Source organism: Bacillus sp. G16 (assembly GCF_021282335.1).
Taxonomy (GTDB): domain Bacteria; phylum Bacillota; class Bacilli; order Bacillales; family Bacillaceae; genus Bacillus; species Bacillus inaquosorum.
In genome coordinates this window covers 113,033-167,747 of the sequence record NZ_JAJSOZ010000008.1, presented here as the reverse complement: position 1 = coordinate 167,747, position 54,715 = coordinate 113,033, and the positions used below count along the sequence as shown (strand labels likewise).

Below are 54,715 nucleotides of genomic sequence, written 5' to 3'. Positions count from 1 at the left end.
AATGGGGCTACATCATTCATTTTTTCAATTTTCTGTCCATTCATCTCAATAATGATGTCACCCGCTTCAATGCCGGCCGTTTCTCCCGGAGATTTTTTGCCTTCACTTGTGTTGATTTGATGAAACCCGACGACAAGAACACCGACGGAATGAAGTTTAACACCGATTGATTGTCCGCCAGGTATGACTTTTAAATCAGGAAGAACTTGCACTTTTGTTTTTTTGATTGGAAATCCGGCAAGATCGTATACTAATTCTGATTCACCTGATTTTTTGCCTGTCACCTTGATTTCATGCGGGTCTTTTTTTACTGTAAACGCTTCTGACGATTCTTGTGCATGAGCGTTTACCGATAAGCTCGTTTCAATCGCTTGTGTTTGGGTTTCAAATACTCTCATTTGCGTTGGAATCAGTAAATACTCTTTTAGCGGTTTGCATAAACCTACACTTAATAACGAAACAAGGAGAATTAAACCTACTGCTTTTCTGATGTTATCGGGCATTCACTACTTCACTCTCCTCGCTCCTATCCCACACCTTCTTTATGACTTGCTGCTACATCATTTAATTTTGCCTTCTGACGCCTTATTTATAACTGTCATATAAAGAAAAACATTGGATATACTGATGAACGAATGGATGTGTGCGAAAAAAATAAGCTGCGCTTCTCGCGCAGCTTACCCAGTTGTTTTGACTTGATCCGCTTGTTTTAAAAGTTCTTTCGCATGGCGTTTCGTCAAGTCTGTTACTTCGACTCCTGCAATCATGCGCCCGATTTCCACTACCTTTTCCTGCTTAGACAGCGGCTTGACATGTGTCGTCGTTCTGCCGTCTTTTAACTCCTTCGCAATATAAAGGTGCGTATCGGCCATGGCAGCCACCTGAGGCAAGTGTGTAATACACAGCACTTGTGATCCTATTGACACTTTATGGATCTTCTCAGCGATTGCCTGGGCGACTCTGCCGCTTACACCGGTATCGACCTCATCGAATATAATCGACGTCACATCCTGCTGAGAGGAAAAAATGCTTTTTATGGCAAGCATTACCCGAGACAACTCTCCCCCGGAAGCGACTTTCGAAAGAGATTTTAGCGGTTCACCTGTATTGGTTGAAATTAAAAACTTCACCAGATCTATCCCTTGTTCAGTCAGCTGAACAAGCTGGCCGTTTACAATCGGCGCCTCCTCATTGCGGGACGCTGTTCTGACCTTAAATTCCGTATCAAACGTTGACTTTTCCATGTACAGGCTTTTTAATTCCCGATGAATCTCATCGGCCAGCTTTTTCGCCCATGCTTTCCTGATTTGTGAAACATTTGCCGCTTCCACTGCGACATCTTTGCCGACTGAGTCAAGCTCCTTCTTCAAGCTTTGAAGGTGGCTGTCCCTGTTTTCAATTTGGTCAATCTCTTCTTCAATTTTAGAAGCGTATTCTAAAATGTCCTCAACAGATGCACCATATTTTCGTTTCAGCTGTTTGATTTCATTAAGACGTGTTTCAATATAATTCAGGCGTTCCGGATCATACTCAAGCTCGTCCAGCATATTTCTCATCTGAAATGTAGCGTCCTCCAGAAGATAGTAGGAGTTCGAAACACTTTCAGACAGTTTTTTCAGTGGTTCATTAATATCGGATATATCTTCAAGCTGCGCTGATGCCATTCCGACCCAGTCCAGTCCGCCTTGCTCACTGCGAAGCGCGTTATACGCATTTTGCAGCGATTCATATATCTTCTCAAAGTTTGAAATTTGCTGGCGTTCTTCTTGGAGCTGTTCATCTTCATTAAGCTCAAGCTTTGCCGATTCGATTTCTTCGAGCTGAAATTGAATGAGATCAAGGCGGTGGGCCATTTCCTGTTCGCTTTCAGAAAGATGTTTTAGTTTTTTAAGCAGCTTCATGTAACGCTGGTATCCTTCCTGATACGCTTGGAGCGCGCTTTCCACTTCGGCTCCGGCAAACTTGTCCAAAAGCTGGAGATGATTTTCGTCCTCCATTAACAGCTGGTTATCGTGCTGCCCGTGAATATCTAATAAAAGCCTGCCGATCTCTCTTAACGAGGCAATCGTGACAAGCTTGCCATTAACCCGGCAAACGCTTTTTCCACTCGTGCTGATATCCCTTCTCATAACGATCATTTCGTCTGAAACGTCGATTCCCTGCTCAGCGCATACATCTAAAACGGGATGGCCGCTCTCCAACAGAAACAGCCCTTCAAGCTCGGCTTTTGCTTCTCCATATCTGACAAATTCAGAAGATCCGCGGCCTCCGACTAAAAGAGAAATGGCATCTATGATGATGGATTTGCCGGCTCCGGTTTCTCCTGTTAAAACCGTGAGCCCGCGTTCAAAAGAAATCGTCAGTTCCTCAATAATGGCAAAGTTTTTAATCGATAGTTCAGCTAACAAACAGCATTACACCTCTTATCTTTGTTAGATTTCTGTTACAGCAGCTCAAGCAGTCTGTTTTTTACGCCGTCTGTATCTTCAGGAGTCCGGCAAATAATTAAAATCGTGTCATCTCCGCAAATGGTCCCCATAATTTCATCCCAGTCCAAATTGTCCATCAGCGCCCCGATTGCCTGGGCGTTGCCCGGCATCGTTTTCAGCACAATCATATGGCTTGCAGAGTCTACTTTCACAAATGCGTCCATCAGTGCCCGCTTCAGCTTGGACAGCGGATTGAAACGCTGGTCTGCCGGAAGACTGTATTTGTAAGAGCCGTTATTCGTAGGCACTTTTACAAGGTGAAGTTCTTTAATATCCCGTGAAACCGTGGCTTGCGTTACTTTGTATCCATCCTGCTTCAGCATGTCGACCAATTCATCTTGCGTTTCGATTTCATTGCTTGTAATGATCTCTCTGATTTTAATATGCCTCTGGCCTTTGTTCATGTAAGCACCTCTATTTCCAGCTTATCTGTTCTTTTATGTTATATGATTCTCTGCAAATTGTACATGAATGCAGAAAAAAGGAATAATAGTCGCCCTATTATTCCGGTACATCTGCTTTTTTTTCTTTTAACGTCTTATGTGCCTCTTCTACAATGCGGATGATCTCTTCTTCCGGCAGCTCCTGTCCTTCCTGTCCCTCTCCCGGCCAATGCAAATGAAGGAGAAATTCAATATTTCCGTCTCCTCCCGTGATAGGAGAAAATGACAGGCCTTTGCAGATATAGCCTTCAGCCGCAGAAAAACTGATCATTCGCTTGAGAACATCAGCATGCACTTTAGGATCTCTGACAATCCCTTTTTTGCCGACGGATTCCCGTCCCGCTTCAAACTGCGGCTTAACAAGAGCCATGCAGTCACTGCCCGGTACAAGCAATGTTTTGAGAACAGGCAGGATGAGCCGCAGTGAAATAAAGGATACATCAATCGTAGCAAACTCCGGCATGCCCTTTGTAAAGTCTGCCGGTGTTGCGTAACGGAAGTTGGTCCGTTCCATTACGACGACCCGTTCATCTTGTCTGAGCTTCCACGCAAGCTGATTGTAGCCTACATCCACCGCGTATGACTGTTTAGCTCCGTTTTGCAGAGCGCAGTCCGTAAAACCGCCGGTGGAGGAGCCAATATCAATCATGATTTTATCCTTAACAGAGACGGGAAACTCCTTCAGCGCTTTTTCAAGCTTTAAGCCGCCTCTGCTCACATATTTTAGCGGGTTTCCTTTGACGGTTAACGGTAAGTCACGGTCAATTTTTTCTCCGGGCTTGTCCAAGCGGTTTTCGTTTGAATAGACGATCCCCGCCATAATAGCTCTCTTGGCTTTTTCCCGCGTTTCCGCCAGCCCTCTTTCCACTAGTAATACATCTAAACGTTCTTTCTTTGACGTCATGATCCAATTCCTTTATGTGTCTTCGGCGGCATCAGTAATCTAATCCGGTCTGCCACCTGCTGTTTTGTTAGTCCAATTTCTTCAAGAAGCGCCGTTACGCTTCCGTGTTCAATAAAACGATCCGGGATACCCATTCTGTCAATTGGTGTAAGATATTCACCTTGATCATGAGCGAATTCTAAAATCGAGCTTCCGAAACCGCCTTCTAAGACCGCTTCTTCAATCGTTAAAATTGGCAAGCCTTCTTTTAGGATATCCTTCATCATCTTTTCATCAATCGGCTTAATAAAGCGCGCATTCACAACGCGCACGGAAAGCCCCTCTTTTTGCAGCTCTTCAGCTGCTTCAAGCGCCATTTCGATTGTTGTTCCAAATGTTAAGATGACAGCGTCGTTCCCCGGACGCAGCACCTCCCACGTGCCGATCGGAATCGTTTTCAGCTGTTCATCCATTTTTACGCCGAGTCCGTTTCCGCGCGGAAAACGCATCGCAATCGGGCCTTCATTATAACTGAGTGCTGTATGAACCATGTGCTGTCCTTCATTTTCATCTTTTGGCATCATTAAGACGATGTTTGGAATGTGACGCATAAACGCAATATCAAACACACCTTGATGTGTCTCTCCGTCAGCGCCGACGAGCCCTGCACGGTCAATACCAATAAACACATTCGCGTTTTGGCGGCAGATGTCATGAACAACTTGGTCATATGCCCTTTGCAGGAAGGTTGAATAAATCGCCAAAAACGGCTTCATCCCCTGCATTGCCATAGCTGCTGCCATCGTAGCGGCATGCTGTTCTGCGATTCCTACGTCGAACATGCGGTCAGGGAATTCCTTTGCAAAGCCTTCAAGCTTAGAGCCGACAGGCATAGCCGGCGTAATGGCTACAATGCGTCCATCCTCGCGCGCCATTCGCTGCACAGTGCCGCTGACTAGGCCACTCCATGAAGGAGCTGCGGCTTTCGGTTTTACAAAGTCACCGGTATTAATTTTATATGGTCCAGTACCATGCCATGTTCCAACCGTATCGGTTTCAGCCGGTTTGTACCCCTTCCCTTTTTTCGTAATGACATGCAGGAGAACAGGGCCTTTCGTTTTTTTGGCGTATTGAAGATTCTCAATCAGCTCATGATAAGAATGTCCGTCCACCGGGCCTAAATACGTAAAACCAAGCTCTTCAAAAAACATTCCCGAGACGAGCATGTATTTCAGGCTGTCTTTGACTCGTTCCGCCGTGGCAGCAAGTTTGCCCCCGACTGCCGGAATCTTTTTAAACAAGTATTCGAGCTCGTCTTTTACCCACTGGTATTTCCCTGCAGTGCGCAGTCGTCCGAGCATAGAATGAATGGCGCCGACATTCGGTGCAATACTCATTTCATTATCATTCAGGATGACAATCATATCTTTTTTCTCATCGCCAATGTGGTTTAGCGCTTCGAGCGCCATTCCGCCAGTCAGCGCGCCGTCACCAATGATCGGAATAATAAATTCATCCGTACCTTTAATATCACGCGCAGCAGCCATCCCCATCGCACCTGACAGAGAAGTTGAGCTGTGCCCGGTTTCCCAAACATCATGCTCGCTTTCACTCCGCTTTGGGAATCCGCAAAGCCCTTTGTACTGGCGAAGCGTCGAAAATTCTTTTCCGCGTCCTGTCAGCAGCTTGTGGACGTAAGACTGGTGGCCTACATCCCACAAAAATTTGTCTTTCGGGCTGTTAAATTCCTTATGCAGCGCAACAGTAAGCTCTACGACACCTAAGTTTGGGCCGATGTGGCCGCCGGAAGCAGATAAAGTTGTAATTAAAAATTGACGGATTTCATCACTTAATTTCTCTAATTCATCAATGGACATGTTTTTTAAAAACGACGGGTCCTGTATTGATAAAAGATCCAAAGCGGATCAACTCACTTTCAGCATGAATTTCTGCAATGATACATGTCTTCTACAAGCCGAGCTGGACAATGGCCAGTTCTCAGACATAAAAAAAGACAAACACGCTTTTCCTTTTCATTTTTCATATAAACTGCTTACATTTTACCATATCTCGTGCAGCCGCTTCAAATTAGGATCGTTTTAGTGATCTCTTGCCGCAATTAAATCACAAAGCTCAAATAAAAGATCTTTTTGAAGAGAGAGTCCGCCGATTAAACGCTTCGCCTCATTGATGTGAACATCCAATTTATGTTTGGCCCCTTCCAGTGAAAGAAGTGACGGGTAAGTCGATTTGTCGTTTGTTGTATCCGAGCCGACACGTTTGCCGATTTTCTCTTCACTGCCTTCTAAATCTAAAATATCGTCTCTGATTTGAAAACCGATTCCAATGTGACTGCTGAAGGTACGCAGCGTTTCAATGTCTTCCTCAGGCGCATCCGCCAAAATAGCACCGGCAATTACGCAAAAACCGAGGAGCTTGGCTGTTTTCCGTTCATGAATGGATTCGAGCTCTTCAAGCGTGACTTGGCGGTTTTCCGCTTCCATATCAGCTACTTGCCCTCCGACCATGCCTTCAGTGCCTGCCGCTGAAATCAGTTCATTCACAAGCCGAAGGCGCTTTTCTGCTGACACCTCGTCTGATACGTGGGAGGTGATCAGCTTAAAGCTTTCCGTAAGGAGCCCGTCACCCGCTAATACTGCTGTCGCTTCACCGAATACTTTATGGTTTGTCGGCTTCCCGCGGCGCAAATCGTCATCATCCATACAAGGAAGGTCATCATGAATTAACGAATATGTGTGAATCATTTCGACAGCACACCCAACTGGAATGCCGTCCTTTTCACTTTTCCCATAGGCGTTTAATACAGCCAGTACAATGAGAGGACGCAGCCGCTTTCCGCCAGCCTCAAGGGAATACAGCATAGACTTTTTTAATGAGTCCGGCATATCAAGCTTCTCTGTATAGACAGAAAGCTGATTTTCAATCGTTTTTTTCCGCTCCGCCAGAAAGCTCGTTAATTTATTTGTCACCTTCGTCTTCCTCCTGAACACTAAAAGGTGCCAGTTCGCCGTCTTCTTTTAAAATGAAATCCATTTGTTTTTCGACTTTTTGCAGCTTTTCGTGGCACATTTTTGAAAGAGCCATGCCTTCTTGGAAATAGTTAATCGCTTGCTCTAAAGGCACATCGCCCTCTTCAAGCTTTGACACAATGCTTTCAAGCCCTTTCATCGCTTCTTCAAATGTCATGTTTTCATTTTTTTTCACGTCTGTCATTTTTCTTCCCCTCTCTTTTCTAATACTTCACAGGTCAGCACGCCATCCTTCAGCTTGACCTCAACCTGGTCCTTCTCTTCTATCTGACTGACACTTTTAATGAGTTCGTCTTCTTTATAAGCCAAGCTGTATCCTCTTTCCATCACTTGAAGAGGACTTAACGCATTCAGCTTGCCAAGAACAGTTTGAAATTGGGAATGCAGCTGCTTCATTTGGATATTCATATTTTTTCTCAGCTGATTTGTTTGTTCCTCGTATCGTGTTCTCACTTGCTTCAGCTGTTCATGAGGATGCAGCGCCTCTAATCTGTACGTTTCACGCTCAAGCTGTCTGCTTTTTCGATCTAAAAGAGCGGTAAGCTGTGCTTGAAACTGTTGATAGGCAAGGTCAAACTGCTGCTCTTTTTGCGCATACAAACGCTTTGGAAAACGAAAGGCATACGAGGATTGCAGCGTTTGAATCCGCTCTTTTTTCTGGCCGAGATGCTGCTGCATCGCTCTTGTCATCCTGACTTCCGCTGTTTTTGTCCGTTCGATTAAATCAGTGGTATGCGGTACGGCAATCTCAGCTGCTCCTGTCGGCGTTGCGGCTCTGATATCAGCGACAAAATCACTGATCGTAAAGTCCGTCTCATGCCCGACTGCCGATATAATCGGAATGTTAGAAGCGAAGATCGCACGTGCTACAATTTCTTCATTAAATGCCCACAGTTCTTCAATCGAACCGCCGCCTCTCCCAACAATTAATACGTCGCAAACCTCTTTTTCATTTGCCTCTTCAATGCGCTGAACGATGGACCTGCTCGCATTTTCGCCTTGTACGAGCGCTGGAAGAACAATAACTTTTACAAGGGGATATCTTCTTTTTAGAGTTGTAATGACGTCTCTGACAGCGGCACCCGTTGGAGATGTCACAACCCCGATTGTGGCTGGAAATGCGGGGATTTGTTTTTTGTAGCGGTTATCAAATAAACCTTCTCCGGCAAGCTTCTTTTTTAGCTCTTCGTACGCTAAATAAAGCGCTCCGACCCCGTCAGGCTGCATTTCTTTGGCATATAATTGGTAGTTTCCGCTCGGTCCATATACGGAAATTCCGCCTCTGACCAGCACCTTCATGCCGTTTTCAGGTTTAAAAGGCAGACGCTCGCTCTGTCTCGCGAACATCACCGACTGCATTCTGGCATTTTCGTCTTTCAATGTGAAATAAATGTGGCCTCTTGTGTGTATTTTTACATTCGATAATTCGCCTTTAATCCAAATATTTTCAAGGTGAGGATCTACATCGAATTTTCGTTTTATATACTTTGTCAGCGCTGAGACAGTAACATACGCTGTTTCGCCCATGTCTCAAACTCCTCTCATAAGCATTCCTGCACCATAACTAAAGAAAACCCGCCCTGGCTTTAGGAGCCTGAAGAAGCGGGTATCGTGCTCATATTCACAGCGGGCAAAACGTCCCGCCTGTGAATATCTCCAATTATCTATGATAACGTACGTTTCGCAGATTTAACAGTATTATGCGCAAGCATCGTGATGGTCATCGGACCTACTCCGCCAGGAACCGGCGTGATGAAGGACGCTTTTTCCTTTGCCCCTTCAAATTCAACGTCTCCGCAAAGCTTTCCGCTTTCCAGACGGTTAACGCCGACGTCAATGACAACAGCGCCCTCTTTGATCTGGTCTGCACTGATGAAGTTAGCTCTGCCGACTGCCACCACTAGGATGTCCGCTTTTTTCGTATGTTCGGTAATATTTTCTGTTCTTGAATGACAGTAAGTAACCGTCGCGTTTTCATTTAATAAAAGCTGGCCGACAGGTTTGCCGACAATATTGCTTCGGCCGACTACAACAACCTCTTTACCGGAAAGGTCGATATTGGTTTTCTTCAAAAGCTCAACAATTCCATGAGGCGTACAAGGAAGAAACGTATCTTCGCCAAGGAGCATTTTCCCTACGTTTAATGGATGAAAACCGTCTACATCTTTATCAGGAGAGATACGTTCGATCACCGCTTTTTCAGAAATATGGTCTGGAAGCGGGAGCTGAACGAGAATGCCGTGAAACTCAGGGTCTTGATTGTATTGATCGATTATGGATAGCAGTTCAGCTTCTGTGAGGCTGCTGTCAAATTGATCGAGCTTGAAATTCATTCCCATTGTTTCAGCCGCTTTTTTCTTTCCTCGCACGTAAGAGTGAGAAGCAGGATCATCTCCAATCAAAATAACCGCCAGTCCAGGAGTGACGCCTTGCTTTTTAAGCTCTTCTACCTCTTTTGCCAATTGTTCGCGTTTTTCTCTAGCCGTTTCTTTTCCGTCGATGATTGTTGCAGTCATTTTCTTTCCTCCTATGATTGTTCAATATCAGATTTAATGTTAGAAAGAACCCCGTTTACAAACTTTGTCGCTTTGTCATCACCAAACCGTTTTGCCAGCTCAATCGCTTCGTTCATGGAGACATTCACCGGAATGTCTTCGACATATGCCATTTCGTATGCTGCCAGACGCAAAATCGCGCGGTCAACATTGGCAATTCGATCGAGCTTCCAATTCACCAGATGCTTGGAAATCATTTCATCCAGCTGGACTTGGTGTTCCAATACCCCGTGTACAAGCTGTTCAAAGAAAGGATCTGTTTTTTCTTCATCCAATGCGTGTTCAATGGCTTCATTTACTGCGATATCGCTGACATCAATTTGAAATAGTGCCTGCAAAGCTTTTTCTCTTGCTGTTCTTCTTTTCATTTTCTTTCTCCTTTGATCCTCTTTATCCGCTTGTCGTTAAGCCACAAAGAGATCATAACATATTTTTTTCGTATCCGCATATTGAAATCAAGGTTTTTTACCCTATTACCGAATATTTTCACACACCTTGATATGATCATTCGGATTTCACGTTCATGAAGAAACTCGGCTGCCTTGAGCCGGCTTTCTTCATGCTTTGAAATAAAGGGTAACGTGTAAAAAAACCAAAGGGCCGCCCTCCCCTTGGTTTTTTGTTAAGCCATTTACATTTCTTCGTCGATTTGGACTTCTTGGGCTTTTGTGTCAAATTGAATGCCGACGATGTGAATATTGATCTCGTTAATCGAAAGAGACGTCATATTTAATAAGGTTTGACGAATGTTTTCCTGAACGGACGCTGCAACTTTCGGAATCGAAACGCCGAATGTAACAACGCAGTATACATCGATCGTAATTCCGTCATCCGCCAGGTCGACTTTGACACCTTTGCCATGATTCACTTTACCGAAGCGCTCGACGACGCCTGTCGCAAAGTTTCCGCGCATTTCGGCAACACCGTCAACTTCTGAAGCTGCTATGCCGGCAATGACCTCAATGACTTCCGGTGCAATCTCAACCTTACCTAAATGCGTATCTTCTTGATCCATTTTAAGCAAGCTGTTGTCTTTCATTCAATTCACCTCCGTAAAAATTATGAGCCCATTACATCATATGTTTCTAAAAATTTCGTATTAAACTCTCCGCTAACAAATGTTTCGTGTTCAAGCAGTTTTAAGTGGAACGGGATTGTTGTCTCAATGCCTTCGATCACGAATTCGCTCAATGCGCGCTTCATTCGGGCAATCGCTTCATCTCTCGTTTTTCCATATGTGATCACTTTTGCAATCATGCTGTCATAGTACGGAGGGATGGAATAGCCCGGATACGCAGCTGAATCTACACGGACACCAAGACCGCCAGGAGGCAGGTACATTTTAATTTCACCAGGTGACGGCATGAAATTTTTACTTGGGTTTTCTGCGTTGATTCGGCATTCGATAGCCCAGCCTTCAAATTCGACATCTTCCTGCTTGAGACTCAGTTCCATTCCTGATGCAACTTTGATCTGTTCCTTAATCAGGTCGGTTCCCGTTACCATTTCTGTGACTGGGTGCTCTACCTGGATTCTCGTATTCATTTCCATGAAGTAGTAGCGCTGTTCTTTGTAGTCATAAATAAATTCAACAGTTCCCGCGCCTGTATAGCCAACTGCTGTTGCAGCCTTAACCGCTGCATCTCCCATCTGCTCCCTGATTTCTGAATCAAGCGCCGGAGACGGCGTTTCTTCCAAAAGCTTTTGCAGGCGTCTTTGAATCGAGCAGTCGCGTTCGCCCAAATGGATCGTATTTCCGTAGTTATCGGCAAGCACTTGGATCTCAACATGACGAAAATCTTCTATGTATTTTTCGATGTAAACACCTGGATTTCCGAATGCTGTTGCAGCTTCCTGCTGTGTAATCTTAATGCCTTTGACCAATTCCTCTTCGGTGCGGGCAACCCTGATTCCTTTTCCGCCTCCGCCTGCGGTGGCTTTTATAATTACAGGATACCCAATTTCATTAGCAAGCGAAACCGCTTCTTCCACATTTTCTATAATTCCTTGTGAACCCGGTACGATCGGTACGCCGGCCTGTTTCATCGTTTCCCGCGCAACATCTTTTGTTCCCATTTTTGAAATGGCGTCAGCGCTCGGACCGACAAACGTGACGTTAACTTCTTCACATAATTCCGCGAAATCAGCATTTTCAGCTAAAAATCCATATCCCGGATGAATGGCGTCCGTGCCTGTCAGCTTTGCAACACTCACTATATTTGTAACGTTTAAGTAGCTGTCTTTTGATGCTTTCGGTCCGATACAAAAAGCTTCATCGGCCATTTGAACATGAAGGGCATCTTTATCAGCTTCTGAATAAACAGCGACAGTCTCAATTCCGAGCTCTTTGCAGGCTCTGATGATTCTGACAGCAATTTCTCCTCGGTTGGCGATCAATAGCTTTTTAATCATGTTAAGTCTCCTTACTCTGCTTTTACAAGAAATAGAGGTTGTCCGTATTCGACCAGCTGGCCGTTTTCTACTAATACTTCAACGATTTCACCTTTTACTTCCGCTTCGATTTCGTTGAATAGCTTCATTGCTTCTACAATGCAGACAACTGTATTTTCATTTACTTTTGAACCAGCCGTTACATAAGGGCCCGCTTCCGGTGATGAAGATGCATAAAACGTTCCTACCATTGGCGAAGTGATTTTATGCAGATTTTCATCTTGCTTCGGTGCTTCTTGGGCAGGTGCCGGCGCTGCTTGCTGCGCTTGCGGCTGAACTGCCTGCGGAGCCTGAGCTTGTACAGGTGCTGCCGGCGCCTGCTGCATCACTTGAACAGTGCCTGCTTCATGTTTTTTCAGTTTTAAGGATACACCTTCATTTTCATATACGAATTCGTCAATTGTAGACTCGTCAATTGCTTTAATCAGCTCGTGGATTTCTTTAATATTTAACATTCAATCGCACTCCTATGTATGAAATTTCTTTTTTATAGGTTACTACTAAAAGTACATACTATGTTTATCTTACAGGAGCGGACTTTTGAATTCAACTCTAATATGATTGGCACGCAAAAAGCCCGCTGCTTAAGCGGGCGTGTTTTTCCTCTTTTTCACTTGGATGGCTCAAATGTGACAGCGACGTCTTTCATTGTTTTGATTTCTTTTGCCACAAGGTCTATGATGGCTGTCGCCTTCGATTTGGAGTGTTTGTCTGATTTGACAGTAATGTTGATTTTATCTCCTTCAGCATTGACGAGCGCGTCTTTGTAGCCTTGTGTTTTAATAAGGGTTTCCAGCTGTTTTTCTGTTCCTTCTACTTCACTGAGAGCCGTCATTTTATCATATGCTTCGCTCTTTTCCTTTGCTGTTGCATCATCGCTTGACACAATCGCATTCAGCTCTTCTCTTTCTTTGCTTCTGGCATCTTCTAAATCAAGACGGTACGTCGTAAACAGATCATCATCAGCTGTTTCAGTTACAACAGTTCCTTTTTCACTGGCTTCAGCGGATGTTTCCTTGTCTCCAGATGAATCTTTCGTGCCCTTTGTTCCATCTTCTTTTTCCGTTTCTGTTTCAGTTTCTGTACCGTTTTTTTCCTTCGTGTCTTGCTTGGCAGGCGCTTTTTCAGTTGCAACCTCTCCGCTGTCAGACGCGCTTTTTTCACTTTGCATTTGCACGGCATTTTTACTTTCCGGCGACATGATATAGTAGACGCTTAACACCACGACAAGACTGAGCATTGTTAATAGCCAAACGGTTTGTTTTTTAAGCATTTATGAATCCTCCTTTATTTTTTTAGGGGCAACCGCAACCCGGTGGCTTGGAACATCCAGGACCCGTGTCACCGCTTCAATAATGGTTTGTTTTATTTGAACGTTGTCCACTCCTTGAGCAACAACGAGTACACCGCGTATATCAGGCTTTTTCGTTTGGACGACGACGGGCGTTTCCTTATCGCCGTTTTTGATCATGACAATTTCTTCTTCTGACGTCTGGTCTGTAACGCTTCTTGTTCCGCCTTCTTTGTCTGTTTCTTCAGTGGTTGTATTTTTGTTTGATTTGTTTTTTTCGTATACTTTCAGCGACGTTGCATCAACATTCACGACAACAGAGACATCGTCCACACCTATGATCGTTTCAAGAATTTCTTTCAGCTGATTTTCGTATTCTTTTTCATAATCATCGATCGAGTGCTTAGGTTCATCAGATTTTGAGGCTTTAAACACTTCGGCTGTTTTCTCTTTGCTGTCTTTGGTATCTTGTGATGGTACTGCCGTTATCGTTTTGGCGTTTTCTGTTTTCTCAGGTGAAGAAAACAGCTGGCTGACAAGCATAAAGGAAACTCCGAGAACAAAAACGAACAGAAAGTAATGATATTTGGTCAGCTTCGGCTTTTCACCGTCCTTCGTTTGCCCCGGAAGAAACTGCTTTTTCAATACATTCCATAATCCGTTTTTATTCATTGCCGACACTCTCCCCGCCTTCCATATGAACCGTAATTTTCTCACTTCCGATTTCCCAAATGTCCGCAAGCTGTGACTGGATCTGTTTGGCTTCTTTTTGTTCGGCTGCTTCTTTCGTTACGTATGCATGATCTGTATCAATGTTGACCGGCGCGACCGTTTGGACCGTTTTTTCAGAAGACGGGGCCATATACACGCTGATTGTTTTAATATCCTCTTCTGAATCTACCTTTTCTCCTGCCGTGAGTTTGATGTTGTCTACTTTGTATTCATCATGACTGAATCTCTCCTCCGCTTTCTTTTTTAGTTGGACAGCCATTTCTTCTAAAATATATGCGCGCTGGGAAGCTTGTATTTCTATTTTTTTTGAATTGATTTGATTTTTTATGTCGGCAGACTCTGACTGCCCGTTTTTTGTGAGGTACTCAAAGATGACTGCAGGGTCTGTGTTGAAAAGCTTAAAAATCGGCGTGAGCATGACGACAATCAAGAGCAGGCTGACTACCATTTTTGCGTACTTTTGCATGCTGGAGCTCGGCAGCAGCATATCAATTACAATTGCAAATAGGATAAACAACACGATGGTGGTCAGCCATTCAGTTAAAAAACTCATCCGCCAGCCTCCTTTATTTCATCATCATCGTGAGGTTTCCGGCTGTGATTATGACGGTAAGGCTTAAAAAAAACATGAGAGATACAATGGCGAGAGCTGCAAAAATATAAATGACGCTTTTGCTGATGACATCGAGGCAAGTAATGACGGGCCCGCCTCCAAGCGGCTGAAGAATCGCGGCTGCCAGTTTATAAATAAAAGCGAGGGAAAGCACTTTGATTGCCGGAAAGGCCGCAATACAGATCAAAATAGCGACACCGAGAATCCCTACTGTATTTTTCAGCAATAAGGAAGCACTGATCACTGTATCTGTCGCGTCTGTAAACATCCGGCCAAGCACAGGAATAAAGTTTCCGGTTATAAATTTAGCCGTCCTGAGCGTAATGCCGTCTGTCACTGCAGCTGAGGCTCCCTGAACAGAGATGACGCCGAGAAAGATGGTGAGAAAGACGGCCAGTGCGCCGATGGCGATATTTCTAAGCAGGTTGGCCAGCTGCGTTACTTTGTATTGTTCGGTCATTGTACTGACAATGCTCAGAATCGCTGATAAGAAAATCAGCGGCATGACGATATTCTGAATCAAGAGACCGCTTGTATTCATCAGAAAGAGGATAACAGGATGAAAGAAGGCTGCAGATACAGCTCCGCCTGAGGAAGCCAAAAGCGCCAAGAGGAGCGGAATGAGCGCCAATATAAAGCTGGTCATCGTCTGAATGGCCTCTGTCGCATAATTGATTGCCACATGAAAACTGTTTAGCGCAAGGATAATCAACACCATGTACACAATTGAGTAAGCGACTTTGCTGACGGTGCTTTGCTGAAACGCATTTTGCAGAAGCTGCAGGATGACGCAAAATATCGTGAGCAAAATCAATGTGCCCAGCAGCTTTCCGTTGGCAAGCACTTCATGAAACAAATAAGAAAAAAGAGCTTTCAGCCATTCTTGCGGTGAAAATGATTTATCGCCGTTGATAAACTCCATTAAGCTGCCTTTTTGGCTTTCCGGCAGCAGTCCGCCGTACTCTGTCATAATGTCATTCCAAAATTCACCGATCTTGTCTGTTTCAAGCGAGTCCGCTGTCCTTTCCGCTAATTGTTCAGCCGTTTCAGCATGGTCTTCCGTTTGTTCGGCGTCACCGGCTGCTTGTACCATTTCTGCACGGCCTGCTATGAGCAGCACGGCCAGAAGCAAAGCCCATTGAAAACGCTTCAATCTACCGCCTCCTTTCGGTTATGACATAGAAGGTATAAGTCCGAGAATCGTTTCGATAATGACTGTTAAAATAGGCACAGCCATAACGAGAATTAAAATTTTCCCCGCCAATTCTATTTTCGAGGCGATGGCCCCTTGACCGGCATCCTTGGTGAGCTGCGCCCCGAATTCAGCAATATAGGCGATTCCGATAATCTTTAAAATGGTTTCAACATAAACCATGTTGACGTTTGCATTAATCGCGATTTTTTCTATCATTCGAATAATGTCGTAGATTTGATCTACTAAATAAAGAAAAATGGCACAGCCGGCAAACACGACGATTAAAAACGCAAAAGTCGGCTTTTGTTCTTTTACAATCAAAGAAAGGAAGGTGGCGATCAGCCCTAAACCTACAATTTGAACAATGTCAATCTGCAAGCCCCCCTATCCTTGGAATAAAAACACAGCTTTTATCTTTTTAAAAAGGTCATCTACGATCGTGGCGACCATAAATAAAATATAGATAAAACCTAACAGCGTCACCCATTGGGCATATTCTTTTTTGCCCATCTGATCCAAAATCGTGTGTAAAAAAGCAACCACGATTCCCACTCCGGCGATTTGAAATATGACATTCACGTCTACTCCCATTTTATTTTTGCTCCCCTCACGTTTACATCAATAGAAGAATGAGTAACAAGCCCGCTAAAAAGCCTAAACTTTTTATCATCTTTTCATTTTTTGCTTGTGCCTGCTCAGCATCCGCTTCAGAGGCTTCCAAGTGTGTCAGCGCCAGCTTGATGTGCTTTTGCTGCGAGATTCGATCATGAATCCCGAGCGTCTCACCAAATTGCTTCAGCACTTCATATTCGCTTTTTTTCAAAGACATGCTGTCCCACACTTTCTTTAAGCTTTGCTCCCACGCCGTTTTCGCGGAATCACTGCCCTTGTCCAGCTGATCACTAAACGTGATAAAAAGAGCCGAAACAGGCTGTGCCAGCTGCTTGGCAATCTGCTGTGAAGCGGTATGAAGCGGTGTATGGCCGTACATGATTTCTGCCTCGAGAGATTGGAGCGCCGCACGCAGCTGGCGGATTTGCCGCGGACGTTCTGTATAAATCTTCGCCATCTCAAAACCTGTCCATGTTGTCGCTACCACAATGAATACAGCGCCCAGCAGCTTCAGCATGTCTTCACGCCCATCGTCCCAGACAGCACATTTCCGTCTTTGTCATAAATCCGGCTTACTGTGCCCGGCCCCTTCGCTCTCGATAATTCCAAATAGCGGTCAAAGGCTCTTTCTTCCCACAAACGCTTCAATGAAGGCCGCTTCATCAGGTCGGATATGCTCCAGCCATGCGCCGAGACGATTACTGAAACACCGGCATGCAAGGCCTCAAGAAGTGCATCTGTATCTTCCACGCGCCCGATTTCATCGACAATGATCACCTCAGGGCTCATCGATCGAATCATCATCATCAGACCCTCAGCCTTTGGACAGGCGTCTAATACGTCAATCCTCTGTCCAAATTGATGCTGCGGAATGCCGCGCAGGCACCCGGCAATTTCTGACCGTTCATCGACGATTCCTGTCTTTACGGGCAACATGAGATTTTTCCCGGTGCTCGAGAGTCTCGCAAGATCCCGGAGAAGTGTTGTTTTGCCGGTTTGCGGCGGACCGATAATCAGCGTATTCAGCCAGCTGTCTTGATACAAGTATGGAAGCAGCGGCTCCGCAATCCCCAGCTTTTGCCGGGCAATTCGTATATTAAAAGATGTGATGTCACGGAGGCCTTTCACACCTCCGTTTTCCGTAATGACTCTGCCTGCCAGTCCGACTCTGTGGCCGCCTCTGATCGTGACATACCCTTTCTTCAGCTCTTCTTCGAGCGTATACATACTATAGTTGCTGAGCCGGCTAAGGATCAGATGGGCATCCTCGGCCGTGCCCGTATAGGACAAAAAAACAGGTTGTCCTTTTCGAATTAATTCAACAGGGCGGTTGACCCGAATTCTGACTTCTTCGATTTCCAGCCATTGATGTTCCGGTATTTCAGAAAGGGCGTTTTTCATGGATTCAGGGAGAACCTCAGCGATTTCATTCAACAGAGCCTCCTCCTTTCTACCGATTGGCTTCTTTAAAATGTATGATGTGAGGCAGACTTTATGACAAGCCTCTCTTTATTTATGAACACCCGCTAAAATCAAAACAACACCCGTAAAAATCAGTATCAGCTTTGCATACGACAGCTGCCCGGCAATTTGATAGATTCCGACAGTCATGGTAATGATAAATATCAGCGGACCGACAATAGCGAGAATGCTGTTAACCACAACCGCCTTCCGGACATCATTTGTCACAAGCATGATAATCGCTGCCGTCAGCTCAATCATTGAGGATAAAACTCGCAATCCGGCCATTGTTAAAACAGTAGAATTGATATTTCCAAGTAAAAATTTCATAGCACTCTCCCAACCTCCCATTTTTTTATATGATATGCTCTAGCTTGCAGAAGTAGTCTTGTCATTTTCGTATAAAAGAAAGATTCTGTTTTTGGGCAAAAAAAAAGCCTGCTCCCATTCGGGAACAGACTTCTTATTTCTTTCTACGCTCTTGAAACGTAAGAACCGTCTGATGTATTGACAACAAGTGTGTCGCCTTCATTCACAAAGAACGGCACGTTGACAACAAGGCCGGTTTCAGTTTTCGCAGGTTTTGTACCGCCTGACGCTGTATCACCTTTAATACCAGGTTCAGTCTCAACAACTTTCAGCTCAACTGTGTTTGGAAGTTCGATACCGAGCGTTTCATCTTGGTACATCATGATATGCACAGACATGTTTTCAAGCAGGTATTTTAATTCCTCTTCGATTTGAGCCTCGCCCAGTTCAAGCTGCTCATAAGAAGAAGTATCCATAAATACGTGCTGATCTCCGTTTGCATATAGGTATTGCATTGTTTTTGTTTCGATTTGCGCTTTTGCTACTTTTTCACCAGCGCGGAAAGTTTTTTCCTGAATCGCGCCCGTACGAAGGTTGCGGAGTTTAGAGCGGACAAACGCCGCGCCTTTACCAGGTTTTACGTGCTGGAAGTCAACGACGCGCCAAATGCCGCCGTCTACTTCGATTGTTAATCCTGTACGGAAATCGTTAACTGAAATCATGTTTAATGTCCTCCTATATTCCAATCACAAAATAATAAGTTCTTTTGGGGAATGGGTGATTGTCCGGTTGCCGTTTTCTGTAATCACGATGTCATCTTCTATGCGGACACCGCCTGTTTCTGGTATGTAAATGCCCGGCTCCACTGTGACCACCATGCCCGGTTCAAGGATAGCTGAAGATCTGACGGACAATCCCGGCGATTCATGAACTTCCATACCGAGCCCGTGCCCGGTTGAATGGCCGAAATATTCACCGTAGCCTTTTGCAGCAATGTGATCCCTTGTGAGGGCGTCAGCCTCTTTTCCTGTCATGCCCGGCTTAATATGTGCGACGCCGAGTGCCTGAGCATCAAATACGACCTGATAAATTTCCTTTAATCGATCACTGGGCTGACCGACAGCGACCGTACGGGTAATATCAGAACAGTATCCTTTATAATAAGCGCCAAAATCAAGTGTAACAAGGTCTCCGCTTTCAATCAGCTTGTCACTGGCCACACCGTGCGGAAGGCTTGACCGAAGGCCCGAGGCGACAATCATATCAAAAGAAGAGCTATCAGCTCCCTGGCTTCTCATATAAAACTCCAGCTCATTGGCAACAGCTATTTCAGAAATGCCGGGTTTCATAAACGTCAAGATATGTTTGAAGGCATCATCTGCAATCTTCGCAGCTTCCTCTAATATCTTAATCTCTTCACTAGACTTAATCAAGCGCAACTTTTCTACGGATTCAGCCACAGGCACTAATTCAGCCTCACTGATAACCGCGCTGTATGATGCGTATGTGCCGTATGTCATGCTGTTCTGCTCAAAGCCGAGACGCTTGATGCCGAACGCTTCAACCGTGTCGGCTGTAGTCTGAATCAAGCTGCCGCCATGCTCAATGATCTCAAAGCCCTTTACCTGAACCTTCGCCTGCTCTGTATAACGAAAATCGGTAATAAACGCTGCCCTGTCACCTGATATAACAGCCAGGCCAGCTGAACCTGTAAATCCTGTCATATAGCGTACATTTGTGCTGCTTGTAATCAGCATTCCGTCAATCCCCAGCTGTCCAAACAGGTTTCTTAATTTCTCTAGCTTCATCTTTACTCTCCCCCTTGCTGGCTTATTAAGTAGCGGAGAGCAAGCTTGTAGCCTTCAGATCCAAGACCGACAATCTGCCCTTTCGCAACCGGAGCGATGACCGACTGATGCCTGAATTCCTCCCTGGCGTATAAGTTTGATAAATGCACCTCAATCACTGGAAGATTAATGCTTGAAACAGCATCCCTGATCGCATAGCTGTAATGGCTCAAGGCGCCAGGGTTCAGAACAATCCCGTCGTATTGCTCCTCAGCCTCATGTATCGCATCTATCAAATCACCTTCGTGGTTAGACTGGAAGAAAGTGAGCTGGATATGTAAAGCTTCAGCAAAATGAAAAAGGTCTGTTTCGATATCAGTCAGTGTCCGGCGGCCGAATACCTCCGGCTCACGCTTCCCCAGCCGATTGACATTCGGCCCGTTCAAAATCAAAAAATGAGGCACATGAATCTCTCCTTTTCGCGAGGGTTTCTCATGTAAAAAATGTTCACTTCTCGTGAACATTTTATCATACTGGAAATAGATAATACACTATTCTCTATGCGTTCCCAGCGCACGTGCCAGCTTTTCCGAATTCAGCTCATTGTATTCAAATGAAATGGAATAACCGACAAACAGCCCGTAAAGCAAATAGATGCAAATGGTTGTAATAATTGTATCTGGTTTCAGTTCGGTCACCGCGCGCACATCAGGAAATATCGGATTAAAAACAAAAAACACGAGTAGCCAAAGCAGCAAGCCGTATAAAATACCCGGCCACATTGTTTTTAAACGTTTCAATAGAAGAAAATAAAGAAATGCTGCGCCAATTGAAATCATTCCGATCAAAATGATGCTGATTATGGTTCCAAGTCCATGTTTTTTCCACTCTCCGAGCACAAACGGCTGCAAAATCATATTCGGACTGACTTCGGAAAAATGAAACAAATACGCAATATAAGCAATAAAACTCCATAATACGCCGCCGCAAAAACCTGTTGCCGCCACCCTGCCGGCCATCGGAACAGGCGGTCCTTGCTTCTCGGTCGATTCTTGATTTTGTTCTGGATTTTTTTCGCTTGTCATCATGGCACCTCCAGTTAAAGTGTGCCCAAAAAATGAAATGTCAATAAAAAAGCTCACACTTTTTGGCAGTTGCGAGTAAAATTTGAAAATAACGGGTATAATGCATGAAGAAAAAGCAAGGCTATGGCAACTTTTCAGCCTGTCAATCTAGAGGTTTAGCGCTGTTTCCTGTACAATAGAGTGAAAGGAAATGGTTAGCAATCCTAAAGAAATAGGCAGGTTGATAATATGTCAAAACATAAAATTCCGCCCGCTTACGGCGGGCAGGCAGTTGTGGAAGGCGTTATGTTTGGCGGAAAGCATCATTACGTTACGGCGATCAGAAGAACGGATGGGAGCATTGACTTTTTTAAGCTTCCCCGCAAACACAATCCGAAACTGAACATCGTAAAAAAGATACCGTTTTTACGAGGAATCGCGGCCATTATTGAAGCGAGCGCAAACGGCACCAAGCATTTGAATTTTTCAAGCGAACGTTACGGGCTCGATCCATCGGAAGACGAGACACTTAAGCAGGAAGAAAAAAAATCCTCCGGTCTGTCTATGTATCTCAGCCTCGCGGTAATCGGCGTCTTATCATTTTTGTTCAGTAAATTCGTATTTACATTGGTTCCTGTTTTCTTAGCTGAACTGACAAGGCCGATTTTTTCATCGGACATAGCGCAAATCGTGGTTGAAAGCCTGTTTAAGTTGATTTTGCTGCTCGGCTATATTTATTTTTTGTCCATGACACCGCTCATTAAAAGAGTGTTTCAATATCATGGAGCCGAACATAAAGTCATAAACTGTTACGAACAGAATTTGCCAATTACAGTGCAGAATGTTCAAAACCAATCTCGGCTTCATTACCGCTGCGGATCAAGCTTTATATTATTTACGATTATTGTCGGCATGTTTGTCTATTTGCTCGTTCCGACAGATCCGCTTTGGCTGCGTGTTATAGATCGTGTCGCGCTAATACCAGTCGTACTCGGCATATCCTTTGAAGTTCTCCAGCTGACTAACAAAGTGCGTGATATTCCCGGACTGAAATTTCTTGGATACCCGGGCCTCTGGCTTCAGCTGTTAACAACAAAAGAACCTAAGGATGACCAGGTTCAAGTTGCCATCGAAAGCTTTAACGAGCTTCTCAGACTCGAAGAAATGTCTGAACAAAATCAGAAGCCTTCTCACAACGTCATCTAAAATCCGTTGCCCTGCTATTACTTTCGGAGGTGGACAGTTATGAATCATCGTGTACAACCTATTATTGCTGTATTAATCGCGCTGGGAGCGTTCGGTTTCCTCTATGTGCTGGTAACCAATCCCGGAGAAATGGCAAAAATGGCGGTAACCGTCATCGTGGCAGGTATCATTATTTATTTTATTGTGAAATATGTAATGAATCGAAATGCGGGCAGCGAAGGAGCAGCCTTCAAAAAAGCGGCGAAACAGTCGCGGCGCCGGATGAAAGAACAAAAAGCAAAGCATCGCGCCGGACATAAGGGACGTGTGAGCCACCTGCGAAGCGTTCCGAGCGCCAGCAAGCCTAAGCCGATGATTCTCAAGAAAAAAAGCCAGACTCAGCTGACTGTTATAGAAGGGAAAAAAAATAAAAAGAAAAACAGAGCGCTTTTTTAATAGGTCCATTGTTTTAAAAACAGCTCTGTCCGTCTTTTACCTAGCTCTATCAGGGCTAGTTTTTTTTGTTGTGTTAATTGAAAATCAGTTGCCATTACGTCATCAACCGGCAGAAAAATGATGTTTTGTTCATAGCGTGACGCAATATGCCTTGCGTCATGTGCATCCTTCATCGTTTCAAATAGGGCGCCAAACAGTTCGAAAGCGTTGCGGATATTTTTTTTCGGGCGCTCCCTTTCACGCGGCGCAAGCGTCACACCGATCACAGGGCGTTTTCTTTCCTTTGAAAACAGCCATATTGGAAAATTACTTAACACGCCTCCGTCAACCACCGTGGCAGTGCCTGTGTCCGTTTTTAATTTTATCGGTTCAAAGAAATACGGAATGCTGCAGCTCATTCTCACCGCCCTGGCAACCGGAAACATATCGGGATTTAACCCGTAACGGACCAAATCGTCTGGCAAAACAATCATGGTGCCGTTTGTCAGATCAGAAGCGATAAGGCGCAGAGACCCTTTCTGCAAATCACCGAAAACCCTTATGCCCTTCGCTCTTAACAGATCAGCAATCCATTTTTCTATCGTGTCGCCTTTGTATAAGCCAAGACGCCAGTAGATGGACACCCACTGGAGCATTTTTAAGGGGAGAAATGAGTACCGCTGGTCCAGCAATTTCTCTCCATCCACTTCTTCAATTAAAGCGTGGATTTCCTTACTGGTGTAACCTGACGCAATGAAAGCGGCAATAATTGCGCCCGCGCTTGTACCCGCAAGCCTTTTAAAGCGGAAGCCTTTTTCCTCAAGCGCTTCATAAGCGCCTGCAAGCGCAATGCCTTTTACTCCTCCGCCGGAAAACACACCGTCAATATACATCTCATTCCCTCCCCCTCGATCCGATCGTTTACTATCATTTTAAGAAAACACGTGAAGAAATAGACCAACGAATGACACGCGGCCCGACGCATCAAAAAAGACGGCCTCCTTCGAGACCGCCTTTTTACTGATTATGATGTTCTGTTTTCTTTTGGATTGATTTCAGATCTTTTTTACGAGCATCATCTTCTTCAAAATATTGAACAAGATCCCCGATGCGATCAATGCTGTTCCAGCTTAAATGATGTTCGATTCCTTCGACATCGTTATATATTTTCTCTTCATCAACACCAATGATTCTTAAAAACTGCTCAAGCAATTCATGTCTGTATACCAGCCGTTTGCCTATTTTTTTCCCTTTAGACGTTAACACGAGACCGCGATATTTTTCATAAATTAAATATTCGTCTTTATCTAGTTTTTGAACCATTTTCGTTACAGAGGAGGGATGGACTGCCAATGCTTCCGCGATATCGGAAACCCGTGCATATCCTTTTTCTTCAATCAGCATATAAATCTGTTCAATATAATCTTCCATACTTGGTGTTGTCATCGAAACCCTCCCAAAAAGCACCTTAACTTTATAAACCATTACAAGTTTACACTAATGAACTTGAAAAAACAAGGATGCTCCGCAGGCCAAAAGCCCTTTTTACCGCTTATAATTCCATTCATCTGAAGCATATTTTGTTTCTGCCAAATGATGAACAAAATCAAGCTCTTCCTGAGTTAGTTCGTACGGCTCTAAATGAATGTTAAGACCAGTTTCAAATCCTATTTTAAAGGCTTTACGGGCCTCATTCATCGTCACCCGCTTATCGGTGAGTTCATTAATGGCAACCGCTTTATTTTTGAAATTGCGCTGCATCCGCTCTCTGACTCTTTCACTCGGATACAAGAACAGATCGAACAGCTTGTCCTCATCCAAATCAAGCAGAATGGAGCCGTGCTGAAGAATCACGCCTTTTTGTCTCGTTTGCGCGCTTCCCGCCACTTTGCGTCCCTCGACCACCAGCTCATACCACGAAGGCGCGTCAAAACAAACGGATGACCGCGGATTTTTTAAGCTTTCTTTTTCTTTTTCGGTTCTCGGGATGGCAAAGTATGCGTCCAGTCCGAGATTTCTAAAGCCTTGGAGTATGCCTTCTGAAATGACCCGGTATGCCTCAGTAACAGTCGCCGGCATTTCGGGGTGCTCTTCCGAAACAATCACGCTGTATGTCAATTCCTGATCGTGCAGAACACCTCTCCCGCCGGTCGGGCGTCTGACAAATCCGAGATTATACTTATGTACTGCTTCAAAATTGATTTCCTTTTTAATATTTTGAAAATATCCTACAGAAAGAGTCGCCGGATTCCAACCGTAAAAACGGATAACCGGAGGAATTTTCTTTTCGCTGTGCCAATATAAAAGCGCTTCATCAAGCGCCATATTGAATGCAGGACTTGCATTGCCTGAGTCTATAAACCGCCAAGTTTCTTTTTCCATTTTGAGACCTTCCTTACCGTTTTAATAGAATCAGTTTATCAAACTGCAGGGAAAATGAAAAATATTTTAGTTCCATTATGGATGACAATCGCGCCGTGCTTTACTATAATAGTATTTGTCGAAAACGGCTCTATGGCCTTGTTTTATGAAGCAGGGTTTTGATTTTATATGCTAAAGGAGTAGAATCACATTGTCTAATATGATCGTCTTAATTATTTTTGCTGCGTTTCTCGTCTATATGATTGCTTCATATGTCTATCAGCAGCGAATTATGAAAACACTTACGGAAGAAGAGTTCCGCGCAGGTTACCGAAAAGCGCAGCTCATTGACGTTCGTGAACCGAATGAGTTTGAGGGCGGACATATTTTAGGTGCCCGCAACATCCCGCTTTCCCAGCTGAAACAGAGAAAAAATGAAATCCGTCCGGACAAGCCTGTCTATCTGTACTGCCAAAACAGTGTCCGCAGCGGACGCGCGGCACAAACTCTGCGCAAAAACGGCTGCACTGAGATTTACAACCTAAAGGGCGGCTTTAAAAAATGGGGCGGAAAGATTAAAGCAAAGTAATAAAGAAAAACAGCTGTCTATACGACAGCTGTTTTTTTACCTCTCTTCCGCCTCGTACCTGAGCACTGGGTGTCTCGCCGCTTTTGTTTCATCCATTCTTTTTACAATCGTCGTATGCGGTGCCTCTTGGACGAGCTCCGGATTCTCCTCCGCTTCTCTCGCGATTTGAATCATAGCGTCGATAAACGCATCCAGTGTTTCCTTGGATTCCGTCTCTGTCGGCTCGATCATGATGCATTCTTCAACATTAAGCGGGAAATAAATCGTAGGCGGATGATATCCGAAATCGAGCAGCCGTTTTGCTATATCAAGCGTACGCACTCCCAGCTTTTTCTGGCGCTTCCCTGACAATACAAATTCATGTTTGCAATGACGGTCAAACGGAAGATCGTAATAAGGCGCAAGCTTTCTCATCATATAGTTGGCGTTTAACACTGCGTTCTCAGTAACAGCCTTTAACCCGTCAGGCCCCATAGAGCGGATATACGTATACGCTCTGACATTGATGCCGAAGTTGCCGTAATACGGCTTCACGCGGCCGATCGCATGAGGGCGGTCATAATCAAACGTAAAGCGTCCTTCTTTTTTGATTAAAACTGGTTTTGGCAAATAAGGAATCAGATCTTTTTTTACGCCGACAGGGCCTGATCCGGGGCCTCCGCCGCCATGAGGGCCAGTGAATGTTTTATGCAAGTTGAGGTGCACCACGTCAAAACCCATATCTCCCGGTCGTGCTTTGCTTAAAACGGCATTTAAATTAGCGCCGTCATAGTACAGTTTCCCCCCCGCTTGGTGAACAATTTCCGCCATCTCGGTAATCTGTTCCTCAAACAAGCCGAGCGTGTTCGGATTCGTCAGCATAAGAGCCGCCGTTTCTTCATTCACTGCTCTTTTTAAATCCTCCAGATCGACAAGCCCCTTTTCATTCGATTTCACCGTTACTGTTTCAAAGCCTGCTACTGTAGCTGAAGCAGGGTTCGTCCCGTGCGCGGAATCAGGTACAATGACCTTCGTCCGCTTGAAATCCCCGCGCGCTTCATGATAGGCCCGGATCATCATCAGCCCCGTCCACTCGCCATGCGCCCCAGCAGCGGGCTGAAGCGTGACCTCATCCATTCCCGTAATTTCCTCAAGGTGCTTGCTTAAATCATATAAAAGCTCTAAAGCGCCTTGAACCGTGTCTTCATCCTGAAGAGGATGAATCGCAGCAAAACCGGGAATTCGCGCGATTTTTTCATTTATTTTCGGATTGTATTTCATTGTGCAAGAACCGAGCGGGTAAAAGCCTGAATCCACCCCGTGATTACGTTTAGACAGCGCTGTATAATGGCGCATGATATCCAGCTCGGACACCTCTGGCAACTCTGCATCCTCGTCACGAATATAGGTGTCTGACAAGAGGTTCTCCAATTCGATTTCCGGTACATCGAGCTCCGGCAGACTGTAGCCGATACGGCCTTCTCTGGAAAGCTCAAAAATAAGTGCCTGATCCTGATTACTCATGGCGATCCCCCAATTCCTGAATGAGTGCGTCAATTTCTTCTTTTGTTCTCAGCTCCGTTACAGCAATCAGCATATGACAGTCCAGCTCCGGATACGTCAGCCCAAGATCATATCCGCCGATGATGCCTTTTGCCAGCAAACGCCGATTTACTGCTTTTACCGGTTCATCCAGTTTGATGACAAATTCATTAAACATCGGTCCGTCAAACATGACGGTGAGGCCCGCTTTTTTTCCTTCTTGCTTGGCATAGTTGGCTTTTAGGAGATTTTGACGGGCGATTTCTTTTACGCCGTTTTTCCCGAGAGCTGTCATGGCGACAGAAGCTGCCAGCGCATTTAAAGCTTGGTTCGAGCATATATTTGATGTCGCTTTATCCCGGCGGATATGCTGTTCCCTGGCTTGCAAAGTAAGCACAAAGCCTCTTTTTCCGTTTTCGTCTTCCGTTTGTCCGACGAGACGGCCCGGCACTTTTCTCATTAATTTTTTGTTGACTGCAAAAAAGCCGCAGTGCGGGCCGCCGTATGCGGAAGGAATACCGAAAGGCTGTGCATCACCGACGACGATATCAGCCTGAAACTTGCCCGGCGGAGTGAGAAGACCTAGCGCAAGCGGATTGGCTGACACAATAAACATGGATTTCCCTTGATGAGCGATAGGCTCAATATCCTTTAACGGCTCAACCCGGCCAAAAAAATTAGGGTACTGAACGATCACTGCAGCCGTGTCCTCGCAAACGGTTTGGCGCAAAGCATCAAGATCAGTAACTCCATCTTTAGCGGGGACTTCAACGACTTCAATATACTGACCTTTTGCGTAGGTTTTCAGCACTTCTCTCGATTCAGGATGCACGGTTTTTGACACAACGATTTTTTTCTTTTTCGTGTGGCCGGAAGCAAGCATGGCCGCTTCCGCCAAGGCTGTTCCGCCATCATACATAGAGGAGTTAGCGATATCCATTCCTGTCAGCTCACAGATCATCGTTTGGAACTCGAAAATGGCCTGTAGCTCCCCTTGTGAGATTTCCGGCTGATAAGGCGTATACGCCGTATAAAACTCAGAGCGCGAAATGACATGATCCACAATAACAGGCTGATAGTGGTCATATACACCCGCTCCCAAGAAAGACGCGTGTTGTACGGTATCACGATTTTTAGAGGCCAGCTTTGCCAGTTCTCTTGTTAATTCCGTTTCTGATTTCGCTTTTTTGATTTGATACTCTTTTTGATATCTGACGTTTTCCGGTATATCAGCAAATAATTCATCGATGCCGCTTACGCCGATAGCGGCATGCATTTCCTGTTTATCCTTTTCTGTTGCGGGCAAATAACGGTGCTTCATGTGTTGACTCCTCTCCCCAAGAAAAAATATTAGCGTTTATAAAATGGTGTTTTGACAACCTTTGCTTTCACTAATTTTTTGCGAATCTCCACCTCTACAACAGTCCCGATTTCACTCGCTTCCGCAGCAACTAGGGCAAGGCCGACGTTTTTCCCTAATGTCGGTGACTGCGTGCCGGTTGTGACCTTTCCGACGGACTTGCCATGTTGGAATACTTCATATCCGTGCCGCGGTATCCCTTTTTCGATCATTTCGAGACCGACAAGCTTTCGCTTTGCTCCGTTTTCTTTCTGTTCACTCAATACAGACTTACCGAAAAAGTCAGACTCTTTTTTGTGTTTTACGGCAAAGCCAATACCTGCTTCAATCGGTGTAATATCCCGGGTCAGCTCCTGGCCGTAAAGCGGGAGTTTTGCTTCAAACCGGAGCGTATCACGTGCGCCAAGACCGCATGGAATCAGTCCGTATTCCTCACCCGCATCAATAATTTGCTTCCACAAATACACGGCATCATGAGCACGGCAGTAAATTTCAAATCCGTCTTCACCCGTATAGCCGGTGCGCGAAATGAGTGCTCTGCAGCCGCTGATATCAGCTTCATCAATAAACGCAAACGGCTTTATTGCAGACACATCTGAAGCTGCCAGTTTTTTTAAGATTGCTTCTGCTTTCGGCCCCTGCACAGCCAGGAGCGCAATTTGATCTGACTGATTGTCAATCTGCACATCACCTGTCGCATGTTCTTTCATCCAAGCCAGGTCTTTATCTATATTAGAAGCATTAATGACTAGCAGATAGCGGTTCTCTCCTTTTTGATAGACAAGCAAATCATCGACGGTTCCGCCATCCGGATAGCACATCGCTGTATATTGCGCACGGCCTGGTGTCAACGCGGAAACATCATTTGTCATCAGCCTTTGCAAAAAAGACAGACTGTCGCTTCCTGACACTTCGATTTCTCCCATATGGGATACATCAAAGAGCCCGGCTGCAGTTCGAACAGCCTCGTGTTCGTTTTTTATAGAAGAGAATTGAACAGGAAGCTCCCAGCCTCCGAAATCAATCGTTTTTCCTCCATATTCCTTATACAGGTCAAATAACGGCGTTCTTTTCAGCATCAAATTCCTCCCCTTTTTCAACGGCGCAGCTAAAAAATTATACAAAAAAGGACAGAGAAACACCTCATGTAAAATGAAGGTTCTCTGTCCTGGCACCTGAAAGTTTACTTTGCATACGCAAAGACGTCCCCTTTGGTGGCTTGCGGCATCCGCGCAAACACTCTCCAGAGTTGCGTCGAGCAAGAGTTCTTTTGCCTGAGAGATTCACTCCGCAGTTTGCTCCTTCGGCGCCTGTATCCCGAGGTTCTCGGTCAGGTCTCTCCCCTTGCTGTCATTCGCTCATATTTTCATGCTGTTATGGACATACTATAGCAATATCTTACATCAAATACATACTCATATCCTACCACCATCACTATATGCTGGGCAACAGCAATTTGGGCAGATTTTTCTTATATTGTTCATTTTAAGAATCGAAGAATAAGAAGGGCGGTTTCAAAGCAATGAACGCAGAAATGATCTACGATGCAAAATGGCCGGAAGAATTCGCTGAAAGGCTGAAAAATGATGGCCCATGGGCGAACTGGGAACTGTACAAGCTATCTGCAGAAATCCAGAAAACATTAGCAATTCCTGAATTTGAAGGCTTACGGGCCCCTTTATATCTGCCTTCTTTTACGCCGCTCCCTCACCAGCTTGAGGTGGCGCAAAAAGTGGTTGAAAAAATGAACGGGAAAGCGATTTTAGCAGATGAGGTGGGTCTCGGGAAAACGGTTGAAGCCGGGCTGATTCTAAAAGAATATATGATTCGCGGTTTAGCCAAAAAAATTTTAATCCTTGTGCCCGCTTCCCTTGTGTCACAGTGGGTCAAAGAGCTACAGGAAAAATTTTTGATCCCGGCTGTTGAACAAAAGAAAAGCTACGTGTGGGAGCAATACGATATTGTCGTCTCATCAATCGACACCGCGAAGCGCTCGCCCCACCGTGAAATTGTGCTGTCAATCCCATATGATCTCGTCATTATTGATGAGGCACATAAACTAAAAAATAGCAAAACGAAGAACTATGAATTTGTCCGGAATCTCGTAAAAAAATATTGCCTGCTTCTTACCGCGACGCCAATTCAAAACCGTATCGAAGAAATTTTCAATTTGGTGTCATTATTAAAGCCTGGCCATTTAGGCAGTCAAAATCACTTTCAGGAAGAGTTCGCTAAGAAGAAATCCAGTTTAGAAGCGCACGAGCATTTAAAAGATCTTGTGAATAAAGTCATGATCCGTAACAGGCGGCATGACACAGGGCTGAATTGGAAACAGCGCTATGTTGAAACAGTGCCGATTGAATTTTCTCCATCTGAGCAGGCGCTTTATGATGAAATTTCCCGCCTGAAGGAAGGCATCAACAAGCCGGCCAGCATGTTCTCGATTATGACTTTGCAAAGAGAGTGCTGTTCGAGCAGAGAAGCGGTGTATATGACACTGAAAAAGATGCTAGATCAAAAAGAGAAACAAGCACCGGCCATTGATGAGCACACCATTTCGGTTTTAATAGATCGCATCAACCAAGTGACACAAAACTCCAAAGCGCTTCAGGTCGTTGATCTGATCAAAAAGATAGACGATAAGGTCATCATTTTTACAGAATACCGGGCAACCCAGATTTACCTGCAATGGTTTCTTCAGCAAAACGGCATCAGTTCTGTGCCGTTCAGAGGCGGATTTAAACGTGGGAAAAAAGACTGGATGAAGGATCTTTTCCGCGGAAAGGTCCAAGTCCTGATTGCAACTGAAGCAGGCGGTGAAGGGATTAACCTGCAATTTTGCAATCACATGATCAACTATGACCTGCCATGGAATCCGATGCGTCTCGAGCAAAGAATCGGAAGAATTCACAGGCTCGGGCAGGAGCGTGACGTGCACATATACAACATGGCGACGAAACATACTGTAGAAGAGCATATTTTAAAGCTCCTATATGAGAAAATTCATTTGTTTGAAAAAGTGGTCGGCGAACTTGATGACATTTTAACGAAAATTCAAGTGAACAATTTTGAAGAGCACCTGCACGACATTTTGTACCATTCAGCTACAGAAGAAGAAATGAAAATAAAAATGGATAATTTAACCTCATTTTTATCTTATAAAAAACAGCAGCCTGCTGAAAAAAGAGGATCTTAGCCTGTAAGGAGGTTTTACAAGTGAGACAGCAAGAGGTTCACGATTTTCTGCTTCGTTTTTTCCAGGCAAACAGCTGCCAAATCGTCGATCAAGGTTCCGGCTATATGACAGTGCAGCTTACAGTTGAAATGGACAAACAGATCATGAACCGCCCTTTCTACTGGCACTGGCGCGAGAAGACAGGCGGTGATCCGAATCCGATGAAAATCACTTTTATTACAGATAAGGAGACTACTCCAAAAGACCTAGACGGCGAATTTATTTATTTTGGAGCGCCCCGCCTTTTTCAAATATTTAAAGCTGTTAAACAAAATGGGAGATTTACCAGAATGTATGAGAAAATTGAATCAGCCGGAGCTAAAGTCCCACTCCAGCCTTGGCTTGGTATAAATATCACGATTTCATACCAGTCCGACATGAAAAAGGACAAGCTATTGTCACTAGGTCTTCACCTAGTCTCTGGAACCATGATTGAAGATTTTCAAAGCAAGCTGACACAGCTTTCGCTGACGTCTCAAATATGTGACTATTGCTTCACCATATCGCCTATGATCAAACCAGAAAGCGGCCTCAAGCGCATGGAAAACTATATTGCTAAATCCGCCATGCAGGAGCCGTCAGACTGGGCAGAACAGGCTGTAAACAGGTGGAAAAAAGATATGGAATTGCTTGACAAATTTTATGAGCATACAGAAGAAAAACCAGAAGAGTATTATCTAGAAAAACAGGCCCTGAAAGCCTTGTATCAACCAAAGATATCAGTTGAAATTGAAAATGGCGGATTATTTTATCTGCAAAATAATATTTCAAGCTAACTTTTTTACCATTCGACATCGTTCTCGTTTTTTTTGAAAAAATGCGACTATAATAAAGATATATTGGAAAAAAATTCTGGCAATTTCAATGACAAATGACTTCCAGAGACCAATGAAGGCATACAATGAGTCATGGCCGGACTGGCTGAAATACATAAACAAGTATTTTAGGAGGAGAAACTGCATGAAAAATGCAAAACAAGAGCACTTCGAATTAGATCAAGAATGGGTTGAATTAATGATGAAAGCCAAAGAGGCAAATATCAGCCCGGAAGAAATACGAAAATATTTACTTTTAAACAAAAAGTCTGCTCATCCTGGTCCGGCAGCCAGAAGTCATACCGTAAATCCTTTCTGAATGTGCTATAATATCACAAGGAAGGTGATGACATTGATTGGCCAGCGTATTAAACAATACCGTAAAGAAAAAGGCTACTCACTATCAGAACTAGCTGAAAAAGCTGGGGTAGCGAAGTCTTATTTAAGCTCAATAGAACGAAATCTACAAACGAACCCCTCCATTCAATTTCTCGAAAAAGTCTCCGCTGTTCTGGACGTCTCGGTTCATACTTTGCTCGATGAGAAACATGAAACCGAATACGATGGTCAATTAGATAGTGAATGGGAGAAATTGGTTCGCGATGCAATGACATCCGGGGTATCGAAAAAACAATTTCGTGAATTTTTAGATTATCAAAAATGGAGAAAATCCCAAAAAGAGGAGTAGTGCCTGAGCAGAGGCACTTACTCCTCTTTTGTTAATAAACGTAGAGATGGCCCAGTATATGATATACCGGGCCATCTCTTTTTTATTGCTGCTATTAATTTTTATCCTCACTGTGAGCTTTTTCATTTTCTTTCACGTAACCGTCTTTATCAGTGTGTTCCTTTTTGATTGTCAAACCATTCCATTGTGTTGCTTCAAACGAGAACTGAAGCTGAATGGAGTTGCCTTGGTATTTATTTTGAACCATTAGCCCGTTTTCATCTTTTGTTTTGTCGTCTTTAAATTGGATTTCCATTTGAACCTGGTCGAAATCAGTCGGTGTTTTTGGAACACCATCATATTCAGGAGCGGTTTTACCGTCAATTGTTGCTACATTGACTTTGCCGCTTGCGTTTAAGAATTTAGGGTCAATTTGTTTTTTAATTTTTTCAGCAGCCGCTGCATCATTCTTTGAGGACATCAAATACAAGTCTTTGAGGTTGGCATCATCTAAAATAATGTTTTTCGGGTAACCATTGCCGCCCTCTTTTCCGACTGTCAATAACGTCACTTCAAACTGGCTGAGAAAATCTTCTGGAGATGTATTGCTGCCGCCGTTTGCTTTAAATTCTCCGTAATTCAGCGCCATTAATACCTCTTTGATTGCAAGTGAGCCGTTATTTTCAAAATGGAAATCTTTCGTCAATTTGTCTCCCGGCTTTAGATTTGACAGGTTGACACTTGCTGAATTTTCTTTAGCTGATAAATCAAGCGTACCTGATGCAAAAGTAGCATCCGTTGATTTAATGTCGTTAAATGCTGCCCATGTTCCTCCTCCAACTAAAGCTAATCCTAGTGCCGCAGAAGCGACTCCTAAACTCAATTTCTTTTTCATACCCATGGCAAACTCCCCTTTTATTGAATGATATTATATCGAAACCTGTTGCCAGGTTTACAACTGATGCTAAGTGGACATAGTATTGTCCTTTGAATCTGTTTCCAAAGCTTTTGTCTTTCTTTCTATTTCTCTAATGGCGCTTGTGATCGTCACAAAAGCGTACACCAGCAGCATCACGCCGGGAACAATCAGTAAAACAGCAGTTCCGATCGGCTGACTGGCAAAATGAAGTATGTAGCCGGCATACGGAAGCTGAAAACCTGTATATTGCGCGCGGACATTTTCGTCCGATACAAGCGCTGAATCAGGTGCGGCGTTATTGTCCCCTTTTGTTTTAAATAACAAATGGTCTCCTTGCTTCGTCATGTCAATAATTCTGTGGGACACCGCCGTATTTGCATCCTGCATAAATGTAATGACGTCACCCTTTTGGAGCTCTTTCACATCAGAAATTTCTTTGACCAATATTAAGGAACCTGTGTTGAACTCCGGCTCCATTGAACCTGACAGAACTGATTTCAGCGTGTATCCAAACACTGCCGGCTCTCCCCCGGATGAACGTGTTGATATCACGACAAGCGTCAGCACAATAATGAGAGTAAAGATGATCACGTAGAGAATATTACTGATCAGCCTCATTGCTTTTTTCATCCTCTTCCCCGCTTTCCTTCTGAACTGATTGAGTTTCTTTTTCTTTTGTTACAGCTTCTTGAGTTGCATCTTCGTTATTTGATTTTTCTTGTATATCCTTTTGTGAGTTTTCCTTCTCCTTTTTGAAGGCTGGCTTCGTTTCTTTTTTCGGAACTGTCGGTTTTTCATCGCACTTTGCAAGCGTCATAGGCTCCGACCACTCAAATGTACTGCCTTCTGCCGGATAGCCAGCCGGTTTGTATACTTTAAATGCATAAATGCCGGGTTTCATTTTTTTCTTCGTCTCAATTTTATAAAGTGAATCGCCGATTTGATTGGAAACAAATCCTTTTTCGATCACATTCCCATCCTTTAATGGTTTGCGGGCATTTTTCAGCTTATGAAGTTCCCACTTCCACTTTGATTTTTTAAGTTTCTCGCCTGTATTTTCGAGCTCAGCAAATAAAGCGACAGGGGAGCATACAGTGCCTTTCGTATCCGTTTGATCTGATAAGTGCAAATCACTTTGATCCCAGCGTTTATCATAATGGCAGTTTTTATCTGTATGCTGAAAATCTGTACACGCTTGAAGCGAAACACCCAATGTTTCAATATCATGAAAAGCAGCGCTTGTATCATCGGAAAATTGTAAGCATATCGCGGCAGTCAGACTGAAAATGACTGAAAGCTGAAAAATAAGAAGCAGAACTTTCAGATTCGTCTTCGCCTTTTGCTGATTGCGGAACAATCGAAACATATCTTACCTCCTGTAAAACACTGTAACTTGATATGACAATCGTTCTTTTTAAAGAACTGCACAAATAGAGTATAATCAACGTTTAATGGATTGAAAAACATCAAAATCGACCATTTTGTTCGTTTAAAAGAATGTTTTCATCATATTACAAAGTCTTACTCAGTATTGCTCACCTTTTTGAATTTTTTTGAAATTTTTGGGATTATTATGTGAGAAATTAAATGCATAGCCAAACATGATTTGGTAATAATAAACAAAGAAAGGGTGACAGCATGATGATCAAACAATGTGTGATATGTCTTTCTCTTCTCGTTTTCGGCACCGCAGCCGCTCACGCAGAAGAAGCACCGCTTGTGACCGCCCGCCACATGTCCAAATGGGAAGAGCTTGCTGTAAAAGAAGCAAAAAAAAGGTACCCGCTCGCACAGGTACTGTTCAAACAAAAAGTATGGGACCGAAAAAGAAAAGATGAAGCAGTAAAGCAATACCACCTAACCCTGAGGGAAGGATCAAAGGAATTCGGCGTATTTGTAACGATTTCATTCGATCCCTACAGCCAAAAGGTCAATAAAATTGCCATATTAGAAGAATATCAATAAGGTCCTCCTTATTTGAAGGACCTTATTCTTTGTATATGTGATTATTTTTTCCGTTTAAGCCATAGCCTGAAACCATAGGGTAAAATACCGAACCAATGCTGTGAAGCGGGTGTTTTAGTTTCTTTCCGGACCTCTTTTCGTTCTTTTCGCTCATCTTTCGGAGTATCTATATATTTGACAAATTGCTGAGTCATATATTTGACATAATCATTCGTTTTCACGTGATCACCTCATCATTCAATTATTATGAGTGTTGGCTCACATGACTTTTTTTATACCCTTTTCTCTGCTTTATTCTGTCCAGCGCAGCAGTTTTTTCTGTTTTTGATCGAACACTAGCTGTGCAGTTCTTTCTGCTCCCGACTCCGTAATGGCTTTTAAGCTGATTTGTTTTTGCTCTTTTATCGATGTATTGTGAATGTGATAAGAAACCTGCCCATATGTAAACTGCTGTGAACCCTTTTGGCCTTTCCGCTGCTCAAGAACATGCCGAATTGAAAGAAGTGCGCCATTTTGAAGCAAATTTTCTCCTGTGTAAAACGCTTTTGTTTCCTTTTCAAACATGCAGCGTGAAATATATTGAGCAGCAGTAAAGTTTACGATCAGCAGCACAAGCGCGGAAACAAAAAGAACAGCGGGATAAATAAACCCTTTCGAACGGTACATTCATCCTCCTCCTAAAGATGTATAAACCGGAAAAGCAGTTTGATACACTTTTTCATCCTTGCTCTTAATATTTAACAACACAATCCCATTTTCAATATCAGCTTTCATGGCAGTAATATGATCGAGAATCGGCACATGTCCTTTGCCATCCACCCTTTTTCTGATCATTGAATGATAGGTTTCAAAACGGATGTCTTGCCCGGAAAGATTGGTGCAGATCAATACTCTCCCATGCTCGGCTGTCTTGACTATTTGAGACTTCTTGCACTCGTTCATCATCTGCTCCATTGAAATCATCCATTCTTGCTGTGTGAAACCGTCATGCTCCTGCTGTCGTGACAAAAACAGATGGAAGATCATAGCTAACGATCCTGATATGAGCAAAAAGACGGAGAGCGAAAATAATACGTTAAGAAGCGTATAGCCAGTCTGTCCGCAGAATGCTGAGGCAAAATGGTTTTTCTTTATATGCTGCTGCTGAGATGCATACGTTTTGATATTCTCCCTCCTCCTCCCACTTCAGCGTATAGATATTATTGTTCTTTGTAACCGTTTTTGACGCAGCTCCTTCACCAGTCATCATATATTTGCTAATACTTTCATTCATTAACTGGTAGCCGATTTCTCGTGATTCCGCCATATTTTCATCAGCTATCAGCTTGTCCCACAAGGGAACGACTGTCAGCATCAGAAACAGCCACAGGCTTAGCGCAGACATTGTTTCTATTGTAGAAAAACCTTTATTTTCTCTCCACATTGACTCTCCCGCTTCCTAAATAAACTGTGATGTCATAAGTGGCATGTCCTTTTACTCGTATTTTTCCGCCTGCATTCGGGTGCCCTTTCTCATTAAATTCCAAACGGTCTTTTAATGTCAGCGGTTCTATAGAAAGTCCCGTTGTATACGGACGTTCAATCACAATATCACCCATGACTAATTGATATTCTTTTTTCTGAAAGAGAATTTTTGTTCTTTGATGACTGGAAATAGCAGTCTGCTGTGCAAGCATAATATCGTTTTTCAGCTGCCAAGCCGCCTGACGGACAGCTGTATTGTCATAAGCAGGAGGAAGTGTGGTAAACACGGCAATCAAGAGGATAGAGGCGAGACTTAACACAAGTAAGCTTTCTAAAAGGGTAAATCCCTCCTCCTCGTTTAATTTAATGTTCAACCTTAACTTCTCCGCCACTGATAATAATGTGCTTCCCATTTGGACAAACTGCATCCTTTTTCACATAGCCCTCTGACTGTAAATCAGCAAGGCTCGGTGTCTGTCCTTCATGGTCGAGCTCATATGCAGTCATTTGTGCTTTAATCATGTTTTGCAGGCCTTCACAGCCCTTTTTCTGAATGGTTTGATTATGTTTCGTGACGTTCGGTATCGTAATTAAAAGCAAGATTGAAATAATAAAGAGCACAATTAACATTTCAACAAGTGTGAAACCTTTCTCATTCATCAGCCTCTTCCTTTCACATTTGATTCATCATCTGATACATAGGCAAGAGCATAGATAAATACACGATTAAGATCATCGCTGCAACAAATCCATAAATCATAGGCTGAAGGATGCCTGTCCATTTTTGCGCCTTGTGTTCCATGCGCTGCAGTATGAACTGGCTGTATGTGAAAAGCTCCCGATCCAGGCGACCGCTTAGCTGGCCGTGAGATATGACTTTTGAAAAATCAGTTTCATAAAAAGGGCTTTCACAAATAGCGGCTTCAATTGATTCACCAGCTTTTAACCGTTCAATCACTTGTTCAGCCTCGCAGCGGTAGAAAGGGAGAAACGTTTGGTGTTTAAATGCGTTAAGGCTGTCATAAATTGAGAGGCCTGCTTTTAAAAGGCTGCTTAGCTGCAAAGAAAAAAAGTAGCTGTTAAACAGCCTGACAAGGTTTCCAACCAAAGGAATCCTGACACAAATAAGCATTTGCCTAGCAGGTGATTTTTTCTTAAACACAAGCCAATAATAAAGGCCTATACCTGCTGCAAAAAGAGCCACCAGAATGATCACAAGATCAATATGCTGAAAAAAAGCAAAAAGCATGTCTGTTGAACGTGAGGTTTCCATATTCATCGATTGATAGATACCGGAAAACTGAGGAATGATGATGGCCTGTAACATATAAAACATGACAGCGACTGTGAAGATGAGGAAAAGCGGATATCGCAGCACCCTTTTCAGCTGGTCTGCCTGTGCAATTTTTCGTTCCAGCAGCTCTCCGCTCTGGATCATGGAAGCAGGCAGTTCACCATGTGTTTCAGCAAAATAACAAATACCTACGGCTTCCTTATGAAATGACAAACTCTTTAATACTTGATAAAACGGCGCCCCTTCCCTCAAACGAATGACTGTGTCAGTCAAGTCAGCCACCTGCCTTTTAGTCATCTGGAGTTCCATCAGGCGTAATCCATCCAGAAGTGTATACCCGCCCGCCGTCATTTCACCGAGCCGCTTTAATAACTGGGCTTGATCCTTTAACGGCCAAGTTTTCCTAATCTGTTTCATGATAAACCCACCGGTCATAATTGTTTGTCGTCAAGTAGCCAAGCGCAATTCCTTTTCTGATAATTTGACGAAGCGTTTGATACTGGTAATTTGCATGATTTCCTTTTGCCTCCTGGATACATTGCTGAAGATTTTTCCCGTAAAGAAGCTCATAAACGCTTGCTCTCCTGGTGCTTCGTGACTGGCGGCAATACACCGATGAACATCCGTTTTCACAAAACGGGCAAGCCAAATCAACCAAGCGCTGAGCCGCTATTGCAATGACGGTCTGTTGGATTTCATTCATATTGATGTCGAATTCAAGCAGCCTGTAAATCGCGCCCTTCGCATCTCTCGTGTGAAGGCTCGTCAGCACCAAATGCCCCGTCATCGCTGCCCGCACCGCAATTTTGGCTGTTTCCGCGTCTCTGATCTCACCTAAAATAATCATATCCGGGTCATGGCGCAAAATAGCCTTCAGCCCTGTGGAATATGTCACACCCGCTTTTTCATTCACCTGCACCTGAAGAACATCCTCGTCCCTTGTTTCAACAGGGTCCTCCAGTGTGACAATATTTCGATTAAAGTGTTTTTTTGCATATTGAACAAGAGAGTATAGTGTAGTGGTCTTCCCTGAACCAGTCGGCCCGGTAAAAATGAGCATGCCGTGGGAATGTTTTAAAAATGAGAGCAAGGTAGCTCCTGTCTTCGGAAATAATGACAGTTTATCAATCGAAGGGATATTATATTGAGGCATCACTCTGATCACGAGGCTTTCTTCATTAATTGTGGGGAGCGTTGACATTCTTAAATGAACATGTCCCTCTTCAAGCTTTAACGTAAGCGAACCATTTTGCGGCTTTCGTCTTTCCCCTATGTCCATCGCTGAGAGAAATTTAAAATGTGAAATCAGTCTTACACACTCTTCTTTTTTCATGTTCCTTTTTTTAAGCAATGCATGATCAACCCGAAAATGAATGATGGCATCACGCTCCCTCGGCACAATGTGAATATCAGAAGCCTTTGTTATATATGCCTCTTCAATCAAGGTTCTGCTTATCTTTTCTATTGAATCCAATTTGATTCCCTCTCCTTTCAATGCGTATTGTAGAAAAATAAGAACCGGTAATCAAACGGGGAAAAAATGATTTCCTGAAGGTTTTATATACTGAAAAATCAATTCCTGCTGGCAGAAAAAGTGGTTTCAGCTGAATGTACCTGCTTGATTTCACTATTTTACTCAATAAAAAAACAGGCATGATGATCATCATGCCTGCTTCACTCCATCTTTCATTATGCTGATTTAGAAATTTCACTTAATGCTTCACCGGCTTTTCGATCTGTATCTTTCTCAACGGAAAGATCGCCTAACGCAACAATACCGGCAATTCGTTCGTTTTCAAGAATCGGTAAACGGCGGATTTGGTGCTCTGACATAAGCTGACCCGCTTCTTCAGCAGACATTTCAGGATGGCCGGATACGATGTCAGCGCTCATGATGTCACTTGCTTTTGCATCCATCTGATTTTCAGCTAAGCATCTCGTCACAATATCTCGATCAGAAACAATCCCCTGAAGTGTGCCATTTTCACAGATTGGAATAGAACCGACATTGGAGTCTCTCATCTTCTTCGCTAGTTCAGTCATTGAAGCGGTTGGTTCACTGCATTCTACATTCTTCGTCATGATGTCTCTTATTTTCATTTCCATTCCTCCTTTACCGTGTTCTATTTATCCTTTATCCGCTGCACAGAAAATGAAACATCCTACAGTGTTCGCCTTTTCTTTTTCTTCTTACGTTCCTGCAGCATATCTCCCGTCCAGCCCTTTTTCTTCAGATACAGGTAGATCAGGACCGTAGAGGTGATAATCAATAAGAGGGAAAAGAGATATCCGTATTTCCAATTCAGCTCAGGCATCACTGAAAAGTTCATCCCCCAGAGGGCACCCAGTGCTGTAATCGGCGTAAAAAGCGTCGTAAAAATGGTCAGCGCTTTTACAATTTCATTTCCCCTGTGAGAAGTAATGACTTCCTCTGAATGCAGCAGATTGTTAAGCTCCCCTTCAAATTCGCTGATGTATGTAAACCCCCTGTCAATTTTGAGGTGTGTCCGCTGATAATCCTTTTTTCCTTCATTTTGAGGCAAAAAGGTTTCATTCAACGCCATTTCAATTTTTTTGGCGCTTAGGATTAAGTTTTTCCAGATCATCAGCTCATGGCGCAGGAGATGGACGCGGTTTAAAATGCTTTTGCTATTGTCGTCTTTGATTTGCCATCTGAGCTTTCTTAGCTTTACTTCAAATTCATCAACACCGATTAAATACGCATTCATTAATTCGCCGAGAAGAATCAAAAATCCCTCTATAGCATTGTCCGCTCTTTCCATTTGTTGGACAACTTGTTTTCCCTTAATACCTTTCAAAATCGAAAAATCAAAGTTAATTGTAAAAAAATATTGCCTGGTAATATAAAAGTGAAAAACGGTATGGTCTTTTTCCTCACCCAGCCCTTGATCATATACAATCGAGCCAAATACCGCTTCATTTTCTGTTTCAGTCGTGTCTACGCGCAAAAAATTAATATGGTGATTATTTTCAAACCACTTTTCACATTGAGGCCAGTGAGAAAAATGGATCAGATCTCTTGCCTTATTTCTTTCCTGAGGCCCCATTTGGTACCAAAACCAATCCTTTCCCGTATGTGCCTTCATGTCAAGCTCCTCCAAACTTTTGTTCTTTTATTCTTTAATTGCCCAAGAAAGGCATCGCTAAACCAGTTGGCCGCTTCAACTCATGTTTGATGAGCATTTTCCGGTGGTATGGAATGTAGAAAGACATCGGAAAAGGGAGGTGCATGCCTTCCTTGGAGAAGGCAGTTGTTTTGGAATTTATCAATTTACTAGCAGTCGCTATTCTCATTTTGCTAACAGGATTTTTTGTCGCCGTAGAATTTTCAATCGTAAAAGTGCGGCGATCCAGAATTGATCAGCTTGTCGCAAAGGGAAAGAAAAGTGCTAAAGCGGCAAAGCATGTCATCACTCACCTTGATGAATATTTATCAGCCTGCCAGCTGGGCATTACAGTTGCAGCTTTAGGACTGGGCTGGCTTGGGGAACCGACCGTGCAAACCCTGCTTCGGCCGCTTTTTCATAAAGCAGGCTTAAATGAATCGCTTACCCACCTTCTTTCACTTGTTATCGCCTTTTTAACGGTGACGTATTTAAATGTCGTCATCGGGGAGCTGGCGCCAAAGAGTTTCGCCATTCAAAAAGCAGAAAGCATTACCTTGATGCTTGCCAAACCGCTTATCTGGTTTTATAAAATCATGTTTCCATTCATTTGGCTGCTGAACCACTCTGCCCGGTTGATTACAGGGTTGTTTGGGCTGAAGCCGGCGTCAGAGCATGAGCTGGCATATACGGAGGAAGAGCTGCGGGTTCTTTTGGCAGAAAGCTATAAAAGCGGTGAAATCAGAAAAAGCGAGTTAAAATATATGAATAATATCTTTACCTTTGATAAACGAATGGCAAAGGAAATCATGGTGCCGCGAAATGAAATGGTCAGTTTGTCACTTGATGAAGACTCCATTCCAAATCTGCAGGAAACAGTGAAGCAAACAAAATATACACGGTACCCAGTTGTCAGAGAAGATAAAGATAATGTCATTGGCGTAATCAATATGAAAGAAGTGCTGTTTTCAATGCTGACGAAAGATTTCTCACTCAAAAAGCAGCAAATTGAACCTTTCATTCAGCCTGTTATTCACGTTATTGAGACAATTCCTATTTATAAATTACTGCTGAAGATGCAAAAGGAACGCACTCATATGGCGATCCTCATTGATGAATATGGCGGGACTTCCGGTTTGGTTACTGTCGAGGATATTATCGAAGAAATTGTAGGAGAAATCCGTGATGAATTTGATGCCGATGAAGTGCCTCATATCCGCGAGCTCGGAAAGAATCACTACTTATTAAATGCAAAATTATTAATCAGCGATGTGAACAACCTGCTTGGAACAGATTTATCAGACGCAGAAGTGGACACCTTAGGCGGCTGGTTTCTGACACAAAACATAGACGCCGAGCCTGAAAGTGTCATTGAATATGATGGTTACTCTTTTAAGGTAAAGGACATCGACAGCCATCATATTTTATTTATTGAAGTTAAAAAAGCTGAATAGCCCGATGGTGGCTGTTCAGCTTTTCCAAGAATGAACATGGCTGATTATTAAACGGTATATCATGACTCTGCTATCTTAAATCCTTTATTGGCCAGGGCTTTAGCAAGACTTTGCTCGGTTTTTACATTCGAAAAATCCAGACCCAGCTTCACCACAGTTTGGGCAATTTCCGGCCTGATTCCTGAAATAATCGTCTCAATTCCAAGCAGCTTGGTGCTGTCAATCACTTTAAAAATTTGATAGGCCACCATTGTATCGACGATGGGAACGCCCGAAATATCTAAAAATAAATACGAGAGCTTTAACGCTGAGCACTGTTGCAGCACCGACTCCAAAATTGTCCTCGCTCTGTACGTATCAATTTCACCAACAAGCGGTAGAATCCCTATCCCGTCAGAAATCGGCATAATCGGCGCACTCAATTCATTAATCATTTCCTTTTGCGCGTTTAATTGGATCATGGTGACCTGGTGATATTCTTCAGTAAACACTTCGATGATCTCATCAATGGTTTGATTCAAAATCTGGCTCCACTCATAAATGTCCTGAATACTGATTTCTTGAGAAGAGGCTTCGCTGAATTTCTGAAGCCATTCAAAAATGATGTGTCTAAAAGCGTTAAACTGGCCGACACTTTCTGTTACACTCACTTCATGAACGGCACGGTCTCTGGCGCATTGAAGAGACCATTGATTGAGCTCATCCTTTACATCTTCTGCTTTACTAAGGGATTTCGCCACGATGGTCACTAATGATTCATGCTGGTCTTTTAACTTTTGTTCTAATTTTTGCTGATCTTTAACGGAATACAGCCAGCTTCCCTTTGACGAGCAAGTTTCCAGCCATTGTTTGATAATATCTTCTTTGTGCTCTGTTACATGCTGATCAAGAGCTATCATCTTAATGTGCTACCTCCTATTTTTTCAAAAAATATATGCTTCATATGTATAACGCGTCTGCCTTTACACATACTATGTTTACATTCAATGGGCTATAGCCAAGCGGTAAGGCAATGGACTTTGACTCCGTGATCGTTGGTTCGAATCCAGCTAGCCCAGTTTCTGAACAGGTGAAAAACCGAAGATAAGCTGATTCATATAATCAGCGGATCTTCGGTTTTTCATCATGCAGATTGATGAACCGTTTTCTTCTTCGATAACTTCAACAGTTCTCCCGGATTATAACCGATCACCAGCTTTTTGTTGTCCACAAGAATTGGACGCCGCAAAAGCTTCGGCTTCTCGACTAAAAGTTCAAGCACTTCATTTACCGTCATCTCTTCGATGTTTAAATTTAAATTTTTGAAGGTCTGGCTTCTTGTCGCTAAAATTTCATCAATTCCTTCTGTCGTTAACGATAAAATGTACTTTAATTCTTCTACTGTCGGGGTCTCTCTAAATAAGTGCCGTTCGTTAAATTCAATTTGATGCGCTTTGAGCCAATGTTTTGTTTTTCGGCATGACGTGCAGCTTGGATATGAGTAAAAAATTAATTGTTCCATTCGTTTTTTTCCTCCTCAGTTAACCATCTCTTTGTAGAATAACTACCCGGATCATTTTTTCTTTAAACCATTTACAGAACTTTTTTTCGGATTATTTTTAAAAACCATTCATATAATAGAAAACGCAATCAAAGGAACAAATTCCATTTGTATAACAATAATGAAAATGTTTACATTTATAGGTGTGATCTATTATAATAACAGTCAGAGAGACTCTCGGGAGGGGATAAAAATGAATCGCATGTTCCGGGTGTTAGGATTTTGGACGGGAATTTTTGCAGTCATGTTTTATTTGGGTGATATGAAAGATGCTTCCCTTTTATTTTTTGGACAGACGATCTTATTTGTTTTTCTATCGTATTTGAATTTGACTGAACGCACGTATATTTATATTTTTGGCGCTTATTTAACGATTTTCTTCGCCGGCTTTACATATTACTCGATTTTCATTATGCCCGGCGGCGGAGGCCATTAAATGCAAAAAGAGACAAACCTTATCGGTTTGTCTCTTTTTTTACAATGAAAACCCATTTAAAAACGGATTTTGATCCTGCTCAGTCCGTACGTCTGTTTCAGGACCGTGGCCGCTTAACACCAGCGTGTGCTCCGGCAGCGTAAGCAGTTTTTCATGGATAGACGTCAGCAGCGTTTCTTGATCGCCGCCTATTAAATCCGTACGCCCTATGCCGCCTTGAAACAGGACATCTCCGGAGATCACCAAGTCTGCATCCTTCACGTAGTACGAAACACTGCCTGGCGAATGTCCCGGCGTAAATAATGTTTCCAAATGAAACGGCCCGATATTCAGTTCACCGTCTCCTTCAATCAGATGATCTGCAGGCTTAGCTGTGACTTCTATCCCCCGCAGCATGCCGGAGCCGTTTAAAGAGGCATCCGTAAGCCAATTCTTTTCATTCTGATGCAGGTAAACAGGGATATCCCATTTTTCCCTCACTTCATCTAGCGCCCCTATATGGTCAAAATGGGCATGTGTAAGCAAAATGGCTAAAGGCGTCAGCCCTTTTTCTTTTATGTATTGATTGATTTTATTTCCTTCGCCGCCCGGATCAAAAATCAGGCATTGATCATCATTGATGAGAAAATATGCGTTCGCTTGAATCGGCCCTACTGGCATCCGTCTCCATTTCACTTGTATCACCTCTTTCTTTTCTATGCTCCTATTATGAAGGTTTTTGAAAAAAGATTCAAACAATCGCAATGAAAACGCTATCGACAAACATATAAAAAACAGGTAGAATAAAAATGGAAAGAATTGCAGGTTTTTCAATGTAAAGGGGGCTGCGTAATGTTACTTGTCGTGATTTTCGGCCTTGTCGCTCTTTTCGCTTTATGGGGAGTCTTGCGTTCTGTTAAAAATAAAAATATACTTGGCTTTTTATTAGCCGGCGCCACCTTATTTGTCTTTGGCTGGTTTACAGTGATGACAGTAATAAACAGCGGCTATCCAACCGCACATTAAAACCTGTATCCGATCGGATACAGGTTTATTTTTATTGCTATAAATGTTTATTGACACTTTCTATTTTGCTTTCAAGCGTTGTTTTTTTGTCACGCCTGTCATCGATACGGATGTTCGTTGCCACTCTGTGCAGCCCTTTTTGAAACGGTGCTTCGTGAATTGCCTGAATGACTGTGAAAAGGTCACTGAGTTCTCCCTCGATCAGCGTATTCATCGGTGTCAGTTGATATTTGATTTTTCCTTCAGCTTGATATCCTTCTAAAATCTTTTGCACATCGGCCACGTAAGCACTCACACTAGGTGTTTCCGTACCGATTGGGATAATGGTTACATCTGCAATAGCCATTGTTATTTCATCTCCTTTTGATCAATGATGAGTTGCTTCATTTCATGTGATTTCAATAAAATGATCTGCTCAAAATGAAAGCCGTATAAGGCATATTTCCCGTTCGGAGATATTTGAATCGGCTCCATTTCCGGCAAAGTGAAAAGATCTTTTGCCTTTCCCGATGCCACATTGACAGCTGCGAGCTTATATGCATCGCCGCTTTCTTTAAACGTATAAAACAGGCCTTTTGCTTCATCATAGTCATACTCCATCGGGGCCAAACTTGTATATTTCGTTTGGAGCGGCCATTCCGCTGTAACAGGCGATTTTGTTTGCGGCGTTTTAAACTGATACGTCCCTTTTTCTCCGGCAGCTGATTTGACAGTAAAACTCATTTGATGGAAAGAATCAAAGAAGAGAACGTCATCCTCGAGCTTCTGCTCCGTTTTAGAGACTGTATCGAACGTATATAATGGCCCTGACTTATCGTCTCTTCCCTCTTTTACATAATTAAATGTGTTTTTGGAGGTCCAATGAATAAACGGAACCTGTACCGGACTTAAGGAAGATTCGTCTTTTTTGGCATCCACCTGATATGTATGAAAGTCCCATTTTTCAGAGAATACCGTAACCATCATTTGATAAGGATCATACTGATTCCAAGCAGCCTCGAGCTCATACGTTTCGTATTCTTTTTGGTAAAGCGTCTCTCCTTTTGCATTAAGCAAAACCACTGCTGTCTTTTGGCTGTGCGTGACTTGCAGCAAAACCATCTGCTTCCTCGGGTTGATTTGAACATCAACGATTTGGCCATCCGTCCGATAGAGCTTTTTCGCTTTGCCTGTAAAGATGCGGTATGCAAAAAGCTCCGTTTTCGTAGGATCGGACGCTGTATATAAAATTGTGCTGTTAGTAAGCCAGCCTTCCACTCCCTCTGCTTTTTCCGCAGAAAGCGGAGTGATGTCTATTTCCTCATCTTTTGCCGCCGATGCCTGTTTTTGCTGCTGATGAGATGGTTCGCATGCCGATAAACTAAACAGCAATGCTGACAGCAGAATGAAACAAAATGATCTCATCAGCCTTCCCCTCCGATCATCTTTATTGTCGCATATTTTCTGCGGCATAAAAAAGAAAAAGTTTCAGTTACTCATGAAAAAATAACGCCCTCCATAAAATGCCGTTTGTCGCGTTATAAATATGTGTAAACTGCTTAAACGGCAAAGGGTTTTGACCTTTTCCAAGTTCCACCGTATACCCTTCTTTAAAATAATGGTGAATAAACCAATCGCGAAATCCCGCATAGCTGTCAATATCCCTTACTCCTTTATAAATGTTCCCGCTTAACTTCTCAAAATCCTTTATGACAGCAGCAGATTCTTCAGGTTCAAGGCCTTTATAGCCCCAATAAATTTCTTCCCCCTGTGTATGGAGGGCCAGCAGTCTGTCAGGCGGATTCACCGTTATCAGCCGGTACATCGCAATGGATTCCGGCTCCGTAAGCGGAGAGATTCCCGGAAAATCACGGTAGCTAGGTGCTGTCGGTTTGCGGTATTTTTCAATTTCCCATAACGACGGAAATTGTTTATTTAAATCGACCCCGTTTATGTTTGCCTTCCATTCATTAAAATTCGGACGATGATCATTTAGCCTTTCAAGCTCTTCTTTCCTGGCTTCCATGCCTTCTGATCCGTTCAAGACAAGATCAACGCCATCTGGATTGACAAGAGGAACGAGAGACAAGGATGTGCTGCTGAACAGCTTCATGGGAGAAAAGCCGAAGAAAGGCGAGTTGCAGCATAATGACATACAGTATTCCTTAAACCATTTTAGCAGGACAGATGTTGTGATCCACTCATTTGCATGAAATGAGGCGTTCATATGGACCTTTTTTGCGGTATGCTCTCCTCCAGCCTTCAGCTCCCAGATCGGCCTGCCGAGTACAGAACGGCCGATTTCCCGGCATGAGACAAATGGAAACACATCAATGATCTTCTTTACTTCCTTTTCTACAGCTGAAAAATCATAGACTTTTTCTTGCTCCACCCAGTTATCAGAAAGGTCCAGCCGCCGAGGCTGTAAAAAGCTCTTTATGTCCTGAATGGTTTGAAGCTCCTTATCGTTATGTTCTTCTATAACATAACCAGGACAAAACAATTGATGTTTTTGTGCGGAGCGATTTGCACATCTAAGCAGCTCCTCGTCTATCTTCAGCTCTCTCGCCACTCTGGCCAAATTGTGCTTGATCTCAGGTTTCACCGTAATAAACGCCATCATCATCCCCCTTTTTTGTTACTATATGACAGCGTGTTTTAAAAAAGAAAGCCTCCCGCTACTTTGTGCGGGAGGCTTTATGATTACGATGCCTGATCAAGCATTTGTTTTTCATTTCGTTTTGACGAATTGTCCAGCCTTTTCTGATCATAAAATCGTAACAAATCTCCATATATGATTTCATCAGAAAGTAATAGCTCCTGTTTCGCTTTATCAGCAAATGCTTCACATTGTTTTGCCTCTTTTAACGGCTGTCCGGTCTCTTTATCATAACAAGCACCGTCAGTATATACGACCTGATCAGTGATAAAGCTCCCGTCCCGGAGCACCGTAAAGTCAAGTTTTTCACCCGAAAGCAGATCGTTTCCGAATTGAATTTGATCTTTCGTATCAATCCCTAAAAGGTTCATCAGCGTCGGCCTGATATCAATCTGTCCGCCTACTGTTTCAAAGGTTTGCGGTTTTTTATCGGTAATACCGGGAATATGAATGACAAGCGGCACTTTTTGGAGCTGAACTTCTTCAAATGGTGTAATCTCTTTCCCTAAAAATTGCCCCATCGCTTCATTATGGTTTTCCGATATACCATAATGGTCACCGTATAATACGATAATAGAGTTGTCGTATAACCCGTCTTCTTTCAGCTTTTCGATGAACCGTTTCAGCGCCTCATCCTGATAGCGCACTGTCGGGAAATATTTGTTTAGTGTCTGGCTGCTTGAATCGTATTCATCAATCAATTTATCCTCTTCATCAAGATCAAACGGGAAGTGGTTCGTAAGAGTGATCAGCCTCGAATAAAACGGCTGAGGCAGATTTTTCATCAGCTCTGAAGATTGCTCAAAAAATTCTTTATCCTTCAGACCCCAGCCGACTGAATTTTTGTCAGTTACTTCATAGGAGTTAATATCAAAAAACGAATCATATCCAAAAGAGTCGTACATTAAATCCCGATTCCAAAAACTTTTATTATTAGCATGAAGCACAGCTGAATAGTAACCGTTGTTTTTCAAAATCTCGGGTGCCGCCATGTATTGGTTGCCCGCATTTGTAAAAAACACGGCGCCTCGTCCAAGCGGATACAGTGAATTGTCCACGATAAATTCAGAATCTGATGTTTTCCCCTGGCCGGTTTGGTGGTAAACATTATTAAAGTTGTAGCTCTTTTTTATAAAGTCATTCAGAAAAGGCGTGATTTCTTCTCCATTCACCTTTTCATTGATCACAAAGCTTTGCGTCGACTCTAAGGATACGAGTATGACGTTCCTTCCTTTTGCAGCGCCGAATAAGCTTTTGTTGGCATCTTTCGCATTAGCAGTTACGTAGTTTTCAATTTCCGTCAGGCTGTTGCTGTCAGCCAATGCCCTTTGTGCGGACTGCTTTGACTGAAGAACACCGTCGTAAATATGAAAATTAAACAGGCTGATATTTTTAACAAGCATTTCCCTGTCAAATGAGCGTGTCAATAGCTGAGGTCTTTCCGCCTCAGACAAGCCCAGGTTGAAGAAATAAACAGAAGCAACGAACAGAAAATATGCCGCCCGTTCATTTTTCGTGGAAGGAATGTCCGATTGGAAAGCTTTTTGCCGGATGTGCAGCCATAGTAATACCGCAATATCTACAGCCAATAGGAGGTCTGTCGGCTCAAGAAGTGTTCCGATGCTGCTGCCGAGATCACCCATATTGCTCGTTTGAAAAAGAACAGGGATCGTTAAGAAATCATTGTAAAAACGGTAAAAAACCATATTAGCCAGCAATACAAACGTGACAAGACAGCTCATCGCGATAATGTAGCGATTTCTGTTTTTGCCTTTTAAAAACAGGCTGAAGCCAAAGATGAGCAACAAAAAGCTCAATGGGTTGATAAACAAAATAAATTCCTGCGTTAGATTGTCAATTTTAATATGAAAACTGGTTTTGTAAACAGCATACGTTTTCAGCCACATCAATAAAATGGCAATCAGCATAAATGAAATCTTCGAAAAAAACGTTTTTCGCATTTCAACCTCCTATGCAGCACGCTCAAAAAATCAGTCTATTCCCAACATTCTCATTAACACATCAAATTAAATCTTAACCTGAACATAACAAAAAATCAATTTCATTTACACAATTTTAACAATTTTGGTGTTTCAGCCATTCGTTTTTAGCGATCCAAGCGCCTCCGATAACGCCGGCATCATTTCCAAGTGCTGCAATTGAAATATCAGCAGCTTCGGCTGCCCGCGGAAACGCGCATTTGCGGAATGTTTTCTCGACTTTTGATCTCAGCAGTTCGCCGGCTTTCGATACGCCGCCGCCAATAACGATTTTTGACGGGTTAAGCGAGCTTGCCAAATTTCCGAGCACCAAACCAAGGTGCTTGGCTACATAATCCACCACTTCAAGGGCCATTTCGTCATTTTCACCCGCTGCTTCAAATACATCCCGTGCTGACAATTGTTCAGTTGCTTTTAAACGTGTCGTCTGCCTAGCATTTGCTATTTTCTCTTTTGCAATTCTTACAATTCCGGTTGCCGACGCAATCGTTTCGATACAGCCCGTTTTGCCGCAGTTGCATGGTGCTCCGCCTTCAGGAATGCTGCAAATATGGCCGATTTCCCCGCCGGCGCCATTTATGCCATGTACAATTTCACCATTTACAATAATGCCGCCGCCAACTCCTGTGCCAAGCGTCACGAGAATGACGTCTTTCGCGCCGTCACCCGCTCCCTTCCACATTTCTCCGAGCGCAGCAATATTCGCGTCGTTTTCTATAACAGCCGGGATGCCGGTTTCTGTCTCCAGATGGTTCTTTAAAGCATAGTTTTTCCACCCCAGATTTACCGTTTCATAAACGACTCCTGCCGCCATATCTACAGGGCCTGGTGCGCCCATTCCGATGTATTTGATGATATGCTTCGGTTTTTGCAGCTCATCCAGCTTGCTATCGATTGTTTTTGCGATTGTAACGGTAATGGTGTCGCCGGTTTTATCAGTCGGGACTTCCCACTTATGCTGAATTTCACCATATTGATTAATAAAAGCGAGTTTAATCGTCGTTCCTCCCAGATCAATGCCCGCAAACCATATCTCGTCCATTTTTATCACCCTAGCCTTTACATATATCTCTTCCGTTTTTTTGTTTGTTCCAATTCTTTTCGAAGGACAGCTGCCGCTTTGGCCCACTGCTCCTTCTCAATCATGTGGTTCATGTATAATTCCTTTAATTCATCGAGCATAAACTCAATTTCAAGCTCTCTGTCTCCAAAGTAAACAATGTGGCCAAACGTTTTTAACAGCTGCTGCACATCATATAATGTATTCATTTTCCTCACCATTCTTAATCTTAACTATTTAAGCGTATTCATATGGAAGCGGCCAGTCAAGAAGAAAACGCTGACAAAAAAGCCAGCCTCCCTCCTTAGGCATATTCCGCTTCCTATGATTCTTTATTATTTCCAATCTGCTGCTGAAGCTCTTTGTACCGCTGCTCCTTCGGCTTAAGTTTTACAGCCGACTTGATAGCCTCTTCTGCTTGACCAAGCTCATTTTTTTCCGCATACAGAAAGGCTAAATTGTAATATGAGGCATGATCTTTAGGTTCTTTTTCCACGACTCTTTCCAAAAGGGAAATCGCCTGATCATATTCGCCGATTTGAATATCAGAGACAGCCAAGATTTTCAAAAGATCGACTGAGGCATCTTTTTGCTCCGCTTCTCCGTTCAGCAATTCCGTTACTTCTTCATACTTTCCTTCCTGATACAGCTCACTTGCCTGCTGAATCAGCACTGACTCCTGGCGGGAAGGCGAATGCAATCCGTAATATAAAAACCCGGCCGCCAAAGCAATCAGCAAAACCGCTGACAACAATCTTTTTCCAAAGGCTCCGGCTTTGGGCAATCCAAGTGCGGCAGCTGCGAAAAAGCCGCCAATCAAGCCGCCAATATGTCCAGAGTTATCAATATTCGAAACTGCAAAACCGAAGCCAAGATTAATGATAATAATGACAATAATATTGGTTCCAATGGTTCTTAAAAACATTTTCCGATTTGACAAAGCTACATACAGCAGTGCGCCTAAGCATCCAAATATGGCTCCTGAAGCGCCCGCTGAAGGATACGGGCTGAACACAAAGCTCGCGATTGAACCCGTAATGCCAGCCGCCAGATAAATCAGCAGAAATCTGCCCGAGCCGTACATCCGCTCAACTGCTGTACCAACCGACCATAAAGCAAGCGTATTAAAAGCTAAATGCGCTATGCCAATGTGAAGCACGATCGGAGTCAGGAGCCGCCACCATTCTCCGGCTGCAATCAGACTGTTTTCCTTTGCCCCAAAAGAGACCAGCGTCTGCGTATTTGTGCTGCCCCCGTTTAGTTCAAGCAAGAAAAACATTAAGACCTGAAGCGCGATGAATACATATGTAAAAATTGGTTTTCCGTTTTGAAAAACCGCCGCTTCATTTTTTCTCTGTTCTTCTTGTTTCAGTACGAGCGAAAGGAAGCGTTCTCTCGCCATTTGCGCGTCTTCAAACGAATCGCGGGCTTCTGTACATTCTTCTGCACGAAATGATGGGAAAACAGCTTGAAGGTCATCATGAAGCATGGTTCCCCTCACGATTGCCGGGTCAACTAAGACAGGTCCCTTCTCAAAAGGCTTTTCGGCGATCTCTTCCCAGTCATCAACAGGGGCTTCCGCTGAAAAAAATACATTCAGCAGCTTCATCTTGCGTCTGCCAAGTTGCTTTCTGACTTGTTCTACTCGTTCAGCCTGCTCTTCGATATCTCTTGCCATTTCTTGCCGGAAATCAATATCATGTTTATAAAGGCGAACCAGATCATAAGAAGACTTGTCCGGTGCTTCCAGCCATATTTCACCTGACTCACCGGCTTGTATGACGCCATACCCGCTATTCACTAGGTGCTCCGCAGTTTTCCAATATGTATACTCCAACAAATACATGTTTACCGCTCCAATGGTTTTTTTTCATTATAACAGCTGGCGCTCCGAACGCCTACTGAAAGCAAAAAATCCCGTTTTCACGGGATTTTAGAAAGCTTGCTGTATAAACTTATTACGGATAAACGGAATTCTTAAAAAGAAATGGATAAAAGACCGCCTGATACCCGGCTGGCTGAGTACGGTATTCATAAGACGGTAGCGATTTTGATAAAACATAACGGCAGAAACAGCAAAAATGGCATAAATCATAAGTTTTTTCATCTTATCCCTCCTGCCAATAGGGTTTGTCATTCTTTCTTATTTATTCTTGAATAATGAGCAGGAGTTATGAAAAACAAGACATGATCCGATCCTCTGTTATCAGCTTATGTACCGGGATGTCATGCGGCAGACGGGGGACGTGTGCAAACAGCTGGCACCCCAAAAGCAAAGAGACTGTCTTCCCTTTATAATCGCTTAAATAACGGTCATAATAGCCGCCGCCAAAGCCTATCCTAAACCCATCAGTATCAAAACAAACACCCGGAACGATCATCAAGTCAATTTGCGATCGTTTCACTTCTTTTGTTTTTTCAATCACCGGTTCAAGAAGTCCGGCGTAAACGGTTTCGAGCTGATCATCCGTCTGATAGGTGCGAAATTGCATTTTCTTCGTGTCCGGGTCACATTTTGGAATACAAACTTGTTTCCCTTCTTCCCAAGCCTGCTCAATGACGGGGCGCGTCGGTATTTCCAGCCCTCTGGAGATGGTGACGGCAATGGTGCTGGCATTTTGCCACTCCGGCAGTGAAAACAAATGCTTGTACATACGTGCTGTTTTTTGAAGAAGATCTTCACTTGATACAGCAGATAGTGCCTCCATCGTC

At 43.5% G+C, this 54,715-nt stretch carries 68 protein-coding genes, 1 tRNA gene, 1 pseudogene and 1 riboswitch (2 of these 71 cut by a window edge); of the genes and pseudogenes, 12 read left to right on the top strand and 58 right to left on the bottom strand.

The features are described 5' to 3' along the window. The 26 genes from spoIVB to LWH95_RS12675 all read right to left on the bottom strand — a co-directional run. Window positions 1-503 carry the beginning of a SpoIVB peptidase gene (gene spoIVB, locus LWH95_RS12800; RefSeq protein WP_003236887.1) on the bottom strand. The gene continues 778 nt to the left of window position 1, outside the view, so 503 of the gene's 1,281 nt are visible here — the first part of the coding sequence; its start codon is at window positions 501-503; its stop codon lies off the left edge, out of view. Between the two features lie 174 nt (window positions 504-677). Beyond that, window positions 678-2,408, bottom strand: coding sequence for a DNA repair protein RecN (recN, locus tag LWH95_RS12795; protein ID WP_232919702.1), 1,731 nt, complete (start codon window positions 2,406-2,408; stop codon window positions 678-680). A 35-nt stretch (window positions 2,409-2,443) separates the two neighbouring features. After that, window positions 2,444-2,893 carry an arginine repressor ArgR gene (gene argR, locus LWH95_RS12790; protein ID WP_003236889.1) on the bottom strand — a complete coding sequence of 150 codons (450 nt, stop codon included), beginning with the start codon at window positions 2,891-2,893 and terminating at the stop codon, window positions 2,444-2,446. 97 nt (window positions 2,894-2,990) lie between these two features. Beyond that, a complete protein-coding gene (locus LWH95_RS12785) occupies window positions 2,991-3,836 on the bottom strand; it encodes a TlyA family RNA methyltransferase (protein WP_084993749.1) in 846 nt (281 codons plus the stop codon). Next, a complete protein-coding gene (gene dxs / locus LWH95_RS12780) occupies window positions 3,833-5,734 on the bottom strand; it encodes a 1-deoxy-D-xylulose-5-phosphate synthase (RefSeq protein ID WP_100274413.1) in 1,902 nt (633 codons plus the stop codon). Before dxs ends, LWH95_RS12785 begins: the two co-directional genes overlap by 4 nt. 180 nt (window positions 5,735-5,914) lie before the next feature. Beyond that, window positions 5,915-6,805 (bottom strand): polyprenyl synthetase family protein, encoded by an 891-nt coding sequence (locus tag LWH95_RS12775; protein ID WP_003236893.1) that lies wholly within the window; start codon window positions 6,803-6,805, stop codon window positions 5,915-5,917. After that, a complete protein-coding gene (locus tag LWH95_RS12770; RefSeq protein ID WP_003226409.1) occupies window positions 6,795-7,049 on the bottom strand; it encodes an exodeoxyribonuclease VII small subunit in 255 nt (84 codons plus the stop codon). Before LWH95_RS12770 ends, LWH95_RS12775 begins: the two co-directional genes overlap by 11 nt. After that, on the bottom strand, window positions 7,046-8,392 hold the full coding sequence (xseA, locus tag LWH95_RS12765) for an exodeoxyribonuclease VII large subunit (RefSeq protein WP_232919701.1): 1,347 nt from the start codon (window positions 8,390-8,392) through the stop codon (window positions 7,046-7,048). The genes LWH95_RS12770 and xseA overlap by 4 nt, the downstream gene beginning before the upstream one ends. 137 nt (window positions 8,393-8,529) lie before the next feature. Continuing rightward, on the bottom strand, window positions 8,530-9,381 hold the full coding sequence (gene folD / locus LWH95_RS12760; RefSeq protein WP_003226403.1) for a bifunctional methylenetetrahydrofolate dehydrogenase/methenyltetrahydrofolate cyclohydrolase FolD: 852 nt from the start codon (window positions 9,379-9,381) through the stop codon (window positions 8,530-8,532). Between the two features lie 11 nt (window positions 9,382-9,392). Continuing rightward, window positions 9,393-9,788, bottom strand: coding sequence for a transcription antitermination factor NusB (nusB, locus tag LWH95_RS12755; protein WP_003236895.1), 396 nt, complete (start codon window positions 9,786-9,788; stop codon window positions 9,393-9,395). A gap of 263 nt (window positions 9,789-10,051) precedes the next feature. Next, entirely contained in the window at window positions 10,052-10,459 is a 408-nt protein-coding gene (gene yqhY / locus LWH95_RS12750) for a fatty acid biosynthesis protein YqhY (protein WP_003236896.1), read from the bottom strand. A 20-nt stretch (window positions 10,460-10,479) separates the two neighbouring features. Continuing rightward, on the bottom strand, window positions 10,480-11,832 hold the full coding sequence (gene accC / locus LWH95_RS12745; protein WP_003236897.1) for an acetyl-CoA carboxylase biotin carboxylase subunit: 1,353 nt from the start codon (window positions 11,830-11,832) through the stop codon (window positions 10,480-10,482). An 11-nt stretch (window positions 11,833-11,843) separates the two neighbouring features. Beyond that, window positions 11,844-12,326 carry an acetyl-CoA carboxylase biotin carboxyl carrier protein gene (gene accB / locus LWH95_RS12740; RefSeq protein ID WP_003236898.1) on the bottom strand — a complete coding sequence of 161 codons (483 nt, stop codon included), beginning with the start codon at window positions 12,324-12,326 and terminating at the stop codon, window positions 11,844-11,846. Between the two features lie 155 nt (window positions 12,327-12,481). Beyond that, window positions 12,482-13,144, bottom strand: a complete 663-nt coding sequence (gene spoIIIAH / locus LWH95_RS12735; protein ID WP_232919700.1) for a stage III sporulation ratchet engulfment protein SpoIIIAH — start codon at window positions 13,142-13,144, stop codon at window positions 12,482-12,484. Beyond that, a complete protein-coding gene (spoIIIAG, locus tag LWH95_RS12730; RefSeq protein WP_003236900.1) occupies window positions 13,145-13,834 on the bottom strand; it encodes a stage III sporulation protein AG in 690 nt (229 codons plus the stop codon). It abuts the gene before it with no gap. Continuing rightward, on the bottom strand, window positions 13,827-14,447 hold the full coding sequence (spoIIIAF, locus tag LWH95_RS12725) for a stage III sporulation protein AF (protein WP_003236901.1): 621 nt from the start codon (window positions 14,445-14,447) through the stop codon (window positions 13,827-13,829). The genes spoIIIAG and spoIIIAF overlap by 8 nt, the downstream gene beginning before the upstream one ends. Before the next feature lie 13 nt (window positions 14,448-14,460). Beyond that, entirely contained in the window at window positions 14,461-15,660 is a 1,200-nt protein-coding gene (spoIIIAE, locus tag LWH95_RS12720) for a stage III sporulation protein AE (protein ID WP_003236902.1), read from the bottom strand. Window positions 15,661-15,678: 18 nt separating this feature from the next. Continuing rightward, window positions 15,679-16,080 (bottom strand): stage III sporulation protein AD, encoded by a 402-nt coding sequence (gene spoIIIAD / locus LWH95_RS12715; RefSeq protein WP_003230228.1) that lies wholly within the window; start codon window positions 16,078-16,080, stop codon window positions 15,679-15,681. A 6-nt stretch (window positions 16,081-16,086) separates the two neighbouring features. Continuing rightward, window positions 16,087-16,293: a stage III sporulation protein AC gene (gene spoIIIAC, locus LWH95_RS12710; RefSeq protein ID WP_003153142.1), complete on the bottom strand. Its 207-nt coding sequence runs from the start codon at window positions 16,291-16,293 to the stop codon at window positions 16,087-16,089. A 22-nt stretch (window positions 16,294-16,315) separates the two neighbouring features. Next, the gene (gene spoIIIAB / locus LWH95_RS12705; protein WP_003236904.1) at window positions 16,316-16,831 is read right to left on the bottom strand and encodes a stage III sporulation protein SpoIIIAB; all 516 of its coding nucleotides are present in this window, start codon (window positions 16,829-16,831) and stop codon (window positions 16,316-16,318) included. After that, window positions 16,825-17,748, bottom strand: a complete 924-nt coding sequence (gene spoIIIAA / locus LWH95_RS12700; protein WP_060399006.1) for a stage III sporulation protein AA — start codon at window positions 17,746-17,748, stop codon at window positions 16,825-16,827. The genes spoIIIAB and spoIIIAA overlap by 7 nt, the downstream gene beginning before the upstream one ends. 75 nt (window positions 17,749-17,823) lie before the next feature. Beyond that, window positions 17,824-18,105, bottom strand: a complete 282-nt coding sequence (locus tag LWH95_RS12695) for a YqhV family protein (RefSeq protein WP_003226379.1) — start codon at window positions 18,103-18,105, stop codon at window positions 17,824-17,826. 143 nt (window positions 18,106-18,248) lie between these two features. After that, window positions 18,249-18,806, bottom strand: coding sequence for an elongation factor P (gene efp / locus LWH95_RS12690; RefSeq protein ID WP_003236907.1), 558 nt, complete (start codon window positions 18,804-18,806; stop codon window positions 18,249-18,251). 24 nt (window positions 18,807-18,830) lie between these two features. Beyond that, a complete protein-coding gene (papA, locus tag LWH95_RS12685) occupies window positions 18,831-19,892 on the bottom strand; it encodes an aminopeptidase PapA (RefSeq protein ID WP_019258873.1) in 1,062 nt (353 codons plus the stop codon). A 2-nt stretch (window positions 19,893-19,894) separates the two neighbouring features. Next, on the bottom strand, window positions 19,895-20,335 hold the full coding sequence (gene aroQ / locus LWH95_RS12680; RefSeq protein ID WP_019258874.1) for a type II 3-dehydroquinate dehydratase: 441 nt from the start codon (window positions 20,333-20,335) through the stop codon (window positions 19,895-19,897). Window positions 20,336-20,422: 87 nt separating this feature from the next. Further along, window positions 20,423-20,959: a YqhR family membrane protein gene (locus tag LWH95_RS12675; protein ID WP_133486979.1), complete on the bottom strand. Its 537-nt coding sequence runs from the start codon at window positions 20,957-20,959 to the stop codon at window positions 20,423-20,425. A gap of 225 nt (window positions 20,960-21,184) precedes the next feature. Between LWH95_RS12675 and LWH95_RS12670 the strand changes: the two genes are divergently transcribed. Together LWH95_RS12670 and LWH95_RS12665 are read left to right on the top strand one after the other, a co-directional pair. After that, entirely contained in the window at window positions 21,185-22,141 is a 957-nt protein-coding gene (locus tag LWH95_RS12670; RefSeq protein WP_133486977.1) for a DUF1385 domain-containing protein, read from the top strand. 39 nt (window positions 22,142-22,180) lie between these two features. Then, window positions 22,181-22,576 (top strand): SA1362 family protein, encoded by a 396-nt coding sequence (locus LWH95_RS12665; protein WP_003226367.1) that lies wholly within the window; start codon window positions 22,181-22,183, stop codon window positions 22,574-22,576. Here the strand turns inward: LWH95_RS12665 and LWH95_RS12660 are convergent. The 3 genes from LWH95_RS12660 to lipM all read right to left on the bottom strand — a co-directional run bounded on the left by LWH95_RS12660 (window position 22,573) and on the right by lipM (window position 24,937). Beyond that, window positions 22,573-23,448, bottom strand: a complete 876-nt coding sequence (locus LWH95_RS12660) for a patatin-like phospholipase family protein (RefSeq protein ID WP_003236918.1) — start codon at window positions 23,446-23,448, stop codon at window positions 22,573-22,575. The two genes, LWH95_RS12665 and LWH95_RS12660, sit on opposite strands and share 4 nt — an antisense overlap. A 124-nt stretch (window positions 23,449-23,572) precedes the next feature. After that, on the bottom strand, window positions 23,573-24,001 hold the full coding sequence (mntR, locus tag LWH95_RS12655) for a transcriptional regulator MntR (RefSeq protein WP_003236923.1): 429 nt from the start codon (window positions 23,999-24,001) through the stop codon (window positions 23,573-23,575). Window positions 24,002-24,100: 99 nt separating this feature from the next. Beyond that, window positions 24,101-24,937: an octanoyltransferase LipM gene (lipM, locus tag LWH95_RS12650; RefSeq protein ID WP_133486975.1), complete on the bottom strand. Its 837-nt coding sequence runs from the start codon at window positions 24,935-24,937 to the stop codon at window positions 24,101-24,103. A gap of 190 nt (window positions 24,938-25,127) precedes the next feature. Here lipM and LWH95_RS12645 point away from each other — a divergent pair, with 190 nt between their 5' ends. Beyond that, window positions 25,128-25,505, top strand: coding sequence for a rhodanese-like domain-containing protein (locus LWH95_RS12645; RefSeq protein ID WP_003236926.1), 378 nt, complete (start codon window positions 25,128-25,130; stop codon window positions 25,503-25,505). Window positions 25,506-25,541: 36 nt separating this feature from the next. Here the strand turns inward: LWH95_RS12645 and gcvPB are convergent, their stop codons facing one another. The 3 genes from gcvPB to gcvT are packed head-to-tail and all read right to left on the bottom strand — an operon-like array spanning window position 25,542 to window position 29,465. Then, window positions 25,542-27,008, bottom strand: a complete 1,467-nt coding sequence (gene gcvPB / locus LWH95_RS12640; protein WP_088112449.1) for an aminomethyl-transferring glycine dehydrogenase subunit GcvPB — start codon at window positions 27,006-27,008, stop codon at window positions 25,542-25,544. Next, window positions 27,001-28,347 (bottom strand): aminomethyl-transferring glycine dehydrogenase subunit GcvPA, encoded by a 1,347-nt coding sequence (gcvPA, locus tag LWH95_RS12635; RefSeq protein WP_232919699.1) that lies wholly within the window; start codon window positions 28,345-28,347, stop codon window positions 27,001-27,003. The genes gcvPB and gcvPA overlap by 8 nt, the downstream gene beginning before the upstream one ends. A 29-nt stretch (window positions 28,348-28,376) precedes the next feature. Further along, entirely contained in the window at window positions 28,377-29,465 is a 1,089-nt protein-coding gene (gene gcvT / locus LWH95_RS12630) for a glycine cleavage system aminomethyltransferase GcvT (RefSeq protein WP_060399011.1), read from the bottom strand. 173 nt (window positions 29,466-29,638) lie between these two features. After that, window positions 29,639-29,740, bottom strand: a riboswitch (glycine riboswitch). A 168-nt stretch (window positions 29,741-29,908) separates the two neighbouring features. Between gcvT and LWH95_RS12625 the strand changes: the two genes are divergently transcribed. The 4 genes from LWH95_RS12625 (at window position 29,909) to sinR (ending at window position 33,124) form a co-directional block, all read left to right on the top strand. Next, window positions 29,909-31,582, top strand: coding sequence for a DEAD/DEAH box helicase (locus LWH95_RS12625; RefSeq protein ID WP_003236934.1), 1,674 nt, complete (start codon window positions 29,909-29,911; stop codon window positions 31,580-31,582). Window positions 31,583-31,602: 20 nt separating this feature from the next. Further along, entirely contained in the window at window positions 31,603-32,397 is a 795-nt protein-coding gene (locus LWH95_RS12620) for a YqhG family protein (RefSeq protein ID WP_232919698.1), read from the top strand. Between the two features lie 184 nt (window positions 32,398-32,581). Then, window positions 32,582-32,755 (top strand): anti-repressor SinI, encoded by a 174-nt coding sequence (gene sinI, locus LWH95_RS12615; protein WP_003226347.1) that lies wholly within the window; start codon window positions 32,582-32,584, stop codon window positions 32,753-32,755. Window positions 32,756-32,788: 33 nt separating this feature from the next. Continuing rightward, complete coding sequence (gene sinR, locus LWH95_RS12610; RefSeq protein ID WP_003226345.1) at window positions 32,789-33,124, top strand: transcriptional regulator SinR; 336 nt, start codon at window positions 32,789-32,791, stop codon at window positions 33,122-33,124. A gap of 94 nt (window positions 33,125-33,218) precedes the next feature. On the opposite strand, the gene tasA is transcribed toward sinR, so the two are convergent. From tasA to tapA, 3 genes are all read right to left on the bottom strand, one after another. Continuing rightward, entirely contained in the window at window positions 33,219-34,004 is a 786-nt protein-coding gene (gene tasA / locus LWH95_RS12605) for a biofilm matrix protein TasA (RefSeq protein WP_003236939.1), read from the bottom strand. 63 nt (window positions 34,005-34,067) lie between these two features. After that, complete coding sequence (sipW, locus tag LWH95_RS12600; protein WP_232919724.1) at window positions 34,068-34,640, bottom strand: signal peptidase I SipW; 573 nt, start codon at window positions 34,638-34,640, stop codon at window positions 34,068-34,070. After that, the gene (gene tapA / locus LWH95_RS12595; protein ID WP_232919697.1) at window positions 34,624-35,388 is read right to left on the bottom strand and encodes an amyloid fiber anchoring/assembly protein TapA; all 765 of its coding nucleotides are present in this window, start codon (window positions 35,386-35,388) and stop codon (window positions 34,624-34,626) included. Before tapA ends, sipW begins: the two co-directional genes overlap by 17 nt. 272 nt (window positions 35,389-35,660) lie before the next feature. On the opposite strand from tapA, the gene LWH95_RS12590 reads away from it, so the two are divergent. Next, window positions 35,661-35,987 carry a YqzG/YhdC family protein gene (locus LWH95_RS12590; RefSeq protein ID WP_029316858.1) on the top strand — a complete coding sequence of 109 codons (327 nt, stop codon included), beginning with the start codon at window positions 35,661-35,663 and terminating at the stop codon, window positions 35,985-35,987. Between the two features lie 41 nt (window positions 35,988-36,028). On the opposite strand, the gene LWH95_RS12585 is transcribed toward LWH95_RS12590, so the two are convergent. From LWH95_RS12585 to corA, 11 genes are all read right to left on the bottom strand, one after another. Beyond that, on the bottom strand, window positions 36,029-36,208 hold the full coding sequence (locus LWH95_RS12585; protein WP_003236949.1) for a YqzE family protein: 180 nt from the start codon (window positions 36,206-36,208) through the stop codon (window positions 36,029-36,031). A gap of 70 nt (window positions 36,209-36,278) precedes the next feature. Then, a complete protein-coding gene (comGG, locus tag LWH95_RS12580) occupies window positions 36,279-36,653 on the bottom strand; it encodes a competence type IV pilus minor pilin ComGG (RefSeq protein ID WP_060399015.1) in 375 nt (124 codons plus the stop codon). Beyond that, entirely contained in the window at window positions 36,654-37,037 is a 384-nt protein-coding gene (gene comGF, locus LWH95_RS12575) for a competence type IV pilus minor pilin ComGF (RefSeq protein ID WP_133486965.1), read from the bottom strand. Between the two features lie 25 nt (window positions 37,038-37,062). Beyond that, on the bottom strand, window positions 37,063-37,410 hold the full coding sequence (gene comGE, locus LWH95_RS12570) for a competence type IV pilus minor pilin ComGE (RefSeq protein ID WP_133486963.1): 348 nt from the start codon (window positions 37,408-37,410) through the stop codon (window positions 37,063-37,065). After that, window positions 37,394-37,825 (bottom strand): competence type IV pilus minor pilin ComGD, encoded by a 432-nt coding sequence (gene comGD, locus LWH95_RS12565; RefSeq protein ID WP_148981973.1) that lies wholly within the window; start codon window positions 37,823-37,825, stop codon window positions 37,394-37,396. Before comGD ends, comGE begins: the two co-directional genes overlap by 17 nt. Beyond that, window positions 37,815-38,111 carry a comG operon protein ComGC gene (gene comGC / locus LWH95_RS12560; RefSeq protein WP_003236957.1) on the bottom strand — a complete coding sequence of 99 codons (297 nt, stop codon included), beginning with the start codon at window positions 38,109-38,111 and terminating at the stop codon, window positions 37,815-37,817. The genes comGD and comGC overlap by 11 nt, the downstream gene beginning before the upstream one ends. Window positions 38,112-38,124: 13 nt before the next feature. Then, window positions 38,125-39,162, bottom strand: a complete 1,038-nt coding sequence (gene comGB / locus LWH95_RS12555; RefSeq protein WP_269802347.1) for a competence type IV pilus assembly protein ComGB — start codon at window positions 39,160-39,162, stop codon at window positions 38,125-38,127. Beyond that, window positions 39,149-40,219: a competence protein ComGA gene (comGA, locus tag LWH95_RS12550; protein WP_232919696.1), complete on the bottom strand. Its 1,071-nt coding sequence runs from the start codon at window positions 40,217-40,219 to the stop codon at window positions 39,149-39,151. The genes comGB and comGA overlap by 14 nt, the downstream gene beginning before the upstream one ends. Beyond that, complete coding sequence (locus LWH95_RS12545) at window positions 40,182-40,412, bottom strand: hypothetical protein (protein ID WP_232919695.1); 231 nt, start codon at window positions 40,410-40,412, stop codon at window positions 40,182-40,184. Before LWH95_RS12545 ends, comGA begins: the two co-directional genes overlap by 38 nt. A 22-nt stretch (window positions 40,413-40,434) precedes the next feature. Next, a complete protein-coding gene (locus LWH95_RS12540; RefSeq protein WP_133486952.1) occupies window positions 40,435-40,845 on the bottom strand; it encodes a CBS domain-containing protein in 411 nt (136 codons plus the stop codon). A gap of 62 nt (window positions 40,846-40,907) precedes the next feature. Beyond that, window positions 40,908-41,852, bottom strand: coding sequence for a magnesium transporter CorA (corA, locus tag LWH95_RS12535; RefSeq protein ID WP_003236968.1), 945 nt, complete (start codon window positions 41,850-41,852; stop codon window positions 40,908-40,910). Between the two features lie 143 nt (window positions 41,853-41,995). Here corA and LWH95_RS12530 point away from each other — a divergent pair, with 143 nt between their 5' ends. After that, window positions 41,996-43,324 carry a hemolysin family protein gene (locus LWH95_RS12530; protein ID WP_148981976.1) on the top strand — a complete coding sequence of 443 codons (1,329 nt, stop codon included), beginning with the start codon at window positions 41,996-41,998 and terminating at the stop codon, window positions 43,322-43,324. Between the two features lie 59 nt (window positions 43,325-43,383). On the opposite strand, the gene LWH95_RS12525 is transcribed toward LWH95_RS12530, so the two are convergent. Further along, window positions 43,384-44,223: an STAS domain-containing protein gene (locus LWH95_RS12525; protein WP_148981977.1), complete on the bottom strand. Its 840-nt coding sequence runs from the start codon at window positions 44,221-44,223 to the stop codon at window positions 43,384-43,386. An 88-nt stretch (window positions 44,224-44,311) separates the two neighbouring features. On the opposite strand from LWH95_RS12525, the gene LWH95_RS12520 reads away from it, so the two are divergent. Next, a tRNA-Gln gene (locus LWH95_RS12520) sits at window positions 44,312-44,382 on the top strand. A 65-nt stretch (window positions 44,383-44,447) separates the two neighbouring features. On the opposite strand, the gene mgsR is transcribed toward LWH95_RS12520, so the two are convergent. Next, window positions 44,448-44,825 (bottom strand): transcriptional regulator MgsR, encoded by a 378-nt coding sequence (gene mgsR / locus LWH95_RS12515; protein WP_019258896.1) that lies wholly within the window; start codon window positions 44,823-44,825, stop codon window positions 44,448-44,450. Window positions 44,826-45,057: 232 nt separating this feature from the next. On the opposite strand from mgsR, the gene LWH95_RS12510 reads away from it, so the two are divergent. Beyond that, window positions 45,058-45,300 (top strand): DUF2626 domain-containing protein, encoded by a 243-nt coding sequence (locus LWH95_RS12510; protein WP_148981978.1) that lies wholly within the window; start codon window positions 45,058-45,060, stop codon window positions 45,298-45,300. 39 nt (window positions 45,301-45,339) lie between these two features. Here LWH95_RS12510 and LWH95_RS12505 read toward each other — a convergent pair whose 3' ends face one another. Continuing rightward, window positions 45,340-45,975: an MBL fold metallo-hydrolase gene (locus LWH95_RS12505; protein WP_003236978.1), complete on the bottom strand. Its 636-nt coding sequence runs from the start codon at window positions 45,973-45,975 to the stop codon at window positions 45,340-45,342. Window positions 45,976-46,131: 156 nt separating this feature from the next. Between LWH95_RS12505 and LWH95_RS12500 the strand changes: the two genes are divergently transcribed. Next, window positions 46,132-46,305, top strand: coding sequence for a DUF2759 domain-containing protein (locus tag LWH95_RS12500; RefSeq protein WP_003236980.1), 174 nt, complete (start codon window positions 46,132-46,134; stop codon window positions 46,303-46,305). Between the two features lie 37 nt (window positions 46,306-46,342). On the opposite strand, the gene LWH95_RS12495 is transcribed toward LWH95_RS12500, so the two are convergent. The 9 genes and pseudogenes from LWH95_RS12495 to LWH95_RS12455 form a co-directional block, all read right to left on the bottom strand. Continuing rightward, window positions 46,343-46,651: an MTH1187 family thiamine-binding protein gene (locus LWH95_RS12495; protein WP_003236982.1), complete on the bottom strand. Its 309-nt coding sequence runs from the start codon at window positions 46,649-46,651 to the stop codon at window positions 46,343-46,345. Between the two features lie 2 nt (window positions 46,652-46,653). Then, entirely contained in the window at window positions 46,654-47,709 is a 1,056-nt protein-coding gene (locus tag LWH95_RS12490) for a hypothetical protein (protein WP_232919694.1), read from the bottom strand. A gap of 67 nt (window positions 47,710-47,776) precedes the next feature. Further along, complete coding sequence (locus LWH95_RS12485) at window positions 47,777-48,907, bottom strand: M14 family metallopeptidase (protein WP_232919722.1); 1,131 nt, start codon at window positions 48,905-48,907, stop codon at window positions 47,777-47,779. Between the two features lie 80 nt (window positions 48,908-48,987). Then, window positions 48,988-50,904 (bottom strand): LTA synthase family protein, encoded by a 1,917-nt coding sequence (locus LWH95_RS12480; protein WP_088112433.1) that lies wholly within the window; start codon window positions 50,902-50,904, stop codon window positions 48,988-48,990. A 115-nt stretch (window positions 50,905-51,019) separates the two neighbouring features. Then, on the bottom strand, window positions 51,020-51,985 hold the full coding sequence (gene glcK / locus LWH95_RS12475) for a glucose kinase GlcK (RefSeq protein WP_003236990.1): 966 nt from the start codon (window positions 51,983-51,985) through the stop codon (window positions 51,020-51,022). Window positions 51,986-51,995: 10 nt separating this feature from the next. Then, window positions 51,996-52,212: pseudogene (locus LWH95_RS12470) on the bottom strand (YqgQ family protein). 113 nt (window positions 52,213-52,325) lie between these two features. Next, window positions 52,326-53,849, bottom strand: a complete 1,524-nt coding sequence (gene yqgP, locus LWH95_RS12465; RefSeq protein WP_232919693.1) for a rhomboid protease YqgP — start codon at window positions 53,847-53,849, stop codon at window positions 52,326-52,328. 87 nt (window positions 53,850-53,936) lie between these two features. Next, on the bottom strand, window positions 53,937-54,110 hold the full coding sequence (locus tag LWH95_RS12460) for a hypothetical protein (protein ID WP_003236997.1): 174 nt from the start codon (window positions 54,108-54,110) through the stop codon (window positions 53,937-53,939). Window positions 54,111-54,174: 64 nt separating this feature from the next. After that, window positions 54,175-54,715 carry the 3' portion of a 5-formyltetrahydrofolate cyclo-ligase gene (locus tag LWH95_RS12455; protein ID WP_232919692.1) on the bottom strand. 23 nt of this gene lie beyond the right edge of the window, so 541 of the gene's 564 nt are visible here — the last part of the coding sequence; the start codon falls outside the window, past its right edge — the gene reads right to left on this strand; its stop codon occupies window positions 54,175-54,177.

What these genes read in the sequence shown, in the direction of transcription:
- papA (WP_019258873.1), bottom strand. Translation starts at nt 19,892, where the DNA reads ATGAAGCTAGAGAAATTAAGAAACCTGTTTGGACAGCTGGGGATTGAC.
- spoIIIAC (WP_003153142.1), bottom strand. Translation starts at nt 16,293, where the DNA reads ATGGGAGTAGACGTGAATGTCATATTTCAAATCGCCGGAGTGGGAATC.
- comGE (WP_133486963.1), bottom strand. Translation starts at nt 37,410, where the DNA reads ATGTGGAGAGAAAATAAAGGTTTTTCTACAATAGAAACAATGTCTGCG.
- gcvPA (WP_232919699.1), bottom strand. Translation starts at nt 28,347, where the DNA reads ATGAAGCACCGTTATTTGCCCGCAACAGAAAAGGATAAACAGGAAATG.
- yqhY (WP_003236896.1), bottom strand. Translation starts at nt 10,459, where the DNA reads ATGAAAGACAACAGCTTGCTTAAAATGGATCAAGAAGATACGCATTTA.
- sipW (WP_232919724.1), bottom strand. Translation starts at nt 34,640, where the DNA reads ATGAGGCTGATCAGTAATATTCTCTACGTGATCATCTTTACTCTCATT.
- efp (WP_003236907.1), bottom strand. Translation starts at nt 18,806, where the DNA reads ATGATTTCAGTTAACGATTTCCGTACAGGATTAACAATCGAAGTAGAC.
- lipM (WP_133486975.1), bottom strand. Translation starts at nt 24,937, where the DNA reads ATGGAAAAAGAAACTTGGCGGTTTATAGACTCAGGCAATGCAAGTCCT.
- comGC (WP_003236957.1), bottom strand. Translation starts at nt 38,111, where the DNA reads ATGAATGAGAAAGGTTTCACACTTGTTGAAATGTTAATTGTGCTCTTT.
- LWH95_RS12545 (WP_232919695.1), bottom strand. Translation starts at nt 40,412, where the DNA reads ATGATGATCATCATGCCTGTTTTTTTATTGAGTAAAATAGTGAAATCA.
- comGG (WP_060399015.1), bottom strand. Translation starts at nt 36,653, where the DNA reads ATGTACCGTTCGAAAGGGTTTATTTATCCCGCTGTTCTTTTTGTTTCC.
- LWH95_RS12500 (WP_003236980.1), top strand. Translation starts at nt 46,132, where the DNA reads ATGTTACTTGTCGTGATTTTCGGCCTTGTCGCTCTTTTCGCTTTATGG.
- LWH95_RS12540 (WP_133486952.1), bottom strand. Translation starts at nt 40,845, where the DNA reads ATGAAAATAAGAGACATCATGACGAAGAATGTAGAATGCAGTGAACCA.
- mntR (WP_003236923.1), bottom strand. Translation starts at nt 24,001, where the DNA reads ATGACAACACCAAGTATGGAAGATTATATTGAACAGATTTATATGCTG.
- LWH95_RS12480 (WP_088112433.1), bottom strand. Translation starts at nt 50,904, where the DNA reads ATGCGAAAAACGTTTTTTTCGAAGATTTCATTTATGCTGATTGCCATT.
- spoIIIAG (WP_003236900.1), bottom strand. Translation starts at nt 13,834, where the DNA reads ATGAATAAAAACGGATTATGGAATGTATTGAAAAAGCAGTTTCTTCCG.
- accC (WP_003236897.1), bottom strand. Translation starts at nt 11,832, where the DNA reads ATGATTAAAAAGCTATTGATCGCCAACCGAGGAGAAATTGCTGTCAGA.
- LWH95_RS12510 (WP_148981978.1), top strand. Translation starts at nt 45,058, where the DNA reads ATGAATCGCATGTTCCGGGTGTTAGGATTTTGGACGGGAATTTTTGCA.
- tapA (WP_232919697.1), bottom strand. Translation starts at nt 35,388, where the DNA reads ATGTTTCGATTGTTCCGCAATCAGCAAAAGGCGAAGACGAATCTGAAA.
- LWH95_RS12770 (WP_003226409.1), bottom strand. Translation starts at nt 7,049, where the DNA reads ATGACAGACGTGAAAAAAAATGAAAACATGACATTTGAAGAAGCGATG.
- LWH95_RS12625 (WP_003236934.1), top strand. Translation starts at nt 29,909, where the DNA reads ATGAACGCAGAAATGATCTACGATGCAAAATGGCCGGAAGAATTCGCT.
- LWH95_RS12665 (WP_003226367.1), top strand. Translation starts at nt 22,181, where the DNA reads ATGAATCATCGTGTACAACCTATTATTGCTGTATTAATCGCGCTGGGA.
- yqgP (WP_232919693.1), bottom strand. Translation starts at nt 53,849, where the DNA reads ATGTATTTGTTGGAGTATACATATTGGAAAACTGCGGAGCACCTAGTG.
- LWH95_RS12675 (WP_133486979.1), bottom strand. Translation starts at nt 20,959, where the DNA reads ATGATGACAAGCGAAAAAAATCCAGAACAAAATCAAGAATCGACCGAG.
- mgsR (WP_019258896.1), bottom strand. Translation starts at nt 44,825, where the DNA reads ATGGAACAATTAATTTTTTACTCATATCCAAGCTGCACGTCATGCCGA.
- spoIIIAF (WP_003236901.1), bottom strand. Translation starts at nt 14,447, where the DNA reads ATGAGTTTTTTAACTGAATGGCTGACCACCATCGTGTTGTTTATCCTA.
- corA (WP_003236968.1), bottom strand. Translation starts at nt 41,852, where the DNA reads ATGAAGGCACATACGGGAAAGGATTGGTTTTGGTACCAAATGGGGCCT.
- nusB (WP_003236895.1), bottom strand. Translation starts at nt 9,788, where the DNA reads ATGAAAAGAAGAACAGCAAGAGAAAAAGCTTTGCAGGCACTATTTCAA.
- sinI (WP_003226347.1), top strand. Translation starts at nt 32,582, where the DNA reads ATGAAAAATGCAAAACAAGAGCACTTCGAATTAGATCAAGAATGGGTT.
- LWH95_RS12695 (WP_003226379.1), bottom strand. Translation starts at nt 18,105, where the DNA reads ATGAAATTTTTACTTGGAAATATCAATTCTACTGTTTTAACAATGGCC.
- argR (WP_003236889.1), bottom strand. Translation starts at nt 2,893, where the DNA reads ATGAACAAAGGCCAGAGGCATATTAAAATCAGAGAGATCATTACAAGC.
- LWH95_RS12590 (WP_029316858.1), top strand. Translation starts at nt 35,661, where the DNA reads ATGATGATCAAACAATGTGTGATATGTCTTTCTCTTCTCGTTTTCGGC.
- gcvPB (WP_088112449.1), bottom strand. Translation starts at nt 27,008, where the DNA reads ATGAGTAATCAGGATCAGGCACTTATTTTTGAGCTTTCCAGAGAAGGC.
- accB (WP_003236898.1), bottom strand. Translation starts at nt 12,326, where the DNA reads ATGTTAAATATTAAAGAAATCCACGAGCTGATTAAAGCAATTGACGAG.
- LWH95_RS12490 (WP_232919694.1), bottom strand. Translation starts at nt 47,709, where the DNA reads ATGAGATCATTTTGTTTCATTCTGCTGTCAGCATTGCTGTTTAGTTTA.
- LWH95_RS12785 (WP_084993749.1), bottom strand. Translation starts at nt 3,836, where the DNA reads ATGACGTCAAAGAAAGAACGTTTAGATGTATTACTAGTGGAAAGAGGG.
- spoIIIAH (WP_232919700.1), bottom strand. Translation starts at nt 13,144, where the DNA reads ATGCTTAAAAAACAAACCGTTTGGCTATTAACAATGCTCAGTCTTGTC.
- LWH95_RS12660 (WP_003236918.1), bottom strand. Translation starts at nt 23,448, where the DNA reads ATGTATATTGACGGTGTGTTTTCCGGCGGAGGAGTAAAAGGCATTGCG.
- LWH95_RS12485 (WP_232919722.1), bottom strand. Translation starts at nt 48,907, where the DNA reads ATGATGGCGTTTATTACGGTGAAACCTGAGATCAAGCACAATTTGGCC.
- spoIIIAB (WP_003236904.1), bottom strand. Translation starts at nt 16,831, where the DNA reads ATGCTGAAGCTGCTGGGCGCTGTATTCATTGTGGTAGCGACAACATGG.
- LWH95_RS12670 (WP_133486977.1), top strand. Translation starts at nt 21,185, where the DNA reads ATGTCAAAACATAAAATTCCGCCCGCTTACGGCGGGCAGGCAGTTGTG.
- xseA (WP_232919701.1), bottom strand. Translation starts at nt 8,392, where the DNA reads ATGGGCGAAACAGCGTATGTTACTGTCTCAGCGCTGACAAAGTATATA.
- glcK (WP_003236990.1), bottom strand. Translation starts at nt 51,985, where the DNA reads ATGGACGAGATATGGTTTGCGGGCATTGATCTGGGAGGAACGACGATT.
- folD (WP_003226403.1), bottom strand. Translation starts at nt 9,381, where the DNA reads ATGACTGCAACAATCATCGACGGAAAAGAAACGGCTAGAGAAAAACGC.
- LWH95_RS12525 (WP_148981977.1), bottom strand. Translation starts at nt 44,223, where the DNA reads ATGATAGCTCTTGATCAGCATGTAACAGAGCACAAAGAAGATATTATC.
- comGB (WP_269802347.1), bottom strand. Translation starts at nt 39,162, where the DNA reads ATGAAACAGATTAGGAAAACTTGGCCGTTAAAGGATCAAGCCCAGTTA.
- LWH95_RS12530 (WP_148981976.1), top strand. Translation starts at nt 41,996, where the DNA reads ATGCCTTCCTTGGAGAAGGCAGTTGTTTTGGAATTTATCAATTTACTA.
- tasA (WP_003236939.1), bottom strand. Translation starts at nt 34,004, where the DNA reads ATGGGTATGAAAAAGAAATTGAGTTTAGGAGTCGCTTCTGCGGCACTA.
- LWH95_RS12495 (WP_003236982.1), bottom strand. Translation starts at nt 46,651, where the DNA reads ATGGCTATTGCAGATGTAACCATTATCCCAATCGGTACGGAAACACCT.
- LWH95_RS12460 (WP_003236997.1), bottom strand. Translation starts at nt 54,110, where the DNA reads ATGAAAAAACTTATGATTTATGCCATTTTTGCTGTTTCTGCCGTTATG.
- gcvT (WP_060399011.1), bottom strand. Translation starts at nt 29,465, where the DNA reads ATGCTGAAAAGAACGCCGTTATTTGACCTGTATAAGGAATATGGAGGA.